47 protein-coding genes, 1 tRNA gene and 2 pseudogenes (2 of these 50 running past the window's edge) are annotated in these 57,671 nt (G+C 62.5%); 19 read left to right on the top strand and 31 right to left on the bottom strand.

Going from position 1 to position 57,671, the window contains the following annotated elements; all coding sequences use genetic code 11:
- A protein-coding gene (locus tag AX756_RS08305; RefSeq protein WP_068309986.1) for a PepSY-associated TM helix domain-containing protein crosses the window boundary here: on the top strand, positions 1-341 show its end. Its footprint begins 874 nt before the window's first position; 341 of the gene's 1,215 nt are visible here — the last part of the coding sequence; the start codon falls outside the window, past its left edge; the stop codon is at positions 339-341.
- Positions 342-369: 28 nt separating this feature from the next.
- Here the strand turns inward: AX756_RS08305 and AX756_RS08300 are convergent, their stop codons facing one another.
- From AX756_RS08300 to AX756_RS26860, 6 genes and pseudogenes are all read right to left on the bottom strand, one after another.
- Positions 370-2,325, bottom strand: coding sequence for a DUF4384 domain-containing protein (locus AX756_RS08300; protein ID WP_068309985.1), 1,956 nt, complete (start codon positions 2,323-2,325; stop codon positions 370-372).
- On the bottom strand, positions 2,325-2,729 hold the full coding sequence (locus AX756_RS08295; RefSeq protein WP_068309984.1) for an ExbD/TolR family protein: 405 nt from the start codon (positions 2,727-2,729) through the stop codon (positions 2,325-2,327). Before AX756_RS08295 ends, AX756_RS08300 begins: the two co-directional genes overlap by 1 nt.
- Complete coding sequence (locus AX756_RS08290; protein ID WP_068309983.1) at positions 2,726-3,148, bottom strand: ExbD/TolR family protein; 423 nt, start codon at positions 3,146-3,148, stop codon at positions 2,726-2,728. The genes AX756_RS08295 and AX756_RS08290 overlap by 4 nt, the downstream gene beginning before the upstream one ends.
- 9 nt (positions 3,149-3,157) lie before the next feature.
- A complete protein-coding gene (locus AX756_RS08285; RefSeq protein ID WP_068309982.1) occupies positions 3,158-3,796 on the bottom strand; it encodes a MotA/TolQ/ExbB proton channel family protein in 639 nt (212 codons plus the stop codon).
- A 3-nt stretch (positions 3,797-3,799) separates the two neighbouring features.
- On the bottom strand, positions 3,800-4,243 hold the full coding sequence (locus AX756_RS08280) for a hypothetical protein (protein WP_231701011.1): 444 nt from the start codon (positions 4,241-4,243) through the stop codon (positions 3,800-3,802).
- 186 nt (positions 4,244-4,429) lie between these two features.
- Positions 4,430-4,800, bottom strand: a pseudogene (locus AX756_RS26860) (allophanate hydrolase-related protein); the annotation flags it as partial.
- Between the two features lie 124 nt (positions 4,801-4,924).
- On the opposite strand from AX756_RS26860, the gene AX756_RS26035 reads away from it, so the two are divergent.
- Entirely contained in the window at positions 4,925-5,140 is a 216-nt protein-coding gene (locus AX756_RS26035) for a hypothetical protein (protein ID WP_068309980.1), read from the top strand.
- A gap of 130 nt (positions 5,141-5,270) precedes the next feature.
- Here AX756_RS26035 and AX756_RS08265 read toward each other — a convergent pair whose 3' ends face one another.
- From AX756_RS08265 to AX756_RS08240, 6 genes are all read right to left on the bottom strand, one after another.
- Entirely contained in the window at positions 5,271-6,620 is a 1,350-nt protein-coding gene (locus tag AX756_RS08265; RefSeq protein ID WP_068309979.1) for a peptidoglycan-binding protein, read from the bottom strand.
- A gap of 18 nt (positions 6,621-6,638) precedes the next feature.
- Positions 6,639-8,042 (bottom strand): hypothetical protein, encoded by a 1,404-nt coding sequence (locus AX756_RS08260; RefSeq protein ID WP_068309978.1) that lies wholly within the window; start codon positions 8,040-8,042, stop codon positions 6,639-6,641.
- 10 nt (positions 8,043-8,052) lie between these two features.
- Positions 8,053-9,672, bottom strand: coding sequence for a hypothetical protein (locus AX756_RS08255; RefSeq protein ID WP_068309977.1), 1,620 nt, complete (start codon positions 9,670-9,672; stop codon positions 8,053-8,055).
- A gap of 508 nt (positions 9,673-10,180) precedes the next feature.
- A complete protein-coding gene (locus tag AX756_RS08250; protein ID WP_068309976.1) occupies positions 10,181-12,181 on the bottom strand; it encodes a S8/S53 family peptidase in 2,001 nt (666 codons plus the stop codon).
- Between the two features lies 1 nt (position 12,182).
- Positions 12,183-13,304: a phosphatase PAP2 family protein gene (locus AX756_RS08245; protein WP_068309975.1), complete on the bottom strand. Its 1,122-nt coding sequence runs from the start codon at positions 13,302-13,304 to the stop codon at positions 12,183-12,185.
- 24 nt (positions 13,305-13,328) lie between these two features.
- A complete protein-coding gene (locus AX756_RS08240; RefSeq protein ID WP_197431066.1) occupies positions 13,329-14,960 on the bottom strand; it encodes a hypothetical protein in 1,632 nt (543 codons plus the stop codon).
- A gap of 131 nt (positions 14,961-15,091) precedes the next feature.
- Here AX756_RS08240 and AX756_RS08235 point away from each other — a divergent pair, with 131 nt between their 5' ends.
- Both AX756_RS08235 and AX756_RS25050 read left to right on the top strand, forming a co-directional pair.
- Positions 15,092-15,295 (top strand): hypothetical protein, encoded by a 204-nt coding sequence (locus AX756_RS08235; protein WP_068309973.1) that lies wholly within the window; start codon positions 15,092-15,094, stop codon positions 15,293-15,295.
- A 255-nt stretch (positions 15,296-15,550) separates the two neighbouring features.
- Positions 15,551-16,481 (top strand): annotated as a pseudogene (locus AX756_RS25050) (IS5 family transposase); the annotation flags it as partial.
- Between the two features lie 267 nt (positions 16,482-16,748).
- Here the strand turns inward: AX756_RS25050 and AX756_RS08225 are convergent.
- Positions 16,749-17,645, bottom strand: coding sequence for a LysR family transcriptional regulator (locus AX756_RS08225; RefSeq protein WP_068309971.1), 897 nt, complete (start codon positions 17,643-17,645; stop codon positions 16,749-16,751).
- Between the two features lie 86 nt (positions 17,646-17,731).
- Here AX756_RS08225 and AX756_RS08220 point away from each other — a divergent pair, with 86 nt between their 5' ends.
- From AX756_RS08220 to AX756_RS08205, 4 genes are all read left to right on the top strand, one after another.
- Complete coding sequence (locus tag AX756_RS08220; protein ID WP_082739007.1) at positions 17,732-19,360, top strand: sulfatase; 1,629 nt, start codon at positions 17,732-17,734, stop codon at positions 19,358-19,360.
- On the top strand, positions 19,360-20,355 hold the full coding sequence (locus AX756_RS08215; protein WP_068309970.1) for a Bug family tripartite tricarboxylate transporter substrate binding protein: 996 nt from the start codon (positions 19,360-19,362) through the stop codon (positions 20,353-20,355). Before AX756_RS08220 ends, AX756_RS08215 begins: the two co-directional genes overlap by 1 nt.
- Positions 20,356-20,416: 61 nt before the next feature.
- On the top strand, positions 20,417-20,908 hold the full coding sequence (locus tag AX756_RS08210; protein WP_068309969.1) for a tripartite tricarboxylate transporter TctB family protein: 492 nt from the start codon (positions 20,417-20,419) through the stop codon (positions 20,906-20,908).
- A 10-nt stretch (positions 20,909-20,918) separates the two neighbouring features.
- Positions 20,919-22,424: a tripartite tricarboxylate transporter permease gene (locus AX756_RS08205; protein WP_068309968.1), complete on the top strand. Its 1,506-nt coding sequence runs from the start codon at positions 20,919-20,921 to the stop codon at positions 22,422-22,424.
- Positions 22,425-22,910: 486 nt separating this feature from the next.
- On the opposite strand, the gene AX756_RS08200 is transcribed toward AX756_RS08205, so the two are convergent.
- Positions 22,911-23,720: a LuxR C-terminal-related transcriptional regulator gene (locus AX756_RS08200; protein WP_231701010.1), complete on the bottom strand. Its 810-nt coding sequence runs from the start codon at positions 23,718-23,720 to the stop codon at positions 22,911-22,913.
- Between the two features lie 182 nt (positions 23,721-23,902).
- On the opposite strand from AX756_RS08200, the gene AX756_RS08195 reads away from it, so the two are divergent.
- On the top strand, positions 23,903-24,316 hold the full coding sequence (locus tag AX756_RS08195; RefSeq protein WP_068309966.1) for an ester cyclase: 414 nt from the start codon (positions 23,903-23,905) through the stop codon (positions 24,314-24,316).
- Positions 24,316-25,491 (top strand): MFS transporter, encoded by a 1,176-nt coding sequence (locus tag AX756_RS08190; protein WP_068310135.1) that lies wholly within the window; start codon positions 24,316-24,318, stop codon positions 25,489-25,491. Before AX756_RS08195 ends, AX756_RS08190 begins: the two co-directional genes overlap by 1 nt.
- Positions 25,492-25,753: 262 nt before the next feature.
- On the opposite strand, the gene AX756_RS08185 is transcribed toward AX756_RS08190, so the two are convergent.
- The 8 genes from AX756_RS08185 to AX756_RS08150 form a co-directional block, all read right to left on the bottom strand.
- A complete protein-coding gene (locus tag AX756_RS08185; RefSeq protein ID WP_068310133.1) occupies positions 25,754-26,899 on the bottom strand; it encodes an iron-containing alcohol dehydrogenase in 1,146 nt (381 codons plus the stop codon).
- A 5-nt stretch (positions 26,900-26,904) separates the two neighbouring features.
- Positions 26,905-28,281 carry an aldehyde dehydrogenase family protein gene (locus AX756_RS08180; RefSeq protein ID WP_068309965.1) on the bottom strand — a complete coding sequence of 459 codons (1,377 nt, stop codon included), beginning with the start codon at positions 28,279-28,281 and terminating at the stop codon, positions 26,905-26,907.
- The gene (locus tag AX756_RS08175) at positions 28,274-28,672 is read right to left on the bottom strand and encodes a YybH family protein (protein WP_068309964.1); all 399 of its coding nucleotides are present in this window, start codon (positions 28,670-28,672) and stop codon (positions 28,274-28,276) included. The genes AX756_RS08180 and AX756_RS08175 overlap by 8 nt, the downstream gene beginning before the upstream one ends.
- Positions 28,673-28,676: 4 nt before the next feature.
- Positions 28,677-30,041 carry a glutamine synthetase family protein gene (locus AX756_RS08170; RefSeq protein WP_068309963.1) on the bottom strand — a complete coding sequence of 455 codons (1,365 nt, stop codon included), beginning with the start codon at positions 30,039-30,041 and terminating at the stop codon, positions 28,677-28,679.
- A 99-nt stretch (positions 30,042-30,140) separates the two neighbouring features.
- Positions 30,141-31,175 (bottom strand): TRAP transporter substrate-binding protein, encoded by a 1,035-nt coding sequence (locus AX756_RS08165; protein ID WP_068309962.1) that lies wholly within the window; start codon positions 31,173-31,175, stop codon positions 30,141-30,143.
- A 53-nt stretch (positions 31,176-31,228) separates the two neighbouring features.
- Entirely contained in the window at positions 31,229-32,554 is a 1,326-nt protein-coding gene (locus AX756_RS08160; protein ID WP_068309961.1) for a TRAP transporter large permease, read from the bottom strand.
- Positions 32,554-33,078, bottom strand: a complete 525-nt coding sequence (locus AX756_RS08155) for a TRAP transporter small permease subunit (protein ID WP_068309960.1) — start codon at positions 33,076-33,078, stop codon at positions 32,554-32,556. The genes AX756_RS08160 and AX756_RS08155 overlap by 1 nt, the downstream gene beginning before the upstream one ends.
- A 10-nt stretch (positions 33,079-33,088) precedes the next feature.
- A complete protein-coding gene (locus AX756_RS08150; RefSeq protein ID WP_082739006.1) occupies positions 33,089-33,913 on the bottom strand; it encodes an N-formylglutamate amidohydrolase in 825 nt (274 codons plus the stop codon).
- Positions 33,914-33,999: 86 nt separating this feature from the next.
- On the opposite strand from AX756_RS08150, the gene AX756_RS08145 reads away from it, so the two are divergent.
- On the top strand, positions 34,000-34,887 hold the full coding sequence (locus AX756_RS08145; protein WP_321186398.1) for a MurR/RpiR family transcriptional regulator: 888 nt from the start codon (positions 34,000-34,002) through the stop codon (positions 34,885-34,887).
- A 71-nt stretch (positions 34,888-34,958) separates the two neighbouring features.
- Here the strand turns inward: AX756_RS08145 and AX756_RS08140 are convergent, their stop codons facing one another.
- The 5 genes from AX756_RS08140 to AX756_RS08120 form a co-directional block, all read right to left on the bottom strand.
- Positions 34,959-35,810 carry an ABC transporter permease gene (locus AX756_RS08140; protein ID WP_068309958.1) on the bottom strand — a complete coding sequence of 284 codons (852 nt, stop codon included), beginning with the start codon at positions 35,808-35,810 and terminating at the stop codon, positions 34,959-34,961.
- Positions 35,811-35,820: 10 nt separating this feature from the next.
- Entirely contained in the window at positions 35,821-36,678 is an 858-nt protein-coding gene (locus tag AX756_RS08135) for an ABC transporter permease (protein ID WP_068309957.1), read from the bottom strand.
- Entirely contained in the window at positions 36,678-37,778 is a 1,101-nt protein-coding gene (locus AX756_RS08130) for an ABC transporter ATP-binding protein (RefSeq protein WP_068309956.1), read from the bottom strand. The genes AX756_RS08135 and AX756_RS08130 overlap by 1 nt, the downstream gene beginning before the upstream one ends.
- Before the next feature lie 60 nt (positions 37,779-37,838).
- A complete protein-coding gene (locus tag AX756_RS08125) occupies positions 37,839-38,909 on the bottom strand; it encodes an extracellular solute-binding protein (protein ID WP_068309955.1) in 1,071 nt (356 codons plus the stop codon).
- Between the two features lie 840 nt (positions 38,910-39,749).
- Complete coding sequence (locus AX756_RS08120; RefSeq protein WP_068309954.1) at positions 39,750-40,421, bottom strand: Crp/Fnr family transcriptional regulator; 672 nt, start codon at positions 40,419-40,421, stop codon at positions 39,750-39,752.
- 136 nt (positions 40,422-40,557) lie between these two features.
- On the opposite strand from AX756_RS08120, the gene AX756_RS08115 reads away from it, so the two are divergent.
- From AX756_RS08115 to AX756_RS08080, 7 genes are all read left to right on the top strand, one after another.
- Positions 40,558-41,514 (top strand): SphA family protein, encoded by a 957-nt coding sequence (locus AX756_RS08115; protein ID WP_068309953.1) that lies wholly within the window; start codon positions 40,558-40,560, stop codon positions 41,512-41,514.
- Positions 41,515-41,658: 144 nt separating this feature from the next.
- Complete coding sequence (locus tag AX756_RS08110; RefSeq protein ID WP_068309952.1) at positions 41,659-43,593, top strand: DUF3604 domain-containing protein; 1,935 nt, start codon at positions 41,659-41,661, stop codon at positions 43,591-43,593.
- A complete protein-coding gene (locus AX756_RS08105) occupies positions 43,593-45,389 on the top strand; it encodes a DUF3604 domain-containing protein (RefSeq protein WP_068309951.1) in 1,797 nt (598 codons plus the stop codon). The genes AX756_RS08110 and AX756_RS08105 overlap by 1 nt, the downstream gene beginning before the upstream one ends.
- Before the next feature lie 1,174 nt (positions 45,390-46,563).
- Complete coding sequence (locus AX756_RS08095; protein ID WP_068309949.1) at positions 46,564-47,571, top strand: helix-turn-helix domain-containing protein; 1,008 nt, start codon at positions 46,564-46,566, stop codon at positions 47,569-47,571.
- Positions 47,572-47,734: 163 nt separating this feature from the next.
- The gene (locus AX756_RS08090; RefSeq protein ID WP_156461427.1) at positions 47,735-49,663 is read left to right on the top strand and encodes a DUF3604 domain-containing protein; all 1,929 of its coding nucleotides are present in this window, start codon (positions 47,735-47,737) and stop codon (positions 49,661-49,663) included.
- Between the two features lie 670 nt (positions 49,664-50,333).
- A complete protein-coding gene (locus AX756_RS08085; protein WP_068309948.1) occupies positions 50,334-51,017 on the top strand; it encodes a recombinase family protein in 684 nt (227 codons plus the stop codon).
- 348 nt (positions 51,018-51,365) lie between these two features.
- The gene (locus tag AX756_RS08080; protein ID WP_156461426.1) at positions 51,366-52,025 is read left to right on the top strand and encodes a hypothetical protein; all 660 of its coding nucleotides are present in this window, start codon (positions 51,366-51,368) and stop codon (positions 52,023-52,025) included.
- Between the two features lie 89 nt (positions 52,026-52,114).
- Here AX756_RS08080 and AX756_RS08075 read toward each other — a convergent pair whose 3' ends face one another.
- From AX756_RS08075 to AX756_RS08065, 3 genes are all read right to left on the bottom strand, one after another.
- On the bottom strand, positions 52,115-53,584 hold the full coding sequence (locus tag AX756_RS08075) for a site-specific integrase (RefSeq protein WP_068309946.1): 1,470 nt from the start codon (positions 53,582-53,584) through the stop codon (positions 52,115-52,117).
- Positions 53,585-53,679: 95 nt separating this feature from the next.
- Positions 53,680-53,754: transfer RNA gene (locus AX756_RS08070), tRNA-Asn, on the bottom strand.
- 48 nt (positions 53,755-53,802) lie between these two features.
- The gene (locus tag AX756_RS08065; protein ID WP_068309945.1) at positions 53,803-54,726 is read right to left on the bottom strand and encodes an MBL fold metallo-hydrolase; all 924 of its coding nucleotides are present in this window, start codon (positions 54,724-54,726) and stop codon (positions 53,803-53,805) included.
- Between the two features lie 41 nt (positions 54,727-54,767).
- On the opposite strand from AX756_RS08065, the gene AX756_RS08060 reads away from it, so the two are divergent.
- A complete protein-coding gene (locus tag AX756_RS08060; RefSeq protein ID WP_068309944.1) occupies positions 54,768-56,090 on the top strand; it encodes an ATP-binding protein in 1,323 nt (440 codons plus the stop codon).
- 128 nt (positions 56,091-56,218) lie between these two features.
- Here AX756_RS08060 and AX756_RS08055 read toward each other — a convergent pair whose 3' ends face one another.
- Positions 56,219-57,671 carry the 3' portion of a phospholipase D family protein gene (locus AX756_RS08055; RefSeq protein WP_068309943.1) on the bottom strand. The gene runs 89 nt beyond the window's last position, so 1,453 of the gene's 1,542 nt are visible here — the last part of the coding sequence; its start codon lies beyond the right edge, outside the window — the gene reads right to left on this strand; it ends in the stop codon at positions 56,219-56,221.

Raw genomic sequence — 57,671 nt, 5'->3', positions numbered from 1 at the left:
ACCGGATTACGCTGGATCTGCCGAAGCATGCCGGCGCGACCGAGACTACGGCGATTGTCGATACCGGCACGGGCAAACAGCTTTCCCGGCAGGAGACGCTCACTGTGTCGCTGGAAACCGGCGAGGTCGTGAAGACCGCCGGCCTTGCGGACCGTTCGCCGGGCGCGCAGGCCCGGATGTGGCTGCGTTTCGTGCATACCGGCGAGGTCTATGGCGTGATCGGGCAAACCATTGCAGGGCTCGCCTCGCTGGCAAGTGTCTTCATGGTCTATACCGGGCTCGCGCTTAGCTATCGCCGCCTGATCCAGCCGCTGTTCCGGCGCCGCAAGGCGGTGACATAAGAGCGCCTCGCCGCTGACGCGCGCGCCATTACTGGGCGGGCGCGGTGGCGATGAAGAAATAGACCCATTCGCCCTTGAAGCCCGGCGTGTCCTGCCGGACCTGTTCGACGCGTTCCGAAAGGAAGGCGATATAGGCCTCCGACGGTTCCACCAATGGGCGCAGCCCGTCGTAGAGGGGCGCCGAGGAGGCAAAGGCGACCACGATTTCCTGGCCGAAGGGCGGCGCGATGGTCAGGTTCAGCGCCGGTCTTCCGTCGTTCTCGACCCCCGATAACAAGGCCGTCTTGGCCGGTGATTTTTCCAGCGGCACGATCTCGTTGGGTTGCAGATGCAGCACGCTGCCATCGGCATCGAAATAGTCGATATAGACGTAGGCGTCGTAATCGGGCGCCGTCAGGTCGAGCCTGAGGCGGTCGCCCTCCTGAAAGCGGAACTCGCGCACGAAGGCATTGGGGCCGACAATGCGCGGGTTCGTGCGTTGGTCATCCGATTGCGGCAGGCCCAGGTTGGCAATGCCCGTGAGCGCGCCGCATTGCGGGCGGGGCAGGATCTGCAAGGCGTCTGTCACCGGGATATCGGTGCCGATATGCGCCTGGATTGCGGTCAGAAGCGGTGTTCGCAGCGCGTCTTCCGGTACGTGGCCACGCAACTCCAACTTGCCGGTCTCGGCGTCGAATTCCGTTTGCAGCCGCGCGCAGGGAATGCCGGTGAGCAGCGCGGCCAGCCCGTCGCGCACGGGCGAGTCCTCGGAGCCAGTGGGGTCGGATGGTTGCATGAATGCCTGGATCGCCGCGACCGAGACCGGATCGGCGACGCTGATATCGCCCACGGCCCAAGCCAGCGAGGCCGACATCCGCGTGGCGGCCTCGGCGGTGGGGGTATCGGGCAGGAGAGCGGCGTCGGGGCGGCTTTGGCGGCCCACGGGAATGTCCGGCGCGACCGACGCGGAGGGTGGACCTTGCGGTGTCGACAGCGTGGACAGGCTGGGCGTTTCGGGCAGGCTGGCAAGCAGGACTGGCGCGTTCTCGATGCTGTCGGGATCCGTTCGGATCGCTTGTGCGCTGGCATCGACTGGCGCTGCTTGGGCAAGGCTGTCCATCGCGACGGGTGCGGGGCGCGCGCCTTGCGGCGTGGGCAACGTGGAGAGCGGAGGCGTTTCCGGCAGGCTTGCAAGCACGATCGGCGCCGTCTCGATCTTGTCCGGATTCGGGCGGATCGCCTGTGCACTGGCCTTGATGGGCGCTGCGGCGGCAAAGCTGGCCAGAACCACGGGTGCGTCGCTGACATCCGCCGGTGTCTGTTCGACGGGCTTCCTGTCGGGGCGAAGGGTTTGGGTCGCCGTGGCGTCTGCGGGCTCTGCCGGCATCGAATTCGCTTCGGCCAGTTGCGCGGCGAGGCGCGCGGTGTCGGGGCGATCCGGTTTGACGGGCGTCGGCTCGGCGTTGTCGCTGGCAAGTGCCGTCGTATCGGGACGCGCGGCCGGGGCCCGTCCTATTGCCGGTTGCAGCTCCGCCATGGCGGTGTCCGGACGGGCCGCGACCGCCTGCGCGGCTTGCGCCGGCCGCGCGCTTTGCGTCACCGGGGTCGTGTCGGGCGCAAGCTGGGCCACTGTGGCGCCGCTGGCCGGGCGCGGCGCGGCCGTCTCGGGCGCGGGGGCGGTGGCGGAGAGCGCGGAGCCCACAGCCACCGCCCCGGCGAGTGTCGTCGTCGGTGGTGTCACCGTCGCGGCGGATGTGCGCCGAGGCGCGTCCTGTGCAAGCGGCGTCGCCGTGCCTTGCTGGCCGGGCAGGGGGCGCGCGTCGGCCTGTTGCGCATCGGGACGGGAATGGCGGACGGTTTCCGCGGCGAGGCTCAGCTCGGTTGAAACGGGCTTCTGCTGCGGCGTTGGCCGCGGTTGCATCATTACGGCCAGCACGGTCAACGCAGCGGCATGCAGCGCGACCGAGGCCACGCAAGCCAGCGCCCATTTGGCCGGCCGCGCCATCACGGCCCTTCCGGCGTCACGACGAGCACGATGTCCTTTGCGCCGAGCCCTTCGATTTCCGCGACCAGCGGTAGATACAGGCGCAGCTCCGCGCCGCGATGCGCGTTGATGCGGATCAGCCGGTCGGGCATCCGGGTCAGGACGGTTGCCAGCGCGGAGAGAAGCTCCTCCTCGCCGATTTCCCGCCCGTTCAGCGCCAGCGTACCGTCTTGCGAGATCGCCACGGTTTCGCCCCCACCCGGCATTGTCGCGCCAGACTCCGAACTCGCTGGCATGACCCGGAACGGCGCCGTGGCATCCATCCGCCCGACCAGCATCGAGAAGACCAGCAGGAAGAACACGACATCGATCAGCGCGATGATCGGCTCGGGGTGCTGGCGACGTTTGCGGCGGGCAAGGTTCATCGCGCTGTCTCCAGCCGCACGAGGCGCATCCGGGTGACACCCGCCGCCGTGGTCGCGTCGAGCAGGGAGACGAGTTCCTGCGCGCTCGCATGTCCCGACGGCAGCAGGACAACATTGAGATTTGGCATTGTCGTGAGCCGTTGCCGCAGCATCTCGACCAGCTGTCCGCGCTCTACCGGAGCCCCGTGCAGGCGCACCGTGCCGTCGGAATCGAGCCGCAGAAGCACCGTGTCGGACGGTCCCGCCGCCGCTATGGCCGGGGCTGACGGGCTGGCCGCCTCGCTTTGCGTGAAGGGGATCATCCGCAGGTTCAGATAGCTCGACGTGACCATGAAGAAGACGAGCATGATCATCAGCACATCGATCATCGGCACGAGCGGGATCGGGGCGTTGTCGGAGTTGGCCTGTCGCAGTTTCATGGCGCCCCCCTATGCCTCCTCGGTGGCTTCTCCGTCGGCGTCTTCCAGCGTCATCAGCCGGCCCACGGCCGTTTCCATGGCAACGCCGATGCGGTCGACCCGCGTGCCCAGCAGGCTGGCCGAAACGGCCGACGGAATGGCCACGACGAGCCCCGCAGCGGTAGTCAGCAGCGCCTGCCAGATGCCGCCCGCGAGCAGCGAGGCATTGGCCGCACCTTCGGCAAGTGCAAGCTCCTGAAAGGCCGCGATCATGCCCAACACCGTTCCCAGCAACCCGAGCAGTGGGCTGATCATGCCGACCAACTCCAGCGTGCGAATGTGGCGCGAGAGCCGGTCCAGCTCCAGATTGCCGCGCCATTCAAGCTCCTCGGTGAGCGCGGAACGGCGGCGGCCGGCAATGAGGCCGCTCATGGCTGCGCTCAGGATCCGGTCCAGAGGCGACTTCCCGGCCTCGACCGCTTTGAGCGCGGAGCTACGGTCGCCTTTTCGCCACGCGTCATAAGCAGCATCGCGGCCCGATTGCCCGCCAAGCGCGCCGCGCATGTCCAGCAGCTTGACGACGATCAGGGTCACGGAAATCAGCGACAGCACCGCGAGCACCCCGATGACGGGGCCGCCGCGCGTGAGCGTCGATACCATCTGTTCCATGGCTTACTTCACGAAGCCGGCCGACGCCTTCGACGACAGGTCCATGATCTCGAAGCAGTCCATCGGCTCGGCGTTCTGCGGCGTGCAGGCCGTCATCTCGTGCAGCAGGATCTCCGAGATGTTGTCGCAGGCGATGTCGGGGATCTCGAACAACTTCAGCGTCGTGCGCGCAATCGGCAGCGGCGCCGCGTCGATGCTCAGAAGCTGGTCGATAACGCCTCTTTTATCCAGCACGGCCAACGACATCTCGAAGGCTTCAAGCGTCATTCCGGCCTGGTTGCGGAACAGGAAGAAGGTACGGCAACCGCCGCTCTCCGCCGGTTCGAACTTGTTCAACTCCACTCCGAGCCGTCCCTGCTGCGCTTCGACAGCGCCAACGGGGGCGAGCAATCCGAGCAGAAGGCAGGGAATTGTCAAACGAATAGATTTAAGGAATTGCGATGTCATTTCCGGCCACCCTTTCTCCTGGTCCAAGAAAGAAGGAAACCGGGGCATCAGGTCAAGCGTCAAATCGGAACGGAGCCGGGGCCGAGCAGTCGGCCCCGGTATGTGGCCCTTGCTTTTCTGACTGTCGAGATAGGCGCGCCAGCCGCCCAGCTCGGTGATCTCGCTGGCGCCCACCAGCCCGGCGGGCTCCACAAGGAAACCCTTCACCATCGCACCGTTGGCAAGCTCGATCGACCCGATGCAGAGCGGGGACGGGATGGAGGCGATGAAGTCCCCGAAGGCGGCTGGCGGCAGCGCCCAGATCTCCAGCGCGATGGCCTTGCCGGCGTCGGAACAGATCAGGCCGGGGCGGGCGGGCCGCCGGCCAGAGCATGGAAGCGGTAGCGCGCCGATGTCGTTCCGCTGCGCAGGAAACGTCCGCCGCGCGACGTCAACTCTTGGTTGAGCGGCAGGCGCGATATATGGGCGCCAAGGACGGCGATCTCGACCTCGTACACGGTCGCGGTCCAGCCTACATTGGCGCCCTGCGCGCGGGTCGTCGTCAGGTCATAGCCCATCTTGTCGACATGAACGCCGGGCCCGCGGAAATCGATCTGCATGTCAATGACGATCAGCGCGGTGTTCTCGGGCCGCAGGTCGCCATTATGAGGCCAGGGATAGAGATCGGAGGAAATCGTTGCCATGTCAGGCCTCCTTCGTGCGTTCGCCAAAAGCCCGCGTGGGCGCGTCGAAGCCCGCGCCGGTGCCGTCGGTCACCTTGACCTCGTCTTCCCATGGCAGCCGGTAGCGGCCGGCGGCGAGGTCGGTGATGTGGGTATAGGGGCAGTCCTGCGCGCCGCCTTTCACGGCGACATAGCCGCGATGGCCGAACAGGTGATCAAGGCGCTGTCGGAATGATACGACATGCGCTGATCTGCCCGGCGCCTACCGACAGGCAGGCCAAGAAAATGCGGCGCGTGCCGGGGGACACGCGCCGCAGGGAAAGGGGCCGTTGCGACAGGGAGGACGGTGGAACGGCCCCCGGGGATCAGAAGGCGAAGGGACGTTCGTGCAGGCGCGCCTGCGAGCCCATCGAGCCATCTGGCGTCAGCTGCGGTGTCGCATCGGCGCGCGAGCGGCCCACAACGGAGCGATGAAACTCGGTGTAACTGCCCGGGAAGGCGCCCGAATCCCACGAACGCGAGATATTGAAAGTGAAGAGCGACAGCGGGTTGCCGGCCGGCGTGGTCTGGTTGTCCATCGCGGCGGAAAAGGCCGTGACGGTACAGGCCGGGCGGATCAGCTCCTTGGACCCCACCGCCGTGCGGACGGCGTTGTAGACCTCCTTCTTGTTGTCGTAGATCTGCGCGCCGGAGACGAATTTCGGCGCCCCGGTCATGGTCTTGATGGCCAGATCGGCAAAGAGATCGCCAATTCCATCGGCCTCCTCGTCGCTCGGCTCGGCGGTCTTGTCGAATTCCGGGGCATCGCCATCGAGCGCCTTTACGAGCGACTTGGCGGCGATGGGTCTTTTCATCTCGGGGTCGAGATCGTTGCTCAGGTTCAGCGTGGACAGGCCCTTGACCGTTGCCACGGCATCCTTCTTGAACTCGGTGCGGATGATGTCGGTCATATCCATCGCGTCCGGCGCGGCGATCTGCTTGAAGGCGGTGGCCGAGTGACAGGAATCGAACACCATGTGGACCCGGACGCCTTCGCGGAACTCACCCAAAGCGGCATAGATCTCGTCGTCGATCAGCATCCGGTCATAGAGCACCAGCGTTTCGTCCTGCAGATCCGGCTCGTCATCGGCGGAATCGTTGGGAACCTGGCTGCCATGGCCGGAATAGGTGAAAAACAGCGCGTCGCCCGCGAACAGGTTCACCGCGGCATTGCGCAGGAAACCGATGACATTGGCACAGGTCGCGTTGTCGTTCTCCAGCACCGCGGTGTCATAGCCCAGCTTCTCGGCAATGCCTTCCATCTCGCGCGCATCGTTGACGCAGGAGGGCAGGGCGAGATCGCTGCCATAGTGGGCGGCATCGACCCGGTCGACACCGATATGCAGGCTGACGCCGTGGGGCGGGCGGGCAGCTTCGCCAGCAAAGATCTGGTCGAGCTGGCCGAGCACCTGGCCGCCGACGGTGCCATCGGCCACCAGCCCGTAATCGCGCTGGAAAGCCTCGACGGCGGCGGCGGTGCGGGAGCCGAAATAGCCGTCGATCTCGCTGCCGGCCATGTAGCCGTTGTTGAGCGAGGCCAACGCCGTCTGGACCGCGACGACCGCGCCGCGGTCGCGTTCGCGCTTGGCAATGGGCGGGTTGTTGGCCTGCGCTTTCGCAAGACGGTCGGCGGTGGTCCGCGTGACGACAGTGGTAAACCGATTGGACGTAAGCATCTTCTGTCCTCCTTGGGATCAATTCCAGCCGTAGCCGGGATGGGGGTTCGGGGCTTCGGGAAGGCTCTCGCAGCCGAAACCGACGGCCCAGAGCGTGGGATCGGGTGGCGGCGAGCCGGCGACGGAGACGCGCGCCACGATCTGGCGTGCCGCCGCGAGACGGCGTTGCACCGTCAGGTTGCCGATCTGTTCGATCGTGCCAGGCTTCAGCCGTGCCACGGGCTTGGCCGAAAGCGTCAGCCCTCCGGCAACGGTCGGGCGGCTGAGCGCCGTCGCGGACAGGCTCGGGCGCAGGGCGCTCGCCGTGATCACCGGTGCGGCGCTGAGCGGCTTGGCCAGTGTGGTCGCCGAGAGCCCCTTGGCCCGGGCGGTGCCGAGCACCGGGCGCGGCCGACTTGCCAATGTTGCCACCGACGGGCGGGCCTGTAGCGGGCGGAGCGTGGCGACCGGTGGTCGGGACACCATGCCAACCGATGGCCGCTGCGGTTTGGACGGCTTTGGCGGATCTGGTTTCAGCGTGACATCGCGCACGGCGTAGAGCCGGGCGGGGTAGGCCGGCAATGCGCCCTCTGTACCACCATCGGAGACAAGCCTTTGCCCCGGCAGGTTCCAGTCCTCGGCGCGATAGAGCTGCGGCGTGAACCAGTCGCGGTCGATCAGCAGGATCGCGTAGCGGAAACACAGCTTGCCGGTCTTGCCCTGCCGCCAGTTGCGCCAGCCCGCCGTTTCGCGCTGCTGCGCGCGGCTGACCGCGCCGTCGATATCGTTCAGCTCGACACTGGCGGAAATCCAGCCGGAGTCGTCAAGCGCCGAGATGGGCGCGAAGCCGGTCATCGCGTAGCCCGCGCCCGCCGGATCGACCGGCAGAAACAACAGCGCATCGCGTTCGGCTTGCGCTCTGGACAGGGTTGAACGGGTCATCAACCGTTCGATCGTCGCCATCGCGGCCTCGATCACGCTCTTACCGCCTTCGATCTCCCAGGCGATCATCGCCTCGCGGAGAACATCCGCCCCCGACGCAGCGGTCAGCAGATCCTGGTAGGCGGTGCGAAACTCCTGGTAGAGCCGATAGAGCGGCGTCATGCCGTCAGGCCCGTAAAGCATTGCCCGCGCCGCGGTGAAGGCCGCATTCTCGGCCTCCGTCCAGGCGCGCTCGGCAAACTCCATCGCGCCGAGCAGGTCCGAATGCACCTCCCAAAGCGGGGCGGCGCTGTCGAAGGGGCGCGCGGGCGCGCCCCGGCAGGCGACGAAGTTCACCATCCGCGAGAACTCGGCCACGCGGGCCATGTCCTCGGAATTCTCCGCCCCTTCGAGCCGTGCGAGCCGCAGGGCCACCGGGGCGCCGGGCCAGGCCGCGAAGCCTTCGCCGTCGCACCGGTGGTGGAGCCACGCGGCCAGGCCGATGTGAACGCCACTGTCCATCACACCACCCTCAAGCCCATTTCTTGACGTCGGGAGACGGGTTGGACGATTCCGGAATGCGGGCCGACAGGAAGCCGACAAGCTGCATGCCCTTGATGCGGATCGAGGCGCCGTCATAGTCGAAATTGCTCTCGGAGGAGCGGTTCGACTGCTGGTAGCGGCCGCCGATGCAGAACGGGCCGATGCCGACGAAGCCGCCGCCATTCACATGGCTCTCCTGGCTTTTCATGAAGGAGACGACCTCGCTGGAATGGATCACCAGGTCTTTCACGAACAGCGCCTTGGTCGGGTAGCCGATCAGCGCGCCGGAGGGCGGGTTCTTGCCGTCGGAATGGACGTTGGTGTCGTATTCGCGCTTGAAGCCCGCCGAAGGGCGCCAGCCGCGCGACAAGAAGAAATCGGGGTGGAACCAGGGGCGCATGATCTCCACCGGGGCATAGGAGAATTCCATACCGAAGGAGGAGGAGGAGAAGTCCCGCTGATGCTCCGTCTTGCCGCCACCGCCGGAGCCGCCGATGGTGACGAAGCCGAGCGAGAGGCCGAAGCTGCCACCGCCGGAGCGGCTGGAGCTGGAGGAGGACATCTTGCGGCTCAGGTTGCGCTCGGAGAACCGGGTCCAGCCGCCCGAACGGGCAAAGGCGCCGGGGATGACGGAGGCCGGGTAGAACGGGTAGCCATAGGCGCCGGTGGTGTTGTTCTCGACATGGTCGAGCCCCTGCACGAGGTTGTCCTTCCACAGCACCATCGAGCGGCCGGTGATATGCGAGATCATCGCCTGGGCGCGTTCGATATCGTTCTTGTAGCCGTTGGCGATCCAGTCGCGCAGGGCCTCGGTCGCGCGGCGCTTGTAGATGCCGCCCGATTGCTGCCACTCGATCATGTCGCCGGAGGTGCCGTTATTGGCCAGGCTCAGCTTGGTGGCATATTCGATCACCGCGTCTTCATAGGCCTGCTTCTTGGTCGCATAGGCAATCATGGCCGGGCTGTCGCGGGTTTCCATCTTCTTCTCGCCGGTCAGGAAATCCTCGACCTCCACCTCGACAGAGAGCAGCCGGCGCATCCGCTCGATCAGGCTCTTCTGATCGTCGGTGAGCTGGTCGTCGGCCACTTCGCACATGCGCAGTGTATCGGCAAAGGTGCGGCTGAGCCGGCGGTTGTTCTGGGCGTAGACGACGGAGACATGCTTGTGCTTGCCCTCGCCGCGATTGGCGCCCCATTCATTGTCATTGCCCGCCGGTTTCGGCGAGGGGATGAAATCGACCAGCCGGGACCATTGCTCCCAGCATCCCAGCAGGTGCTGCTGGTACATCCGCTTGGCCTCTTCCACGGCCTTGTCGCGGCTCATGCCCAGCGGGCTGGGCTCCGCATCGCCTCGGTTGGCGTCGTCATCGCCGTTCTGGGCGGGGCCCATGAGCGTCTCGACCAGCTTGCCGAAATCGTCCAGCGTGGCCGGGGTGGGGCCGGCGAAGGGGCCGGCAATGGCAAAGTCGAAAAAGCTTTCGTGGAAGGGGATGCCCGGCTGGGTAAAGTTCAGCTGCACATTCGCGGGCAGAGGCAAGTCCGCCGTTCCTCCGGTCAGCCCTTCGTAGAGCCGGTCCACGACGTAGCCCATCATATCATCGAGTTTCATATCGCAATCTCCTGGCAGTCTGCCCGCTTCAGAGCGTGGCCAATGTCGTCAGGGTGCGCGCCGGGTAGATTTGCGGTGAGTGAATTGCCTGTGAAACCGGGGTGAATTGAAGTGATTGCGTTCTACTTCAATGCATTGCGTGACTCGGGTGGCAGGTGGTTCCTATGAGAAGGGGCTCAAGTCACTGAGAAGATTAACAGATCGTTATCGCCGCCGGATTTTCACCCTTTTTTCACGCCGGTCCCGGGCGGCGAAAGGGTTAATGTTGAATTGTCGAGAGCGGCACAGTCGGTCGAGACGCCTTTTTAAGGCAGCAATTTTTAAGGCAGTTATTTCATCACCAAATTGGCGGGGCCAGGCAGTTGGATTTCATCTGCCTGGCCCCGTCTTTGCATGACGACGGAGCCGCGCTGAAGGCGCGTTGTCCGCCTGGTTTGTCTTTGGGCTCTGCGCAAGAAAAACCCGCCCGCCAGAGGCGCGCGGGTCATGTGCCGGGCCGTTTTTCCGCTCAGACGGTGATCGGGACGATTCCCTGCCCAAGCCGCGCGTTGCGCAAGACCTGCTTATCGCCGGGCGGCAGCAGAGGCAGGGGGGCGAGCCCATCCTGCAGCGCCTTGCCGGAGGCGGCGTTGGAGACCATCCAGCGCGTGGCCAGCGCCGACGCGGCGGAGGTTCCCACCAGTCGCGCGCCCGAGCCCGAGACAGTGCCGAGCGAGGGCAGGCCGGGCCGGGACGGCCCCTGATCGGAGAGCGCGGCAAAATCCGGCTGGGCGCCCCAGGCGACGGGCCCGCCCGAAAGCCTGTCCAGCCCGCCGCCAGAAGAATAGGACGCCGGTTTGCCCGTGCCCCCCTGCAGGCCCGCAACCCGCGTCGCAGCCGGCGCAGAGCAGATTGCGCTGAGGCAACCGAAGCCGCGCACCATCCCGCCAGTCCCTTCCAGCTGGCTCTGGCGCCCGCCCATGCCGAGGGCGCGGGGGTCATCGTCGCGTTGCAGCCAGAGGAACAGTGCCTCGCGCGTGTCGAGCGGTGCGCCTTGGCCCGGATCGATCTCGACCGTCCAGAGGCCGGAGGGCAGGCGGCGCCCGGTGCCCGTCTCGGCGGTCGGGATCATGGCGATGACTGCGCGCCAGCGGCTGCCGCGGTGGAAATCCACCGAGAGCTGGCCGAGATTGTGCCCGTCCCGTTCCAGCTCCACGAAGCGGCGCGGGTCGCCCACCGGGTCGAGGTCGGGATCGGCGGAGATGTCGATGGCGGTGCCCGCGAGTGGGCCGCTGCCGGGCGGCGGGACCAGCCGCACCTGCCAGCCCTGCGGATCCACCCCCTCGGGCAGCCAGATCTCCAGATAGCTCGACGTGCGGTCATCCGGCTGCAACCGCCAGCCGATCCGCGCGACCCCATCTTCGAAATCCTCCGCCGCGATGCGCGCATGCATGGCGCTGTCGAAGGTGTTCCCGGTGGGCATGACCACCGCCGTGGAGGATTGTTCCTGCCGCCGCCGGTCCAGCAACTCCTGTATCGCGGTCTCCATTTCCGAGTGGCCGTCATGGCGCCCCGCGCTCCAGCCATAGGAGAAATTCACCACCAGCGGCAGTTCTCCGGCTGCCTCGCACTCCCGGGCGATCTCGGTGGCGCGGGCAAAGATGTAATGCAGCGCCGAGAGCATGAACATCTCCTTGCCGAAGCCGGAGGTATCCCAGGCCACGGTATTGGGAAGCTGCACCGCGACGATCTGGATGTTGTCCCCAAGCAGCGGCTCCGGCAGGCGTGGGCCGTTGCCCCCGGCCAGCCCGAGGATGTGGCCGCCATGGGTGGCGTGATGATCGAGCAGCCGTCCGATCTCCGGCATGTCGCTGTCGATTGCGCCCACCGACCGGTAGAGCCGCCGCTCATCCGTCCCGTGCGCGGCGCGCAGGGCGTCGATCTCGCCATTGGTGATCTCGCGCCCTACCGGGACCCGGTCGCTCGCCAGCGCGCGCGCCGATTGCAGCCAGAGGTGGCTGATCCGGCTCTTGCCGTCGGAACCAAGGAAAGCCCGATGCGCAAAGGGGAGCCCGTCATCGATCACCCCGAGGATCGCCTTGGGCGTCCGTGCTGGGCGGCGCCACTGCGGGGCGGGGGCCTCCGGCGCGTAGGTCTCGACCCAGCTCGCGGCGTCGAGCGGCATGTTCAGCCGCACCCGTGGCGACAGGCCCGGTGCCGCCAGCGTTCCGAGCCGTTTTGCCAGCGCCCGGTCGGGCGACAGGTCGATCTCGCTGTCATTGCGAAAGACGAAGGGCGTCACCGCGTGCCCGGCGGCCTGCGAGGGCCAGAGCGGCGGCAGGCGGATATCGGCACCGTCCATCTGGCCGGGATCCCCGTCGCCTTCGAGGATCGCCGCCATGTGGCGAGCCTCGGGCTGGCGGATCGCCGGAAAGGCATAGGGCCGGCCCAGTTCCTCGGAGAAGACCCAGCGTTCATAGGGGCCGGCATAGCGGTCGATGCGCTCCTCGGGCGCGCGTTTCGCATACATCTCAGCCGCCCTCGCTTTCGCCGGCCGCCTGCTCCCAGAGCCAGGTGAAGGCCGGCATCGGGTTGGAGCGGAGCGCCTGCGTGTCCACGCTCAGCCCTGCCGCCGCCGATGCCGCCGGATCGCGCAGATCGTGGTCGAAGAAATCGACATCCGTCGCATTGAGTACCGAGGCGCCGCCCTCCGCGATGCGCCCACAGCGGCCAAGCACCGCCCGTCCGACCGCCCGGCCCAGCACCGCGCCGGCCCAGCTGTCGATGGGGTAATGCACCCCCGCCACGGTCCGGTTGACCGCGATCCGCTCGGCCAGCCCGCGCAGCATCGCGATCCGACCCGCCCGGTCTGCATGGCCGCCCCAGGCTTCGACCAGCGCCTCCAGCACGGTCAGCACCGCATAGGCTTCCGTCGCATGCGCGGAGGGGAAGGAGCCATGTCCCGGCGTCGGGATCATCGGCAGGAGCCGCCCGTCCACCTGGTCCGGTCGCCGCACGGCCAGCGCCGTCTTCACGATCATCGCGCTATGAGCGGCGGCGACCTGCGTGGCCGTGATCAGCTCGAATGTTTTCTTGCTGGAGGCCGAATGCAGCCCGAGGATCATGGCGAAATAGGCCGTCGGGAAGCCGAGTTGCGACAGGATCTCGGCCCCGCGCTCCTCCCGCAACGCGGTGTAATCGGCCACTCGGCGGGTCTGGTCGCGCAGAAGCTCGGCCGAGGGGCGGTGGAGTGTCACCCAGTCGGCACCATCGATTTGCAGCACAGAGGTATGATCGTCGCCCGCATTGCAGGATTTCCAGCCGATCCCGCTGAGGTATTCGCTCACATAGAGCGAGCCGCGCACCCAGACCGCGAGGCGCCCGTAATTGGACGGATCGCCCGGTGTCAGTTCGCCCGGCACCGGTGACTCCGTGTCGCCGCCCAGGTGCCGCAACGCCTCCGCCGTCATTCCGAGACCGGATGTCGTCAGCCCGTCATAGCCACCGGTATCGTCGGCCCCGAGAAACCCGCCAAGGCCGGTGAAATTCGCACCACCCCCGAAGCCGCCAAACCCTCCGAATCCGCCAAAGCCGCCGAAACCGCCGAAGCCTCCAAATCCACCAAAACCGCCGAATCCTCCCGATTGGCTCATTGTCTTGTCCTTTCCCTATGTGCTTCAAGAAATCCCCGAGGCGCGCAGTGCCTCGATCACCAGCCGTCCCGTCCGACGTTCCGCCGAGGGGTGCGTGCTGCGGTATTCGTTCAGTCGAAATGTCGGAAAACGGCGCATCAACTCCGCCGCGGTCGCCCGCGCCCCGTCGCCGTCGCCGAGGCTGTGCAGGGCGGCGATCTTGGTGCGCAGGGTCGATATGTGCCGGTCATTGGCCGACAGGCTGCGTTCGGCGAAGTCCAGCGCCCGGTCGAAACTCCCTGCCGCAAGGTGGGCCGAACTGGCCAGAGAGTCGAAGTAGTACCCGAACGGGTCGATGGGCGAGAGCCGCCGCGCCGTGTCCGTCGCCTGCACCGCGCCGGTGCCGTCATCCTGAAAGGCCAGTAGTGCGCCGCGCAAGAGCCAGCTCAGGCTTTCGTTCGGGTTGCGGTCGAGGGCTGCGGTGTAGCGCCGGTCCGCCTCGTCGATCTCGCCGAGGATATTGGCATGGGCAAAGCCGTCGATGGTCAGCGCGAAGCTGGAATCGGGGTCGAGATCGAGTGCGCGCGCGGTGCAGTCGAGCGCTCGCTGGGTATCGCTCCCCCGGTCGGTCGAATAACCCTTGAACACGTTCAGCACATGCCACTTGCCGAGCCAGGCATGCACATCGGTTGACCGCGGCGCGCGGGCCGCGCTCTCCTCAAGGTATTGCCGAGCGGTGAGGAAATCGCGCAGCGCCCGACGGTGCATCGAGGCAACGCCGGCGATCAGCAATTCATGATCGGCAATCTCGGGCAGGGTCAGACCGCGCAGGTTGCGCAGCGTTGTCTGCGCCACCGAGCGCCCGATGGCCTGCAGCACGTCCGCGAGCCGCTCCGGGAGCGCCATCGTCGCCGCGGCTTCGGCGACAAGGATATTGCGGTTCCACAGGATCTCGCCGGTCGAGACATCGAGGAAATCGAAATCGCAGATCACGTCCGACCCGGAGCGCCGGATCGTCCCGGTCACGAGGTAATCCACCCCGAGCGTCTCGCGCACATCGGCAATATCGATCATCCGCTGGGCCATCGCCCGGCCCGACAGGTGCGAGATCACGGTGAGCAGGGTGGAGCGGGAGAGAGAACGGCAGATCTCCTCGGCCACCCAGTCGCCGGTCACGCGCAAGGCGGTGTCGCCATCGGGCGCAGCCAGCGGCAGCGCGCTGATGCGCGGGCGCAGACGGACAGCGCCGCCCTGGCTCGCCCGTCCGAGGGCCGCGAGTTGGTCGGGTCGGGCCCGAAGCGAATCGCGCCAGGCCACGAAACCCGGCTCCCGTACGTTCAGGTCGTTGAGAAAGGCCCCCTGTCCGGCGACGAAATGGGTGTGGTCAAGCGAGAGCTGAACATCCGTGGAGGTGGTATGCAGCACCGTGTCGAAATCCGGCCCCATGACCTTGCGCAGGTCCGACAGCGCCCGGCGCAGGTTCTGGTGGCCGCTATCGTAATCGGAGGCGCCCCAGAGCGTTTCCTGCAGGTTTGCGCGCGAACGCCGGCCCATCGGCGCCGTGGCCAGAAGCGCGAAGAGTGCCCGGTGCTTGGCCCCGCGAATCTCGACACGTCCACCGCCCTCAAGGCAGACAGAACAGGTCCCGAAAAGGGAGATCACGAGTTTCGGCGCCAAAGTGTCCTCCATGACCAACGGCTTTTTTCTAAACGGGAAATACCACGCTACAAAGCGCTTCACGTTTTTTTCACGCGACGGCCTGTCGAATCCCCCATTAGGTTCAGGATCTGCCAGAGGTAAGAAAAGCGATGACGAACGACATGCAGGAATTGCCGCCTATCGAGAGCCTGTTCGATTTTTTCCAGCGATGGAGCGTGTTGCGGCCGGAAATGGAGGCGTTGCGCGCCTCGGACCGGCTCGCTCCGCGAGAGCAGGCAATTCTTGCCGCGCTGGTCGACCTTGCCGACCGCGTCGGGCCGGACGACCTGGTCCCGCAAGATCCACCGGAATAGGTTTGGATGCGTCGCGGCGCGGTCTCGCGCGAAAACCGCGCAACCCGCGCTTTGAGCAGCTCCCCGATCCGTGAAAAGGATCCAGCCCGGTCCAGGTGACCTTGGCGCCGGGAATGGACGGTCAAAAGTCCGAAATATTGCCTCGGTGCGTTCGGAGGCGGCACCCGTTAAGCGGTAAGCAATACTTCAAGCGGCGTTGTTGCATAAAGAGCGAGCGGGATTCACTTCACGAATCCAGTAGGTTAGATCGGCGGTATTCCGAAGCCCATGCCTCCCCGCTATCGAACGACGAACTGGTCTACTTATAACGCGTCGCTTCGAATGCGGGGTTCGCTGCTGGTCTGGTTCGACCGAGACATGGCCTGGTTTGCCGAGAAGGCGGGCAAACTTGGTCGCCCCGAAGTGTTCTCCGATGCAGCGATCCAGTTCTGCCTGAGTGTGAAGGTGTTGTTTGGCCTGCCGCTTCGCCAGACCTCCGGTATGGTTGCCAGCCTTCTGGAAATGGCTGACCTCGATTGGCCGGTGCCGGACTTCAGCACGTTGTGTCGGCGCCAGAGAACCTTGAAGGTCCAGATCCCCTATCGGCGCGTTGACGGGCCGTTGAACCTGTTGGTGGATAGCACAGGGATCAAGTTCCTGGGCGACGGCGAGTGGCAGGTTCGTAAGCACGGCACCAGTCGCAGACAGTCAATGGCGCAAGGTTCATCTGGCCATGGACACCACTACATCCGACATCCGAGCGGTGGAGTTCAGCCCCAGCCGAGACGGCGACAGCCCCGTCTTGCCAGACCTGCTGGAATAGATCCCCGAGGACGAACAGATCGGCACCGTGACCGCCGATGGCGCATACGACACCCGCAGATGTCACTCTGCCATCATTGCCCGAGACGCCAAAGCGATCATACCGGTTCGCCGGAACGGACGGTTGTGGAAGGAGGACGGTCCTGCTGCCAAGGCCCGTAACGAGATACTAAGAGCCTCACAACGCTTCGGCAGGTCGCTCTGGAAACGATGGAGCGGATACAACGTCCGAAGCCGTGTCGAGGCCAGAATGCGATGCCTCAAGGCATTCGGTGAACGCATCATGGCAAGGGCCCCAGAAAGACAAACCGCCGAAATCCACATCCGCATCGCCCTCATGAACCGCTTCTCAGCCCTCGGAACGGCTGACATCGTGTGTGAGGCGCGAGCCCACCGGGGAAAGGGGAAGATCAGCCTCAGGACGAATTGCGCAACAACGCCCCTCAACACTCTTTCCCCATAGACACCGCCAACCCCCCGCGGCTTCCTCCCTGGGAGGTTTGCCAACGCGGGCCGACGTCGCGCCAAGCCGATAACTCACGCCGCGGCCCGCATCAGAAAACCTTCACCGAAGCAGACTGCCAATGTCCGGAATTCGAACGTCTGAATTGGCGATCTCTCGAGCAGTTGAGACTTGGGACGGTGCCACCCACTACAGCTCCCGATTTATGCCATGCTGAACTTCCCGCAGCAGTGCGGCAACGACCTTGAATTCCAGGGTTGCCCGCCGCAGGAAACCACCTGCCGGCATCAATGCGATTTCGGGGGACGTCTTGTGAACCGTGATCCCTGAGACTGGGAGGGCAGGGGCAAGATCGATCGGAACCATCATGGCGGCCTCGCTTCCGGCAACGATTTGCAGGCCGGTCGTGAAGGAACTGGTCAGGAGCGGGTAGTTTGGTATTGGAATGCCGGCTCTTTTGAAGAATCCATTGAGCAGGACAGCGTCCTCCGCCCGTTTACCGTAGATGACCCATTCGAGGCCGGAGAGTGTCGTTGCGTCCAGGCGCCCGGCATCCGAAAGGGGGTGGCCCTTCCGGAGAGCGACGCCCTGTTCCACCTCGGTCATCGGAACGAAATGGAGCTGGTCCGCCAAGGCGTGTGCTTCATGTGCACCGAAGACGATATCGAGTTGGAAGCTGCTCAGGTCTGCCATCGAGTCGCGGTAGAGACCTGCCACAAGTTCGATACGCGTGTCGGGGAAGTCCTGCCGGATCTTCAGCAATGGTCCGCATAAGTACCGTAGTTGGAAAAGCGGACCTGCCCCGATCCGCAACACTTCCATGCGGCGCTCTCGTACAGCTGTGACTGCCTCGTGCGATTGGTGGGTCTCCGACTCGATGCGCTCTGCGTAGGCGACGAGCGCAAGGCCTGCAGGCGTGGGCCTCGCTCCTGAAACGCCGCGTTCGAACAGCTCTGTGCCGTAGATGTCTTCCAATTGCTGCAAGCGTTTTGTCAGCGAGGGTTGGGTGATGTTCAACCGCGATGCGGCTGTCGTCAGCGAACCGGTCCGGAAGATCTCCAGAAAGGTGAGAAGCAGCTTATCCATTCCTTCAGTCTATATATGGTGCGATATAAATTCAATTTTCCAATGCAATCGGATCGGGCAAGATACTGTTGACCAGGGAGGGTCTGATGCGAACCATTTTCGTCCTTTTCGACTCGCTCAACCGATCCGCGCTCGGCGCCTATGGCAGCACGGCGCTCGCAACACCCAATTTCAGTCGTTTTGCCGAACGCGCCCTGGTCTTCGACCGGCATTATGTGGGCTCGATGCCCTGCATTCCCGCTCGGCGCGACATGCATACGGGGCGGTTGAATTTCCTGCACAGGTCCTGGGGGCCCTTGGAGCCGTTCGACAACTCCTTTGCCCGAGAGTTGAGTGCCCGAGGGGTCTACACCCACATCGTGACGGACCATCTCCACTATGCGGAGGTCGGGGGTACGGGATACGTGAACGCCTTCGACAGCTGGCAGATGATTCGTGGCCAGGAATACGATCCGTTGAAGGCCGTGGTGACGCCCCCGATAAACGCTCTCCGGGAACAGTTCGACCCGCGACATTACCCATTCGAGAACCTCCCGGAAGGCCGGAACGTGACCCGGCACAACGTATCGGAGACGGAATGGCGACGCTCTCGCGGCGCACTCAACCATCTCACACTCGATGAGCAGGGCGAGGAAGCATGGTCGACTGTCAAATGTTTCGATGAAGCCCTGGCATTTCTGGACACGAATTCGGCGAGCGATGACTGGTTTCTCCAAATCGAATGCTTCGATCCGCACGAGCCTTTCAACGCCCCCGAGCGCTTTCGCCAGTCCACCGGGGCCGGAAAGACGGACAGGATCCTCGATTGGCCGGTCTATGAGAAAGTCACAAGCTCGGATGCGGAAATCGCCGAGACACGCGCCAACTATGCCGCGCTCGTTGCGCATTGCGACGACCAGTTCGGGCGCCTGCTGGACTGGCTCGACGAGACCGACGGATGGGATGATACCTGCGTGATCGTGACCACCGATCATGGCTTCCTTTTGGGTGAGCACGAGTGGTGGGGAAAGAACAAGATGCCTCTCTACGAGGAGATCTCGCACATACCGCTGATGATCAGGCACCCCGAGTGCAAACCCGGCCGATATTCGGGGCTCACACAGACCACCGATCTGATGCCGACCATACTGGAACTGCACGGCGCACCGATTCCGCCGGAAGTGCGGGCGCATTCGCTGCTTCCGGCGTTGCAGGGCGAAGACGTCGGGCGTGAGACTGCGATCCTGGGCATGTTCGCCGGGCCAATCTGCGTGACCGATGGCCGATTCACCTACTACCTCTACCCGACGGACGAGACCGCTTCGGGGCTCGGCCAATACACACTTGAGCCGCATCATATCGACCGGGACTTTTCGCTCGCGGAACTTGAGACCGCACGGTTGGCGCCGCCGATGGATTTCACCAAGGGGAGTCCGTTGTTGCGCTTCGACGCCATGCCGCCAATCGGGGAGGCCGGGTTCGAAGCAACGGCAAGGCGCCCGGCGAAATCGCCCCTGTTCGATCTGGCCACCGACCCGGAGCAGGAGAACCCACTGGACGATCCAGCGACATGCCGTCGGCTCGAAGCCGCGGCTGCCCGGCATCTCGAAGAACACGACGCGCCGAACGAGATCTTTGCGCATTACGGTCTGGTAGCGCCAGGTCGGAAAGCCGAGATCACCCCCCCGGACGTGGAGGGTCCGGAAATAAACACACCAATGGAGGAGACAACATAATGAGACTCTGGAGCCGAACGACGACGCTGGCCGCAATGCTGGTAAGTGCCGCGAGCCTGGTGCAGGCCGAGGATTTCCCCGCACGCACCGTAGAGAACATCTTTCCCTGGGCACCCGGCGGCGCCATGGCCGCGAGCCAGATCATCGCCGAGGCGATGTCGGACGAACTCGGTGTTTCCATGCCCGTGGTTTCGACCCCGGGAGCGGCGGGGACCAAGGCATTTCAGACCGCAATGGCTAAACCTGCGGACGGTTACACCGTGATCGATGGCTATGTCGCACCTCTGGTGTTGATGCCCGTTCTCGGAAAGGCTGACTGGACCTACGAAGACTTCACGCCGCTCTACGCGGCTGTTTCCAACGCATTCTCGATTGTCGGCCGCAAGGACGAAACCCGTTGGGACGACTTCGAAGGCATGATGGCCTGGGGGAAGGAAAATCCGGGCGAGCTGCGCTATTCCACCGGATCGCGCAACAACCTTCCGCACATGGTGATCGCAAAGGTGCTGCAATCCTACGGCGTCGTGGCGCAGAACATTCCTTATCCGTCGGACCCGGATTCGCACAAGGATCTCTATGCGGGTATCCTCGACTTCGCGTTCCATACGCCCTCTGCCTATCTGCAGAACCGCGATCAGGCAAATGTGCTTCTGGTTCTGTCCGAACTGCCGGGTGCCAAGAAGACCTATCACGACGCAAAGAGCATTGCCGATCTCGATATCGATCTCGGCCTGTCGGGCCTCGCGCCGATGGGCTGGACCTGGTGGATCGTGCATCCTGACACGCCCGCAGACCGCGTGGAGGTGCTCTCCGCAGCCATGGGCCGGGCGTTGGAGCGCACCGAAGTCCAGGAGAAAATCGCCAATCTCGGCTTCAACATTCTTGGCTTCGCTCCGGAGGAATACCAATCGGTCGTCGGCCCGGTTGCGGACCAGTTGCGCGCCATGGGGGATGCCCTGGCCTGGGAAGAAGAACAGCTGAAATCCCTGAATTGATCGAATGGTTGCGGTGTGACAAGACCGTCACGCCGCAGTCACCGCGCACCCGGAGGGTCCCATGCGACTTAAAACACTCCATGCAGAGCTTTCCGTTGCCGCCATTTTCGTCGCGGTCGTTGCGCTGGTCTTCCAGCAAACCCGCGGCGACATGGTCGAACAGGGGATCGCCTCGGGCGGACCCTATTCCAACGCGGCGAGTTACCCTGAGGCACTGGGGATCGCCATTGCGGCCGTTCTTGTTCTGACACTTGTACCACGGCTGTGGGCAGCGCGCCGCCAATCCCGCCCCGGGATTTCCGTGGTCGAACTCGCCCGGCCCGCGGCGATGCTGCTGGCCTTTGCCGCTTATCTGGAAGCGCTTGGTGTGTTGGGGTATCTGGTTTCGACACCGTTCTTCATGGCGCTGATCATGTATCTCGCCGGCGAACGTGCCCCGATCCAATTGATCGCCGTTCCGCTCTCCGTCACCGTGGCGCTCTCGCTCGTCTTTGGCGGATTGCTGGACGTCGTCCTGCCGCGCGGCCAGTTCGGCATCGCCCTGTCTTGGTAGGATCGAAAAAATGATCGGTGAAATGCTCTATAGCGGCGCGATACTCATGGCCAGTCCCGAGGTTCTGCTGCTGACTTTCCTCGGGGTCATTCTGGGCCTTGTCATCGGCGCCCTGCCAGGTCTCGGCCCGCTCATGGGAGTGGTTCTGCTCTTGCCTGTCGCCCTCTATGTCGAGCCGCTCGCGGGGCTGGGGCTGTTGATCGCTGTCTTCGTCGGCGGTTCCTGCGGGGGCGCGATTTCGGCCATTCTGCTGCGTATTCCGGGAACGCCCATTGCCGCGGCAACACTGTTCGACGGCTACCCGATGGCGCAGAAAGGCCGCGCGGCCGACGCGCTCGGTCTCGCCATCTGTGCTTCGTCCATCGGCGGGCTCTTTGGCGGGCTTCTTCTCATTCTCTTTGCGCCGTTGCTGGCCGCTTTCGCAACACGGTTCGGCCCGCCGGAGCTTACCCTCCTGGGGGTTCTCGGCCTTCTTTCCATCGCCGTTGTCTCGCGCGAAGCCACGACCAAGGGGTTGCTCGCCGGCATGCTCGGAATGCTGATCGCGACCATCGGCACCGACGAGCTGTCGACGGGCTACCGCTTCACCTTTGACAGCTACCAGATGCTGAACGGTTTCCACATCGTCTCGATCGTTGTCGGCCTCTTCGCCGTCTCGGAAATGGCCTGGCAACTCATCGGTCGGGACAAGATCACCGGCGAGGTCCCGAAGCCGGCACGCCCGGGCCTGCGCTCGCTGAAGCTCATCGCCGGGCACATTCCCAACCTTCTGCGTTCGTCGACAATAGGCACGTTTTTCGGAACCCTCCCGGGGGCCGGTGGCGACATCAGCGCTTTCACCTCCTATGCCGTCGCGAAAGCGGTCGCGAAGCCCGAAGAGGGGTACGGCGAAGGTGCCGAAGGCGGGGTTGTCGCCACCGAAGCCGCCAACAATGCAACCTGTGGCGGAGCGCTCATCCCGACGCTGTCGCTTGGCATTCCCGGCGATGCCACCACCGCCGTGCTCATGGGGGCCTTGTTGATCCTCGGCCTCTTTCCCGGACCGGCCCTCTTCGCCGACCGACCAGAGGTCGTTGGCGGGATCTTCCTCGTCTACATCCTCGCCAATCTGTTCCTTCTGGTCCTTGGCTTCCTTCTGGTGCCGGTCTTCGTCCGACTGCTACGGCTGCCGAAATCCTCGCTCATCCCCACGATCCTCGTGCTCTGTGCCATTGGCACCTTTGCGCTGCAATCTTCCGTGTTCGACCTCTGGGTGATGTTCGGCTTCGGGTTGCTCGGGATCTTGCTGCGCGCCGCCGACTACCCCTTGGCGCCGGTGGTGATCGGGACGATCCTCGGCCCCATCGTCGAGAACAACTTTCGCCGTTCGATGCTGATCTCGCGCGAGGGCCTGTGGATCTTCACCGACCGACCGATCTCAATGGTCCTTTTGGTTCTTTGCATAGGGCTTGTGGCGCTTGCGGTCTTTGTCGGACTGCGAGGGAAGGCCCTCAAAGAGACTGTCAAGGAAGCTTGAGTTGAGGCCCGCCAGAAGCCATGGACCAGAACCCGGTTTGTTACTGATGTACCAAGGCGCCGGTCACGCCCAGATTGGCTGGCTCATAGACCACCCGGTAGACGGTCCAATTTGCCGCTGACAAGACCAGCAAAGAAGGGAAAGCGACATGCGCATTGCGTCTCTCTTGCATCAGGTGATGCAAAGGCTTCGGTGCCGATACCAGCCGGAGAAACACTACATGCGCGGGCCGGGACCGGCCGCGTGTGGGCTCCGGGCAGACAAGGACTGACGTCTGCAATCGCCGCCCCAAATTGTGGCGCCCACGACGGCTTGGTCCCTCGGACCAGCTTGTCAGCGGCATTCTTCGATGTTCCGGGTTTCGTGTCCATCTTCGCTCCATGGCGGCTTCGATGAACCAGAACCCTCTGTCGCTCAAACCCCTGAATCTCTCCAATCAGCGCTGACGCCAGACACCACTCAGCACATTGGGGGAGGCATCATCTGTCATGTCGAGACCGCCTTCACTCGCAAGGCGCTGACCAGTCGAGCGTTTTCGAGCGCGATGACGCTTTGGTCGGCAAAGATCTGCGCCAAGGCGGTTGCCGGCTCGCTGAACGGGCGGACGCTTTGCCGATAGATCGTGAAGGCGCCAGTGAGTTTGTCGCCGGACATCATGGGAATGGCGACGAACGAGCGGGCGCCTCCGAGAATGGCCGTGGCGTAGCGCAACGGATCATCGCTCTGGAAGATCTCTTCGGCCCGAACGTCGTAGATATTGACCATGCAGTGGTTGGCAGCAACGCGCCCCAGCCCCGTGCTTTGGCTAACCTGGAAACATCCCTGCGCGTCAAGCCAGTCCTGAAAGGGCTCCGGGATTCCCCGTGAATGGCCCGCTGCAAACTGCCGATCACCCCGGTAGTCGAAGAGAATTCCAAACTCTGCCTCGCAGAGTTCCAGCGCGAATCCGAGAATTGCGGACATGACCATGTCGCTGTCCCCGCGTGACCGGCTGATGATGCGCAAGACCTCACCGAGGGCCTGCTCACGGCGGAGCGCATCCTCAAGGCTCAGCGCGAGCTCTGATATGACCGCAGCGTGGTCGATCTGAACGCCGGGATCGGGCTGTTCCCCGCCCAACCTGGCGCGAAGCGCGATCTTCGACGAAACCTCGAGCTTTCGATAGATCGTGGCCAGATGGGTGCGCACGGTAGAGGGAGCGATGTTCAGCCGGGCCGCGATCGCCTGATAGGTCTCGCCTTGCGCATAGGCCTGAGCAATCTCGTATTCGCGGGTGCTGAGAACATCATCGGGCAATGCGCACATAATCCTTCTGGGACGATACCAGATCCATCGTGGGGCAGCGCTCTCGCTCTGGCAATCCTGCAGATGCTGTATTCAAATACAGCATCGGCGGGCGGCAGTTTACATCATCTGCCCGATACCGCCGCTCTCCCCACGCCTGCATTCTTTGGGAACTTGGACAAGAGGAGAGGGCCATGACGATTGAACGGACAGCGCGAGACTTCTTCGAGGCCTGCGAGACCGGCCTGGGCTGGGCAGCATGCAAGTCCTATTGCAGCGACAACGCGGGGTTTGCCTGCCAGGCGGATGCGCTGGCCGAAATCTCCTCGCTTGAGGCCTATGCCGATTGGATGAAAGGACTGCTGGGTCCGATCCCGAACGGGCATTACGAGCTGACGGCTTTTGCCGTTGATGAGGGGCGCGGCAGGGTCGTGGCAACAGCCCAGTTTCACGGAACCCAGACGGGGGACGGTGGCCCGGTACCTCCGACCGGCAAGGTCGTGGTCTCTGACTACGCCCATGTCATGACCTTCGCCGACGGAAAAATCCGTCACGTGACGAAGATCTGGAATGACGCGCAGGCCCTGCGGCAAATCGGGTGGGCATGATGCGCTGGCGCATGCTTGCTTTGCTCTTTGCAGCACGGGTTGGTTTGGGCTTCTCGTTCCAGACCACGGCCTCGGCGAGCGAGGGCATCTCGGCGGCCTTTGGCCTTGGCTATGCAGAGATCGGGATGATGATCGGGCTCTTCACAGCGCCTGGCCTGTTCCTCGCTCTGCCGGTCGGCTTGTCCGGCAGGTTCGTTTCCGATCGATTGCTCGTTGGCCTTGGCCTTGCCGTTCTGGCGATTGGCGGGCTGATTGCAGCGGCGGCGGCCGGGCCAGAAGCCCTGACCTTCGGTCGGATTATCTCTGGCATCGGCGCACTCTTCGGGATGCTCTATTTCACGAAGATGGTCGCGGATCTGTTCGAAGGTCGCGAGATTGCCACCGCGATGAGCATCCTCGTCATGAGTTGGCCCTTTGGCATCGCGATGGGGCAGGTCGGTCATACCTGGCTGACGACCGAGTTCGGATGGCGCGTTCCCTTCGCCGTCGCATCGGCCTATTGCGCCGTCAGCGCTCTGGCAGTGCTCGCCCTCTATCAAACGCCCAATGTATCCGTGACCGCGCGCCCCGGTCGCACGGCTTTTCTCCTGCCGCGCGAGTGGGCTTTGATCCTTAGTGCCGGCGTCGCGTGGGGGGCGTTCAACGCGGGCTACATATTGTACCTCAGCTTCGGCCCGGAAATGCTCAAGGCACAGGGCCTGGGCGTCCTCGCGGCTGCCTCGATCATCAGCATCGGAAGCTGGCTGATGATCGGTTCCGGCGCCGTGTGCGGGCAAATCGCGGACCGGGTGGGACAGAGGCCTCGCATCATTGCCGTGGCAATGGCCGGCGCAGTGGCAGCCCTGCTTCTGCTGGTCGTTCCCGGAGTTGGACTCGGAGCCAGCCTTCTCTTCGGCCTGGTGGGTATGGCGCCCGCTGGTGTGATCATTGCGATGTCCGGCGATGCTGTCGCAGCGGAGCGGCGCGCCGCCGGCATGGGGGTCTTTCTGACGGTCTACTACGCGATCATCAGCCTTGCGCCGCCCGTGGCAGGATGGATCTTCGATGCAACGGGCTCGCCCATGGGGGCCATCTTGTTGGCTGCGTCCTTGTTCGCCCTCGTTCTGCCGGCAACGCTGCTGTTCGGATGGATCAAATCGATGCATCCTCTTCCGCACCTGCAGGAGAAAGTCTGATGCAGATCCGAAAGCCCCCTCATCCGCGAACGGATCGAGACCGACGAGATGGGTGCCAAACTCAGAGAGCAACTTGCACGGCGGATCGTCGACACTCTGGAGGTTTCCCCTGCCAGACGAGAGTCTGGTGGCGGTTGCCATGTCGGACACCGCCCGCAAACGGGCGCGTGTCGGGAGTGGGCCTGTTTGAATGCAAGGTCCATCGACGTTGGATCGCCAGGTCCATTGGAGGGTCGAATTCGGGTCCCCGGGTTTGTGGCGCCTACAGCAATTGCTCGAAGAGAGCGCGCGTGTTCTCGAACGTCATCTCGACCGGGTTTCCGCCCGTGCTCGGATCGTTCAGGGCGGATCGGGTCAACGCATCCAGATCCGGGTCTACGACGCCAAGCTCCGTCAATGTCCGGGGAATTCCCATTGAAGCGTTCAACGCGTCGACAAAGGCGCAGAAGCCATCGAAACCGCCGTCGATCCCCAGATAGGCAGCCGCCTCGGCCAGGGTTCCTTCGCAAGGTTCCCGGTTGAATTGCAGGACAGCCGGCATGCAAACGGCATTGGTCGTGCCATGATGGGTGTGATGCACCGCGCCAATCGGATGGCTGAGCGCGTGGATGGCGCCGAGCCCCTTCTGGAAGGCGGTGGCCCCCATCGCGGCTGCCGACATCATGTGGGCCCGGGCTTCGATATCGGTGCCGTCGGCATAGGCCCGCGGCAGGTATTCTTTCACCAGTCGCATCCCCTCAAGCGCAATGCCCTGACTCATCGGGTGATAATGCGGCGAACAGAACGCCTCGACGCAATGCGCGAAGGCATCGAGCCCTGTGCCGGCTGTGATGAACGCGGGCATACCGACCGTCAGTTCCGGGTCGCAGATGACCACTGCCGGGAGCATCTTCGGGTGGAAGATGATCTTCTTTTCATGGGTCTGCGAGTTGGTAATGATCGCGGCACGCCCCACTTCGGAACCGGTGCCTGCGGTGGTGGGCACCGCCACGATCGGGTGAATGCCCGCCGGATCGGCGCGGGTCCACCAGTCGCCGATATCCTCGAAATCCCAGAGCGGCCGTGTCTGTCCGGCCATGAAGGCGAGCGTCTTGGCCAGATCCAGGCCAGAGCCACCGCCGAAGGCAACGACACCGTCATAGCCGCCGTCGCGATAGGCCTTCAGCCCCGCCTCGACGTTCTTGTCCGACGGGTTCGGATCCACCTCCGAAAACATCGCCCGGCCGAGGCCCGCAGCCTCCAGCAGATCCAGCGTCCTGGTCGTGATCTCCATGGAGGCAAGGCCACGATCGGTCACAAGAAGGGGTTTGGAGATTCCAGCCGCGGCACAGGCATCGGCAATCTCGGAAATGCGACCGGCACCGAAACGTATCGGGGTGGGGTAGTTCCAGTTTCCAACGAGCTTCATGGTCGTCATGCTTTCTTCAGATGGTAGGATTTCGGACGGGTCAGGGCATGGAAGCCCAGAACCGAGAGGCCGGCGCCGCGACCGGTATCCTTGCAGCCGGTCCAACACAGAGCCGGGTCGAGATAGTCGCAGCGGTTCATGAAGACGGTGCCGGTCTGCAGGCGTTTTCCAATTGCGTCGGCCGTGTCGCTGTCCTGGGTCCAGATGGAACAGGTCAGGCCGAAGTCGCTGTCGTTCATCAGCGCGATGGCCTCCTCGTCATCCTGCACCTTCATGATCCCGACGACCGGGCCGAAGCTTTCGTCGCGCATGACACGCATGTCGTGGCTGACATTGGTGAGGATCTGCGGCGTGAGATAGATGCCGCCGTCGTCTTCGGCAAAGGTCTCGATATGGGCCACCGCGCCGTCTTCCAACGCCTCGGCAATCTGGGCGCGAACCTCTTTCGCAAAGCGGATATTGGCCATCGGGCCGATGGTGGTCGCCGCGTCGAGGGGATTTCCGAGCTTGTAGCCCTTCACGATCTCCACGCATCTGGCGAGGAAATCGTCATACACGCTCTCATGCACGTAGATCCGTTCGATGCCGCAACAGCATTGGCCGGAGTTGAACATCGCCCCGTCGATCAGCGTGTCGGCGGCTGCCTGGATGTCGGCATCGGCGCGCACATAGCCCGGGTCCTTGCCGCCAAGCTCGGTGGAAACGGCTGTGAAAGTGCCGGCAGCGGCACGTTCCATTGCCTGACCGCCACCGACGGAGCCGGTGAAGTTGACGAGATCGAACGCCCGGCCGGCGATCAACGTCGAGGCGGTGTCGTGGCTGAGGAACACGTTCTGGAACACGTCCTTGGGCACACCGGCGGCGTGAAAGGCCTCGGCCATGCGTTCACCCACGAGGATCGTCTGGGCGGCATGTTTGAGCACGACGGTGTTGCCGGCAATCAGCGCCGGGGCGACCGTGTTAATCGCGGTCATGTAGGGGTAGTTCCAGGGCGCGACAACGAACACCACGCCATGCGGTTCGCGCTCGATCTTGCGCAGGAAGGCGTCGCTGTCCTCGATCACGATCGGGGCGAGCGCTTCCTCTGCGATATCGGCCATGTAGCTGGCCCGTTCATTGAAGCCGCCGAACTCGCCGCCATAGCGCACCGGCCGGCCCATCTGGTGGGCCAGTTCCACCGCCATCCGATCCGTTGTCTTGCCGATCTCGGCGACTCCCGCGCGCACCAGGGCAATGCGTTCCTGAAGGGGCCGGGCAGCCCAGTCGCGCTGCGCCCTGCGTGCCTGCGCGGCCACTTCAAAGGCCTCCTTCGTACCAAGAAGCGGTCGTTCAGCATATACCGATCCGTCTATCGGCGAGATGCACTTTACTGTGTCAGTCATGGGGTTCCCTAACGGATTCGATTGTCTCGTAGTCTGTGTTGAGGCTGGTTATTCGAAACCGACAACGACCGGTTTCGTCAATCTCCAGAACGTTCAGCGAAGTCCCTGCCTCCAGGCCGTCTGCCGTGTCCGCCGAGTAGCGCAGAAGCGCGTATCCAAGATCGCCGCTGGCGTCGCTTGAGAGCACTTCCAAGCGCTTGTTTTCCTCCGGCACGGCGAACCAGGCCTCGTGGGCCTCGCATATCGCAGCGCGGCCGCGTACTGGCGTGCCGAAAGGCGAATGGATTTCGCCATCTTCGGTGTAGAACCCGGCGCATGCCGAGGCATCCCGCGCTTCGTAGGCAACAAGGTAATCGTCCAGAAGCTTCCGCAAATCCGTCTCGAACGGCATAGACTCAAGCCCTCTCGAAGCCGCGCGCGATCTCCCAGTCGGTCACCACGCGGTCGAATTCCTCCTGCTCCACTTCGGCGCAGCGGACGTAATGGTCAACTACGAAGTCGCCCATCGCCTCGCGTAGCATCTTGGAGGTACGGAGCGTTTCGGTCGCCGCCCGAAGGGTTGCGGGGATCTCGCGCGCGCCTTCGTCCTCGTAGATATCGCCACTCGTTGCGGGCGCCAGCTCCAGCTTCTGCTCGATCCCCTTGATCCCGGCGGCGAGGAAGGCGGCCTGGGCGAGATAGGGATTGATATCGGAGCCGCCGATCCGGCATTCCATGCGCACGCCCTTGGTACCTTCTCCGCACAGGCGGAAGCCCGCGGTGCGGTTGTCCACCGACCAGACCGCCTTGGTGGGGGCGAAGGTGCCTTTCAGGAAGCGCTTGTAGCTGTTCACGTAGGGCGCAAGGAACACGGTGTAGTCCGGCGCGTAGGCGATCAGGCCAGCGCAGAACTGGCGCATGAGGTCCGACATGGCATGTGGCGCATCGGCGTTGAAAAAGGCCGGGGTCGCGCCCTGCCAGAGCGACATGTGGACGTGGCTCGCGGAGCCGACCTTGTCGTGGTGCCACTTGGGCAGGAAGCTCGCCGCGTGGCCGTGCTGCCATGCAATCTCCTTGGTGGCGTGCTTGGCTATGGTGTGATGGTCGGCGCAGGCCAGCGCATCGGCGTAGCGGATATTGAGCTCTTCCTGACCCGTCTCGGCTTCGCCCTTGGTGTTCTCCACCGGGATGCCCGCGGCATAGAGGTGGTTGCGCAGCGGGCGCATCACGGCCTCTTCCTTGGTGGTCTGAAGGATATGGTAATCCTCGTTGTAGCCCGAGATCGGCGTCAGGTCGCGGAAACCGCCCTTGCGGATCTCGTCGAAGCTTTGCTCGAAGAGGAAGAACTCCAGTTCGGTCGCCATCATCGGGGTGAGGCCCATCGCCTCGAGGCGCGCGATCTGTGCCTTCAGCACCTGGCGCGGGGAATGCGGGACGGGCTCATGGGAATGATGGTCGAGGATATCGCAGAGCACCATCGCCGTGCCCTCGAGCCACGGCATCGGGCGCAGCGTGTCGAAATCCGGTTTCATCACGTAATCGCCATAGCCAGCGGCCCAGGAGGTTGCCTTGTAGCCTTCCGGCGTGCCCATCTCCAGATCCGTTGCCAGAAGATAGTTGCAGCAATGGGTCTCTTCCCAGCCGTGGTCGATGAAGTTCCGGGCGTGGAAACGCTTGCCCATGAGGCGGCCCTGCATGTCGACAAGACAGACGAGAACCGTGTCGATGGTGCCGTCTTTGACGGCGGCTTTCAGAGCGTCGAAGGTGAGCGGGCCGGGCATGTTCGTCCTCTTTTCAGGCGGCGACCGGCCCAACAGGGCCGGTCATTGTCTTGGTGTCAGGCCGGCCCTTGCGGGCCGGTCCTTCCGGTTGGGGCTGGCTCAGCCGTAGCGATACGGGCGGCCGGCCTTCTGCATGTCGGCGTTGTACTTCTTGAAAATCTCCACGACCTTTGCCTTGGTCTCCGATTCCGCGGCGACCTCGTCCCAGAACTTGACCGCGGCCGCCTCGACGGTGGCCCATTCCTCGTCGGGAATGGAGGTAAGCTCCATCTTGGTGCCGTTGACGCGCAGGTTGGCCTCGCCACCCCAGTACCACCATTGGCGGTAGTAATGCGACTGGTCGCAGCAGACGCGGAACAGGGTCTGCAGGTCCTCGGGCAGCTCGTTCCAGCGCTCCATGTTGGCAAAGAAGGAACCAGCCCAGGCGCCGGAGATGTTGTTTGTGAGGAAGTAGTTGGTCACATCGGCCCAGCCAACAGTGTAATCCTCGGTGATGCCCGACCAGGCGATGCCGTCGAGTTCGCCGGTCTGCACGGCAACCTCGATGTCTTCCCAGGGCAGGGCGACCGGCACGACGCCGAACTGCGCCAGGAAACGACCCGCTGTGGGGAAGGTGAAGACGCGCTTGCCCTTGAGATCCTCCAGCGAGCGGATCGGGTCCTTGGTGGCGAAGTGGCAGGGATCCCAGGCGCCGGCGGAGACGTGCTTGACGCCGACCTTGGAATACTCCGCATCCCAGATTTCGTTCAGTCCGTATTGGTTGAAGAGCACCGGCACGTCGAGCGAATAGCGCGAGCCGAAGGGGAAGTAGCCGCCAAAGACGGTGACTTCGGTGGGCGAGGCCATGGAGTCGTCATCCGATTGCACCGCGTCGATCGTGCCGCGCTGGAGCGCCTGGAACAGCTCGCCCGTGGGCACAAGCTGGTCGGCATAGAAGAGCTCGATCTGCATCTTGTCGCCGGCAATCGTGTTGAACATCTTGATTGCCGGATCGATGACGTGCTCGGCCAAGGCCGCCCCGGCATAGGTCTGCATCCGCCACTTGATGGTGGATTGCGCGATGGCCGGCGTCCCCAGAGCCGCAGCGGGCGCAAGGGCGGCAGAGCCCTTCAGAAATGTGCGTCGTGTCGTCATGTCAAACCTCCTGTGGTTTCCTTGGTTGAAGCCCTGTTCGCAGGGTCTGGTGATCACTTGTTATAGACGATTTCCGGCAGCCAGAGTGCGATCTGGGGAAAGATCATCACGAGGCTCAACGCCAGAACCATCACGAATACGAAGGGGATAATGGAGACATAGATATCCTTGAGCCCGATCTCCGGCGGGGCCATCGCCCGCATCAGGAAGAGATTGTAGCCGAAAGGCGGGGTCATGTAGGCGATCTGGGTGGTGATCGTGTAGAGCACCCCGTACCAGATCAGGTCGAAGCCGAGCGCCTTGACCAGCGGCACGTAGAGCGGCGCAACGATGACCAGCATGGCCGTGTCGTCGAGGAACGTGCCCATCAGGATGAAGCTGAGCTGCATCAGGATCAGGATCATCCACGGGGAGAGGCCGAGCTGCTCGGTGAAGACGCTCTCGATGGCCTTGACCGCCCCAAGCCCGTCGAACACCGCGCCGAAGGCGAGGGCTGCGAGGATGATCCACATGAACATGCAGGAGATACCGAGCGTCGAGCGCACGGAATGGTAGAACACCTCGCGCGTCATCCGGCCCTTCAGGACGGCGGCAAGGAAGGCGGCGATGGCACCGATGGCGGAGCTTTCCACCAGCGAGGTCCAGCCATTGACGAAGGGGACCATCATTGCCGCGAAGATCCCGATCGGCAGAAGGCCTGCGCGCAGGAGCGCGAGCTTCTCCGACATGGGAATGTCCCGTTCCTCTTTCGGTAGGACCGGTCCAAGAGAAGGCTGAATCCAGCAGCGCACGGCAATGTAGAGCACGAACATGCCGGCCATCATCAACCCGGGAAATACACCCGCGAGCCAGAGCTGTCCGACGGGCTGGCGCGCGATCATAGCATAGAGCACCAGCACGACCGAGGGCGGCACGAGGATCCCGAGCGAGGAGCCGGCCTGGATCACGCCGGTCACCATCTGTTTGTCATAACCGCGTTTGAGCAGTTCCGGCAGGGCGATGGTCGCGCCGATGGCCATGCCGGCGACCGAAAGCCCGTTCATTGCCGAGATCAGCACCATCAGGCCGATGGTTCCGATGGCCAGCCCACCGCGCAAGCCCCCCATCCAGACATGGAACATCTTGTAGAGGTCGTCCGCGATCTTGCTGTTGCTGAGGATGTAGCCCATGAAAATGAACATCGGCAGGGTCAGCAGGGGATACCACTTCATCAGCTTCATCGCCGCCGAAAAGCCGAGATCGTACCCGCCACGGTCGCCCCAGAGAAAGAACGCCGAGACGACGGCCACGAAGCCGATTGCCCCGAACACCCGCTGACCGGTCAGCAGCATCAGCATCATCGAGGAGAACATCAGGATGGCGATTGTTTCATAGGCCATCAGTTCAGCTCCTCGCGGGGATATTTCTCGCCCCTGAGGCGCAGGATGTCTTTCAGAAACTCCGAGATTGCCTGAAGCAGCATCAGGAAAATTCCCGTGATCATGATCACCTTGATCGGCCAGAGATAAGGCCGCCACGCTGTCGGGCTCCGCTCACCACCGTATTTGAACGAGTAGAGCGTGCTGTCGATCCCGCCCCAGAGCAGGAAGCCCAGATAGGTGATCAGGAAGAGGACGGTGATAGCATCGACCTGGCTTTTCCGGCGGTTCGACCATTCGCCGTAAAACAGGTCCATCCGCACATTCGACCCCATCTGGATCGAATAGGGCCCGCCGAGCATGTAATAGGCTACCATGGCAAACTGGGCCATTTCCAACGTCCAGAGCGACGGAAGGAAGAAGGTCTTGGAGATCGAGGACCAGAGCAGAATGCCCATCATCACGAAGATGCCGTACATTACGAACTTGCCGATGATCCGGTTCATACCGTCCACGATGCGGATGTAACGCCTTGCGAGTTCCATATCCGGTCTGTTACCCCGCCCCGTCCTGGAAGTGCGTGTCGTCATTGCCGGCAAGAACCGGATTTTCCCGGAGCACGGCGGAGAGCATCGCCACCAATTCGCCGGCCACCCGCTCCGCGCCCGCAGGTGTGTCGATGAAATCGCTACGGATCTCGATCATCACGTTGGGAATGCCGGCCGGTACGGCATGCTCGCGCAAGCTGTGGGTCACGCCATCTGCCGCCGAATAGGGTTGGTTCAGCTCCGCCCGCAGTGAGGTGTGATCCTCGGCAATGCGCATCATCGCCCGAGCGACACGATCATCTGCGTCATGCAGAAGTCCCAGCTCAACTTGCCGCGCCTGGCCCATGTAGACCGGTGTGAAACTGTGGATCGTGACCAGCATCACCGGCCCTGTCCTTGAGGCTATCGTATCGGCCAGAGCCTTGCGAAACGGCTCATATACGTCCCTGACACGGGCTTCGCGGGCGTCTTCGGCCAATGCACTGTTGCCGGGTATTTCGAAGATTTCGCTCTTTTCAGCAATCGCGTCCCTCGCAGTAGGGGGGCGGTTGCAATCATAGACCAGCCTGGAGACCCGGGCTTCGACGAGGGGCGCATCCAGCGCGGCCATCATGTTGCGCGCGACGTCCCGCGCACCGATATCCCAGGCGGCGTGAGACAGCAGCGCGTCCGCATCAAGCCCGAGAGAGTCCAGTGCGGCGGGAATGAACCGCGATGCGTGTTCACAGACAAGAACGACCCGTCCGCGCCCGTCCGCGTTCAGAACATGCGCGGCCGGACCTTCGGCATCCGTCAGAATTGAAACAGGCTGGTGGTCAGTCATGACGCTCATTTGGCGTGCGCGACGGAGCTTCTGTCAAGAAAAATCCTGTAGACATCGCTACAGTCAAATTTTATTCTGAAACGAACGTTAGAAAGGTGGCAACCTTGCCCCCAACCGCTGCGAAAAAGACCGTCAAGCAAATCATACAGGACAGTCTGGGAGACCTGACGCGTTCCGAGCAGCAATTGGCGCACGTCCTTCTTCAGGATTATCCAATGGCGGGACTGCAATCGGTCACCAAGTTCGCCCTGGCCGCCGGTGTATCGACCCCGACGGTCATCAGGATGGCACGCAAACTGGGTTTCGACGGGTTTCCACACCTACAGGAGGCCCTGAGGGATGAAGTCGCCGCTCAGATCAAGAAGCCCATTTCCAAGCACGAAGACTGGCAGGCGCAGGATGCAGACAGGCATCCACTGAACCGTTTCGCCGACTCTGTTGCCGAGAATATCCACTACACATTGGAACGCCTCGACCGGACGCAGTTCGACGCCGTGGTCGATCTGCTTGCGGCGCCAGAGCGACGGGTCTACGTGGCTGGCGGCCGGATTACCCGTTCGAATGCGGACTACCTGTTCAATCACCTTCAGATCATTCGACCAAACGTCACGCAGCTTGGAAGCTTCGAGAATGTCTGGCCACAATATCTTCTGGACATGGACGAGAACGCGATCCTCATCCTGTTCGACATCCGGCGCTACGAGAGCAGCATTCTGCGGTTGGCGACATTGGCGCATGAACGGGGATGCAAGATCGTTCTGTTCACGGACCAATGGGGCTCGCCTGTCACGAAGGTGGCGGATTTCGTGTTCCATGCGTTGGTGGAAGTCCCGTCAAGCTGGGATTCCACCGTCGCGATCATGGTGGTGCTGGAAGCGCTGATCGCGGAGGTCCAGCGTTCCCAATGGGAGCAGAGCCGCAAGCGGATCGAGGATCTGGACGCGATGTTTTCCGAGACGCGCCTCTTCCGCAGTTTCGAGTGAAACCAGCACGACCTTCCACCGCAGGGCACGGTTCCATGCGTCTCGTCAGGCCAATCGTGCTGTTCGCTTGCTCAACCGCGTTTCTGAAACGCAATCATCACCAGTGCCAGGCAGGATGATCCTATCATCAGTAGCAGCGACACCGCATTGAGCAGGGGCGTCGAACCCTCTTTCAGGCGGTCGAACATTGCGATGGTAAGGGGCGCGTCGGACCCGACGAGCATGAGCGTCGTGTTGAAGTTCTCGAAGCTCATGAGGAAGGCAACGACAAACGCGCCGACCATGGCCGGCCCGAGATAGGGCAGGGTGATCGTGCGGACTGCCGTCAGCCGGTTGGCTCCGAGATTCATCGCGGCCTCTTCGAGCGAGCGGTCGAATTTCTGCAGACGCGCGCCGAGAACCAACGTGCTGATCGTGGCGATGAAGGAAAACTGGCCTAGGACGACCAATGTCAGGCCGGGTCGAAGCGCCTCGAGATCCCACTGGGCGACGTCCCACAAACCATTTGCAATGCGGCTTGAGAAGACGAGGATCGAGATGCCCAGCACGATGCCCGGAACCACCAGCGGCAGCAGCATGAAGATGTAGAGGATCCCCTGTCCGCGGAACCGATAGCGGTTGAAGAGAAAGGCGTTGGAGAGCCCGACCGCGACGGACAGGATCGACACCAGGACGGCCACGAATGCAGAGGTGCCGATAGCCCGCAGGATCGAGCGTTCATGGAACACACCAATCATCGGGCGCTCGGATCCGAAGAACCAGTTCCAGGTGAACCCTTCCCACGGAAGCGACGGGAACTGGCTGTCGTTGAATGCGAAGACCGCGACCACGACGAGTGGCAGCGCAAGGAAGATGAAGAACGCGATCACGTAGCCGGTATAGGCCAGTGAGACGAAGCGGGGTTGGGGAATGGACGGAATCATGGCTGCTTCCTCATCCCATCGTCTTTTCGAGCGACTGGCCCGTAAGCTTGAGCATGCCCCACACGATCAGGGAAGACAGGCCCAGCAGCAGGAAGCCGAAGGCCGCGCCAAGCTCCCAGTTGAAGCGGACGATGAACTGGGAATAGATCAGCTCGGTGAACCACAGGCTGTCCTTGCCGCCGAGCATAGTCGGCGTGAGGTAATTCCCGAGGCTCAACATGAAGACCACGATGCAGCCCGAGACAATGCCCGGGGCCGCGTGCGGGATGACGATCTCGCGCAGGACCGACAGGCCGTTTCCGCCAAGGTCGTAACCCGCCTCGATCACCTCGTCGGGAAGGCTTTCCAGCGTGGTGACCAGCGGAACCACCATGAACAGCATCGAGGTATAGACCAGCCCGACCATGATGGCGGCGTCGTTGTAGAGCATCTCCACCGGCCCATCGACCAGACCCAGAAACTGCAGCAGGTTGGAAATGAGGCCGGTCTCGCGCAGCAGGATCATCCATCCAAAGGTCCGGACAAGCTCCGAGACCCAGAACGGCACGAGGCAGAGCAGGAACAGGGCTGACTGCACCCGCCCGCGCGCGATCTTTGCTATGTAGTAGGAGACGGGAAACGCGATCAGCAAGGTGATCATGGTGGCCAGGATCGACATCACGGCAGTGCGCAGAAACGTGTGCAGGTAGAGGGGCTCATTGATGAATGTCAGGTAGTTGGCCAGGCTGATTTTGTATTCTCCAACCCCGATCCGTTCCCGCAGCGAAACGAGGAACATGTCCACATGCGGGATGAAGATCAGCAGCGACAACCACAACAGAAGCGGCGTCAGCAGAAGGATCAGCCCGAGCTTGGCTTCAGAGCGCATCAGGCGCCCTCCGCCGCAAAGCAATTGCCCTGCGCGCCCGACCAGCCGATCTGAACCTCTGAGCCGCGCGAAAGCCCGGAAAACTCGCCGGATTGCGGCAGGTTGACCTCGATCTCGCCGCTGCCGGCGGAATCCTGCACCAGGATGCGGCTGGCCGCGCCGTTGAACAGGATGGACTCGACCTTGCCGGTGATCCGGTTGTCGAAATGGGCCAGTTCTTCGGTCGAATGGGCGATCCTGATCGCCTCGGGGCGCACAAACACCTCGGCCCGGTCGCCTGCCGAGAGGGCACGCCCATGCGTGGCGCCGCGCATCAGGATGCCGCTGTCGGTCCGCATTTCCATCTCCTCGCCCGAAACCCGCTCGATCCGCCCCGACCAGCGGTTGGCGTCGCCCACGAAGCCGGCGACGAAGGCCGTGTCGGGCCGGTAGTACAGGTCCTGACCGGAACCGACCTGCTCGAAGCGGCCCTCGTTCATCACCGCGATGCGATCGGACATGACGAGCGCTTCGGACTGATCGTGGGTGATGTAGACAAAGGTTGTGTCGAAGGCAGCCTGCAACGCCTTGAGTTCGACCTTCATGCGTTCTCTCAGTTTGAGGTCGAGCGCGCCGAGCGGTTCGTCCAGCAGAAGGACTTCCGGCTCCAGAACCATGCAACGGGCGATGGCGACACGCTGTTTCTGCCCGCCGGACAACTCGTCAACCTTGCGAGCGCCGATCCCCGGAAGACCGATCCGTTCCAGGGCTTCTTCAACTTTCTTTTCGATCTCCGGTTTCGCCACACCGGCCCGCCGCAAGCCGTAGCCGATATTTTCGGCGATATTCATCATCGGGAAAAGGGCCAGGTGCTGAAACACCATGTTCACCGGCCGCTTGTTGGGGGGCGTGTCGATAACGGAACGGCCGCGGATGTGGATATCGCCGGAACTTGGTTCCAGGAATCCCGCGATCATCCGCATGATCGTCGTCTTGCCACAGCCCGAAGGGCCAAGGATGGAGAAAAAGGAACCGGCCGGGACAGAAAAAGACACGTTGTCAACAGCAACCGTGTCACCGAACCTGCGGGTCAGGTTCATGCATTCAAGATCAGGGTACATGGAGTTTCCCGAAGGGGGGAGGGTTCCCGCAGCTTGCGGGAACCCTGAAAGGTGGTCGGATCAGTTGGCGGCTTTCACACGGTCAAGAACGCCGCCTTCGATTGCCTCAAGACCGGCCGGCACCGGCGGGTACCACTTGATGTTATCGATCGCTTCGGGCGGGAAGCTGGTCTGGAAACGTGCCTTCAGGTCGTCTGCTGCAAACTCGTCAGCTCCCTTCGACGCAGTGAAGTTACCCGCAGCCGCGGTGATCATCGCCGCTACCTCGGGTTGCATCACGAAGTTGATCCAGGCATAGGCGGCCTCGTCGGCCTTGCCCTTGGCCGGCAGCGCGAAAGTATCGACCCAACCGAGTGCTCCGGAGGCCGGCGCCACGAAAGTGATGTCCGGATTGTCGGCGTTCAGCTTCCAGCCGCCGGTGTCCCATGCCATGGAGGCCACAACCTCGCCGGAACGCATCAGTCCCATCAGCTCGTCGCCGCCGCCCCAATAGGTCTTCACGTTGGGCTTGCACTCGATGAGCTTGGCCTCGACCTGTGCCATTACTTCGGAATAGGCGGCCTCGTCGACGTAGGCCTCGAACGGGTCCAGCCCCATCGCGAACGCGAACCCGATCAGCGTCGGGCGCTTGAGGCGATAGGAGACCTTGCCGGCCACATCGTCGCTACAAAGGTCCGTGTAATCCTTGACCATCCCGGCCTTGGACGTGTCGAGTACCAGGCCGCTGGTGCCCCAGATATGCGGAACGCCGAAAACGTCGTTTCCGAGTGTCGTGTTCTCGCCCGTGGCCTCCAGCATCGAAGGAATGAAGAGGGATGTGTCGATCTTCGACATGTCGATCGGCTTGTAGATGCCGAACTCCTCCTGCGGGCCGGCAATCCGGTCCTGGCTCGGTTGGGCAAGATCGAAACCGCCGCCGCCCGTTGCGCGCAGCTTGGCGATCATCTCCTCGTTGTTCGACTTGGTGACCTCGACCTTGTGGCCTGTCTCCGCCTCGAATTTCGCGACGACGTCCTCTGGGGCATAACCTCCCCAGGTCAGAAGGCGCAGTGTCTCAGCGTTTGCAGGCAAGCCGACAATTGCCACGGACAAGGCGAGCGTTGAGACGGCAAGTGAGTTGCGAAAGTTCATGGTAACCACCCTGTTGGCGAATTTATTGTAAGCCCACCCTGCGCCGGGGGGCGCCGGTCCGTCAAATCCTAAATCCCGTAAGCGCTTTCCGTAGAACGAAAACAACGGTGTTCACGGTCGGTCCGTTGAGTCCGGTTCTAATGGGAAGACGTTCTCGTCGCCTTTCGCAACATTTACCGGCAAGCTGTGGACCCATGTTCTCGGCGCATCGATTTCCCGCGCTCCGTCTTTCGTGATCATTGCTGGCGCTGCAAACGATGGAAACTGGAGATGGAAAAGAATGGCCCACTCCGGAGACGTTGATGATGCAATCGCGCCCCTGCGGCTTCGGTGCTGAGGGCGGTGGCGCGAAAGGTAATCGCTCTCGCACCCAAGGAACCCGGCGCGAGTTGCTTCCTTGGGTGCGCCGCTCTCGGAAATGCCGTCGGACTGACATACTGACTTCGCGCTCAGTAGGCATGACGAATGATCTGCTCGTCCATCGTAGAGCAGGCGCGCAGGAGGGGCGCCATAACCCGCTTTGACCGCCGCCGCCATGAACTCCGAGAAGCAGAACGCGATCGGCCGGATAAACCGACGCCCCTCCAAGGAGGGCGGCCCGAATCCGGCCACGATCTAGGTCGATCACCTGTTTGCCGTGTTCGTACAGGGCGGTCCCTCGGCGGCGCATGTCCTTTCTCTGGATGATAGGAGTCGCGATAACTCCGATCCGCTTCTGACATGCTGGTGCCGCAGCGGGTTCTAGAACGATGCGCACTTTCCGGAGTTGTTGATCCGTGTTCGCTACGCTCAGCAGATTCGACGGCAACAGCAGGTGCGTGGAGAAAGTGTCTATGGCAGCTAACTGTCGTTTGCGCTGAACAGTCCATCTAAAAGGTTCATGCGACCATACCGCCTTTGGACCTGACCACTTTCTTCAAGTGTCCCCAGGATCTTCGAGATCACCGAGCGGGAAAGTGCGCACATCTCTGCCAGGTCGGTCTGGGTGATGGGCAAGAAGCGACGCGTGCGGCCAGGCCCCGAGAGATCCTGCAACACCATTCGAACCCGTTGGCGCGGATCGGTGATCAACAGGTTGCGGGCGACCCGGGCAGCAACGCCCGTGCTGATCGCCGATTGTATCCCGAGACACCTCCAGCCGGATGGTGTTGTGTCACAAATCTGCTGAAGCTGCGTGAGGGGGAGATGAACAAGGTCGCAATCCGACAGCGCGGCAACGGTGACTTGTCGTGGCATCCCGGTGATCGCCGCCGCTTCGCCGAACCAATCACCGGGCCCGAATGCGTGCCCGGTCAACACCACGGCATGACCGAGGTCGAGGCGTACGCCGACCATACCGTCTAGCACTCCGTAGATTCCGCCTGCTGGATCCATCATCTCGTAGATCAGCTTGCCTTTGCGGACCGTCTGGCGTTGCGCCGCATCCAGGACGGATCTGGCGAATTCGGCGTCGATCGAGCGCAACCAGACAGAATGCGCGAGGATTGACCTGTCCTTTGACGAAAGAGGCACGTCTTTTTCTCCAAATGTCGTCGGGACGACAAACTATTGCCGGCGCTTTTGATAAGCAAGACGGACGCGCACAGGCACCCTGTTTCGGGTGCGCAGGAAACCTGAGGAGCCAGATGTGACCAGAGGATGCACCCGGATGGCTGCCATTGCCGTGATTTCGGCGATTGGTGTGCAGCAGGCGCAGGCCGTCGAGGGCGGTCTGGAGACCTATCTGCTTGGCAGTCGCGACAGTATGGCCGGGATCTTGCCGCCCGCAGGCACCTATATCAACAACGATATCGTGCGTTTCAGCGGCACCGCGCCAAGTGTGTCCATGGGCGGCGCCGTTCTGGAAGACCCGAAACTGGACGTCACGATCTACAAGTTCAACGCCACCCATGTGTTCGATGCCACTGTGGCGGGTGCCCGGTTCGGGTTGAACCTGAACATCCCCTATGTCTGGTCCAACATTGACCTCAACGGAGAGATTTCGAGCCTTCTTTCCGGCGGTCTCAGCGACCAGCAGTATTCCTTCTCCGACATCACTGTGTCGCCGATCTTTGGCTGGACACATGGTAACCTGCACCAGACCCTGGCACTTCAGCTCTTCCTGCCAACAGGCGCCTATGACACGGCCACGATCGATGTACAGGGTCGCAGTGTCGACGTGCTGAGCACTGGCAAGAACCGGTTCGCCTTCGACCCGACCTGGTCGGTTACCTGGTTCGAGCCGGCCAAGGGGCTGGAACTCAGCGGTGCGTTTGGCATTACGTTCAGTGCCGAAAACGAAGCAACGGAGTACCAGACCGCGCCCGAGGCCCATTTCGAGGGCACCGTGATGCAGCATTTTTCCAACAAGATGGCCGTTGGCGTGACTGGCTACGCCTACAGGCAATTGGACGATGACAGCGGACAGGGCGCCGAGAACATGCGCGGCGTGGTCGGGGCGGAGAGCCTGCAGGCCGAGGTTTACGGGATCGGACCGATCTGGACCTGGTCAACCACGATCGGGAAGGCTCCGGTGAACGTCAAGGCGAAGTATATCGTCGAAAGCGGCGCGCGGCGGCGGTTCGAAAGCGACAAGGCATGGCTCACCGTCGGCTTCGTGTTCTGAAGATGGCTGGTTTCTCGACATCATTCGAGAACGGGAGAAGTGCCCCGATCGCGCCGGCTCACATCTTCTGCGTGACAAACTGCGCAGCATTTCGGAACATTTCAAAAGATTTTCAACAATGGTATTAACGGGAGACTTCGACTGATGCGCTCAACCCTATTCACCGGCCTTCTTGCCACCACCCTGACGGCAACGACGGGGCTTGTTGCAGCTCAGGACGCGATCAATACGGAAGGTCTTTCCGGCCCGGCCGGTCGGGCGTATTCCCCCTATGCGGACAGATCCTATCCCACGCAGGTCTTTTTCGGTGACACCCATGTTCACACCGGCCTGTCCGGAGATGCCGGCGGCGGCGGCACGCGACTTTTGCCGCGTGATGCCTATCGCTTCGCCCGTGGCGATCAGGTGACGTCCAATACCGGTCAGCCGGTGAAATTGTCCCGACCGCTCGATTTCTTCATGATCACGGATCATTCCGATGCGATGGGCGCGATCACCGACATCATCGGTGGCGCCCCGAACATCATGGAAGACGAGCAGGGTCGGTATTTCAACGAGAAATTCAATGCCGGCGGCGAAACCGCGATGCGTGCGGCGCAGGAACTCGTGGCCGCTTTCGCACAGGGCAAGGTTTCCCCCGCGCTGAACTACCAGCCCGGCAACCCCGCCTATGCCCGTGTCTGGGACGACATCATCGCAGCGGCCGAGGAATTCAACGATCCGGGGCAGTTCACCACCTTCATCGCCTATGAATGGACCTCACTCGTGCAGGGGAACAACCTGCACCGAAACGTGATCTTCCGTGGCGGGCCCGAGCGCGCCGGCCAGATCGTGCCCTATACCACGACGCCGCCGATCGGCTCGCCCAACCCGCGCGACCTTTGGGCCTGGATGGCCGAATATGAGAAGCAAACTGGCGGAAACGTGCTGGCCATCCCGCATAACGGCAATCTGTCGAATGGCTGGATGTTCGCGTTGCAGGACGACTTCGCCGAAGGCGCCCCACTGGATGCGGCCTATGCGGAAGCGCGGCAGAAATGGGAGCCGCTTTACGAGGCAACACAGATCAAAGGTGACGGCGAGGCGCATCCCATGCTTTCGCCGGACGACGAATTCGCCGATTTCGAGACCTGGGATTATGGCAACCTCGACGCGTCCGAGGCAAAGACGCTCGAAATGCTGCCAGCCGAATACGTTCGCTCCGGCCTCGCGCGGGGCCTTGCAGTGGAGGCGGAACTGGGCGTGAACCCGTTCAAGTTCGGCCTGGTCGGTGCCTCCGATACCCATACCGGCCTGACCCCGCCGGATAACGACAATTTCTTTGGCAAGTTCACCGCCTACGAGCCCAGCCCGGAACGTGCCAAGCATGTGTCGAAATCCTTTGCTGACGGCTCAACCGCGCTCATGTCCTACCAGTACATCACCGGCGGACTGACGGCAGTCTGGGCCGAGCAGAACTCGCGCGGTGCGATTTGGGACGGGATGAAACGGCGCGAGACCTATGCGACCACCGGCCCGCGAATGCGGGTGCGTTTCTTTGGAGGCCGCGACTTCGAGCCAGCGGATGCCCTGCGCCGCGATCTTGCGTTCGTGGGCTACAGCAAGGGCGTGCCCATGGGTGCCGACCTTCAGGCAGGAGAGCAAGCGCCGTCGTTCCTCGTCTATGCGCTGCGCGATCCGATGGGGGCGAATCTCGACCGCATCCAGATCGTGAAAGGGTGGCTGGCCGAGACCGGCGAGCAGCGCGAAAAGGTCTATGATGTCGCCTGGTCAGACGATCGCAAGCCGGGCGCCGACGGCAAGCTTCCGCTCGTTGGCAACACGGTAGACCTGTCGATCCCGGCCTGGACCAATACCATCGGCGCGTCGGAGTTGGGCGCGGTCTGGCAGGACCCGGACTGGGACCCGGCCCGGAGCGCGTTCTACTATGCCCGCGTCATCGAGATCCCGACGCCGCGCTGGACTGCCTACGATGCCGTGAAATTCGGCATCGAGATGCCCGCGGAGGCAAAGATGATCACCCAGGAACGGGCCTACAGCTCGCCGATCTGGTACAGCCCGAGCGACGGAGAAAAGTGATGTTAAAGAACGTGTTGTCAGCCACCGCGTTTGCAGGGGTCGCAAGCCTCGCCATGGCCGAACCGAACCCGTTGCGTGATGCCTATTTCGGCGAGACACACCTGCACACGGCCTTTTCGCTCGACGCCTACATCGGCGGCACGCGGCTGATGCCGGCCGACAGCCTTGCCTATGCGAAGGGCGAACCGGTGACATTGCCGGATGGCACGACCGCCCAGCACAGGCGTCCGCTTGACTTCGCGGCGGTAACCGATCACGCCGAATATCTCGGCGAGATGTATTCGACCATGTTCGAGGCCGCCCCGGGACATGACAACGAGGATCTCGTCGCGTTGCGCGGGTTGGAAAGTCTTGAGGACCGGCAGCAATGGTTCATCAAATACGTGGTGTCCTCCAACCGCTCCGCGACCCCGCAGCACCCGCCGTTCTTTGCGGGTCCGGAGACGTCGAAATCGGCCTGGCAGGTGATTGTCGAGGCCGCCGAGGAGGCCAACGATCCCGGCACCTTCACCGCGTTGATCGGATTCGAATGGTCCGCCGCGCCCAATGGCGCGAACCTGCACCGCAATGTGCTGTTCCGCGACAATAACGTGCCCGCGAGCGTGCCGAGCTATATCGACATCAACGAGGAGGAGAACCTTTGGGCCTGGATGAAGGGGCAGGACGCCGAAGGACGCCGCCTGCTCGCCATTCCGCACAATTCCAATGCCTCCAAGGGGCGCATGTTCCCCGATACCGACAGCTTCGGTGAGGCGATGGACCTCGAATATGCCCGCACGCGGCAGGCCTACGAACCGCTGATCGAGATGATGCAGGTGAAGGGCAATTCGGAGGTGCACCGCAAGTTCTGGGCCGCCGACGAGTTCGCCGGCTTCGAGAACGCGGATTCTATCCAGAAGAACTCGGGCCGCATCTTCCGCCAGCGCGATTTCGTGCGCGGGGGGCTGATCGATGGGCTGGGCTATGAATTCGCGCTTGGCGTGAACCCGTTCAAATACGGCTTCATCGGCGGCACCGACAATCACAACGGCATGATGTCTGCCGTGGCCGAAGACAGCTTCATCGGCGCGCACGGGCCGGAAGATGGCAGCGTGGAGCGCCGCCGCACCGGTAGCGTCGCCGGCTGGATCGACGGGCAGGACCTTTCCATCGGAGCGCTCGCCGGCGTTTGGGCGACCGAAAACACCCGCGCCGGGATCTGGGACGCGATGAAACGGCGCGAGACCTTCGCGACTTCCGGCCCCCGCATAAAGATTCGTATGTTCAGCGGTGTTGGGTTGTCCGCCCCGTCTGACCCGGTGGCGATGGCGCGGGAGGGCTACCTGTTGGGCACCCACATGGGCGGCAACCTGCCTCCGCTTGGCGAGGCGCCGACCTTTACCGTGTATGCCGAAAAGGACCCGATGGGCGCAAATCTCGATCGGATCCAGATCATCAAGGGCTGGGTCGACGAATATGGCGACGCGAACGAAAAGATCATCGACGTGGTCTGGGCCGGCGAGCGCGTGCTTGACCCGGCCACGGGAAAGCTTCCGCCCGTTGGCAACACCGTGAACCTGGAAACAGCGATGTTCACCAACGACATAGGAGCGCCGATTCTCATGGGGAGTTGGACGGACAAGGACTACAACCCGCAGGCGATGGCCTTCTACTACGCCCGCGCCATCGAAATCCCGACCCCGCGCTGGACAACCTATGACGCCGTGCGCAACGACTTGCCACTTCTGGAGGACGTCCCCGCAGTGATCCAGGAGCGCGCCTGGGGCTCGCCGATTTTCTACTCGCCAGCAAATTGAGCCGTAGCATCATCGAGCTGCGAGACTTGCGAAGAAAGCGCCCGTCGAACGATGCTCGGCGGAGAATTCGACTTGGAACGGTCCAGAAAAGCGCTGCTCGGGCTTCCACGCAATGTGGTCCGATCCGGACATTGGTCTGGCCCGGCGCGCAAGGCGGTATTGGGCGTATTCCGTTCTCTAATTCGTCAAACGTTTCCGGGTCAGTTCTTCGGTTCGTGTGCATTGAGGGCTGCCGTTCTCTACGTGTTTTGATGGCACCACATGGGATAACCGTGGCCTCGATCGCCAGGTTGAGCCAGTCCGGACCTTCCTTGTCGAGGATGATGCCGAGGCGCGTGGCCGTGTCGCGAAGCGGCTGGCGTACGGCGTCTCGGCCACGGCAGAGAAGCGCCTGCCTTAGAGAGGCGCGCCAGGCCTGTTCCTGGCGCAGCGCTTCCTCCGCGACGGCCAGGCTCCGCGTCGGCGCCAGGGCACGGTGACGATCGAAGGATTCGATCAGGAATCTGGCCATTTCGACCAGGATCTGCTCTGCGATTTCGGGCGCGATCGGCATCGTCTTCTCCGTCATTGCGGCGAAGGCTTGCTCGCTGATGTCGGTGAGACGAGCCGCGACAGCCTTCGCTTCTCGGAGGACCTGTGTTCTCAGGGAGAAGACAAAAAATTTTTCTGGCCCCTGGGACGTTTTTTTCTGCGGCCTGGTTTCGGGGATTACGGTGCCTCCAGAAGTAGCCGGTGGGGCGGGATTCGAGGTGGGGTTGTCCGGTCGGTCGTCTTGGCATGGCGCGTCTCTCCCGTGCACGCGAATGTGCACCGGAATGTGACGAGAGATGTGGACTTGTGACGCGACCTCCAACTCCATGCGGAGGTGGTTTTCCAAAATCCGAACGTTTTCAACGCTGTGTGAGGATTTTGGCTCCGGCGGTAGGCGCTGAGGTCAAATCTCAAGGTTATCTAACCCTTTGAAAGTTCGTAGAAAATCTGTGGACTGCGGCTCGTTGTTCCCCCGGTTGCACCCCGAATGTATCCCCTTTATGACGGGCGCGACAACCCCAGACGAGCCGGAGGCGCATTCGAAATCATGACTGTCGACATGCTCCTCGGCACCTCCGTAAAATGCTGGTGAATTGAAGATCAGGCAGTAAACTGCCACGTCATGAGTGCTCTGAAGACATCGATGACGACGGTGGCCGGGTGGGGGCCGCTGCCGGAGCTTGTCCGTGAGATGTCCGGTGAGCGAACGCTTCGACGGGTGTTGGAAGCCGCGGGAATACCGGTCGGCGTTCTGGACGCGCCACAGCAGCGAATACCGATTGCCAGGATGGTGCAGCTTTTCGAAGGGGCAACACGAGCGGTTGGCGAGGAGACCTTTGGCCTGCGGGTGGGGCGCGGGACGCAGCTTGCGGATTACGGTGACTGGGCCGGCTATTGCGCAGGCGCAAGAACTTTGGCCGATGGATTGGAGCGTGTTTGCAAGGCGATCTGGGTCCACGAGGCCGGTAGCCGCATGTGGATCGCACCAGAAGAGGACCATGTCGTCTGGCGATATTCAACAGAGCTTCGTGCCGATCTTCGCGGCCGGGCATTCTCAGACCACCTTCTGAAGCCAATGCTGGACTTCCCGCGCGCCTTTCTTGGGCCCGACTGGGAACCGGACTGGATCGAACTGGATTACGCCCTTCCTCGGTCCACCAGTTTGCACGATGAGCTTGCATCCTGTGCTTTCTGTTTCGAGCGCCCGGCTGTCGGTGTGCCGGTGCGGCGTGCCGATCTCGCGGCGCGCACACGACTGCCCGATATCTTGCCGAGACCGGTCACCTCGCTCGACCTGAAGAAATACAGGCCACGAAGAAAAGATGGTCCCTTGGAGCACATGGTCGAGATAATCGATCTGTGTTTGCTCGATGGAACGACAGAGTTGGAGAATGTGGCTCAGTTATTGGACCTGGGGCCTCGCACATTGCAGCGACAGCTCTCCCGCCACGGAACGCAGTATCGGACCCTGCTGGAGGAGGCGCGACGGCGCCGGGCAAAGGCTCTGCTGCTTGAGACGTCGCGTCCGATCAAGGCTATTGCAGCCGATCTCGGTTACCAGGAGGCGCAGAATTTCACGCGCGCCTTCGGGGCTTGGTACGGCACAAGCCCGAAAGCCTTTCGTGCCGCATATCGCCGGGCGTTCGACTGATCGGTTTCCCAAACACGATGCTGTCGCGAAATGATAGGTTTTTTTGAGCCCGTGCCTTTCTACAGATGTTACCCTTCGGGTTGAAACGCGTGGTCCAGTGGCCGGGATGCATGGAACAGGGCTTCTGGAAACAGACACCGCGCGGGATTTCGTGGAGGGGAAAATGGCCAAACGCACTCATAAGGCAGAAATGCATAGACCGTTGGCGTCGGTTGCCGCGGTGATTTCGATCTCACTAGCGGGCGGAAGCGCAGTTGCTTTCGACGGAGCAGTGGCGCCGGAAACCGTGGCGAGGGGCGTCTATTCTCCGTTCGTGGGGCGGTCCTATCCTGACAAGGTCCTCTTTGGCGACCTGCACTTCCACACAGAAATCTCCTTTGACGCCGGGCTTATCGGCACGTCGCTGAACATCCACGATGCCTTCCGAGTTGCGAGGGGCGAGAAGATCATCTCGAACACCGGGCAGCCAGTGCAATTAATCCGGCCGCTCGATTTCCTCGCGATCACGGAACATGCGGAGATGCTGGGCCTTGCCACCGCGATACGGACAGCCGATCGGCGCCTGTTGGAGGACGAATGGGGCCGCCAGACCTATGAGCTCTTCCATTCGGGTCAGCAGGGCCGGATGGCCGCTTTTGCAGATATCATCGATATCGGTACGGTTCAGGGCCGCGACCCGACTGCGGGGCTCGACCTAGACGGGGATATCTGGCTCGATATCGTCGACACCGTGGAGAAATACAACGATCCAGGCAGTTTCACCGCGTTGGCCGGTTTCGAATGGACCTTCACGCCGCAGGGGGACAACTTACATCGCGTGGTGATCTTTGGCGATGGGGCGGAGAAGACCGCGCAAACCCGTCCGTTTACCTTCTTCGAAGGGTCTGACCCCGAACTTCTATGGAACTACCTCGAAGGCTATGAGGACACGACCGGGGGGAAGGTAATTGCCGTGCCCCACAACGCCAATATGTCGAACGGGCTGATGTTCGCGCCGACCAAGTTCGACGGTTCGCCGATGGACACGGATTACGCAACCAAGCGCGCCCGCTGGGAGCCCATGCACGAGATGACGCAGATCAAGGGCGACGAGGAGACCCACCCGCTGCTCTCACCCGACGACGAGTTCGCCGATTTCGAAAGCTGGGATGTCGCCAACCTCTCCGGCACGGCGGCCAAGGAGCCGGAAATGCTCCGCTACGAATATGCCCGTTCCGCGCTGAAGGTAGGGCTCGAGGTCGAACGCGATCTAGGTGTGAACCCTTTCAAATTCGGCTTTTACGGTACGACCGACACCCACACGGCAATCCCGACCACGCGAGAGGACAACTACTTCGGCAAATACCAACATACCGAGCCCTCAGCCAACCGACATAATATCGACGTCATCCCGGCCGATGACCCGGCCCTGCGCATCCTGACCGCCCAGGAGAGCGCAGCTGGTCTAACGGCCGTCTGGGCTCGGGAGAACACGCGCGACGAGGTCTTCGGCGCGATTACTCGCAAGGAAGCCTATGCCACGACTGGCTCGCGTATCCGTGTCCGAGTTTTCGGCGGTTGGGATTTCGAAGTGGACGACCTCGGCGCGCCAGATTTCGTGGCAACTGGGTACAGCCGTGGCGTTCCGATGGGCGGTGATCTGCGCAACGCCCCGGAAGGTTCCTCACCGCGATTCATGGTTCATGCATTGCGTGACCCGGACGGCGCCAATCTCGACAGGGTGCAGGTAATCAAGGGTTGGATCGATGCTGAAGGTAAGACGCACGAGCGGGTTTTCGACATCGCCGTCTCGGGCGACCGGGAGATTGGCGAAGATGGCCGCGCACGCGAACCTGTCGGCAGCACGGTCGACATTCAGAACGCAACGTTCACCAACACTATTGGAGCAGCAGCGCTGTCCGGCTACTGGGAGGACCCCGAATTCGACCCAGCGCAGGACGCGTTCTACTATGTCCGCATCCTCGAGATTCCCAAGCCTCGCTGGACAACCTACGATGCCGCATTCTTTGACATCGAGCTTCCCGAGAGCGTACCTCCCACTGTGCAAGACCGCGCCTATACCTCGCCGATCTGGTACAGCTCTGGAAACTGAACCCGTCACTCGCGATGTTGTTGAGCGCAATTAATGTTGTCGTCGCGGCGCTGTGGTCGCCTGTGTGTTGCGGGCTAAGAATTTCCTTGATGTGAGCGGAAAGGCGGCTTCTTCCCTCGCGACCGGAGTTCTGGTTGGAAGTTGACCGTTCTCAACACAGAAATCTTGTCATGATCTCGGGAAACATGGAGCAGACATCACTTGCGAGTGCTTGTAGTGGCAGCAGTAGGACGGTCTCGTAGGTCGATTTCTTTTGCAGATGTGATGTCGAAGATCGTACGAGCGTCAGCAATGCACAGGAAACGGCCAGTGCGGTGTAATTCGGCCCAATGTATCCGGTTTGATTTCCGGCAAAAAAATCTGAGCGCCAGAGATTGATATAGTAGTTTAGGCAATCCCCCCCGTGGGGGGGTAGTTCTAGTGAAAGAGCGTCGCACAATAGTCCTTGGGAGGCGGTAGGGACCTCTTCATACCTGCATGGACAATCCCCTCGGGACACCGAGAAGGGCCTCTAGGTGCCCGCTGGTGGAGTCTAGAAAGTGCTCGTTGGGTATACCGCAGCAAACATCCGGTAAGCCGTCCGAATGGGTGTTCTTAAGGGTTGACTTCGACATGTGAACATATCATTCATATGAACAGAAACCCTGTGCACACATCCGGAGCCGACCCAATGGCCGATAACAAGACAGTCCTCTACGCCCGTGTCTCGACAGCCGAGCAGACCATTGATCACCAGAAGGAACAGGCTGAGAAGGCAGGTTTCGCATTGGATGAAGTCATCGACGACAAGGGGGTGAGCGGCGTCAGCACGAAGCTGAAAGACCGGGAAGGGGGCAAGCGTCTGTTTGACATCCTCCGCAATGGGGATGTGCTGGTGGTCCGCTGGTTGGACAGGCTTGGCCGGAACTACGAAGATGTGACCGAGACCGTGCGGGAGTTCCTCAAAAGTGGAGTGACGGTCAAGACGATCATCGGAGGCATGACCTTTGACGCCCATCCTCGCAGTGACATGCAGAAGGCTGTTCAGGACGCTCTGTTGGCGTTCATGGCGGCACAGGCATCCGCACAGGTGCAGGCCCAGAAGGAGGCCCAGCGGGCCGGAATAGAGCACCACAAGCGAACATCTCCGGAGAAGTACCGGGGCCGGAAGCCGAGGTATGACAGGGAGCAACTGGAGGCCGTGATCGCGGAAGCGACAGCAGGCACGAACCAGAGCCAGATCGCGGCTAAGACAGGCGTGCACCGGAACGCAGTCATCCGCATCCTTAAAGACCCCACAGCGGCCTCCGCGATGTTGACCAAGTGGGAAGATGCGGAGGCCGAGCGGGACGGAGATCGTGGGCAGGCATGCTGAAAAGGTCGCCCCAAGGCTGACGGCATGGAAGGACAGCTTTGCTGACTAATTCACCCACCCCATAGCATAGGAAGAACTGAGCGGTCCTTCGGGTGGTTGGGAATTTCCTGGTTGTGATGGAGCGGCGGGGCGATCTGTCTCTTTTGCTCTGCACTGAACCGGCGCATGAGTGGCCGGACAGACCGAGCAGTCAAAACGAGAGATAACGACATGAACGACAACGCAGCGACCATGGTGCGGTACCAAGACATCAAGGTCTTGGATGCCTTCAAGAACCGGAGCCACTTTGACGGGACCCATCTGGCGACCTTGCGGCAGGCGCTACGGAACACCGGAAAGCTCGACCCTGTGACGCTCTGGCAGGAAGTCAACGGCGAGGGGTGCAAGACGGGGCGTCTTGTTCTGCTTGATGGAGCGTATCGGCTCGGGGCCTACAGAGCGGAATGGGAAAAGCGCGGCGAGAAACCCGGAGGCGTTCCCGCGAAGGTTTTCGTTGGTTCGCCCGTGGAGGCCGAATTGGAAGCGCTCAGAGCGAACACCAAACACGGTCTGCCACTCACAGCCCCGGAGCGCACCGCCGCCGCATGGAGGCTCGTTCGCAAGCACCGGAACGTGATTTCCAAGGCAAACTTAGCCAAAGCGTCGGGCGTGTCCGAACGAACCATTGCCACCATGCGGAAGAAGCTGACCGATTTTGACGAGGCAGGAACGGAACCTCTTGAGTTTTGGTCTCGGGCAAGGCGCTGGCCGAAGGAGGGCGAATGGACGCCGCCGACCAACGAAGAACGGCAGGCCATCGTAGATACCATCGCAAAGGGCATCCACTGGGCCTTGAACCGGACCAAGACGAAGGACGTCGAGACGATAGCAGAGGGCGTTCTCAAAGGTCTGGGCGACCGAAAAACGCGGGCTGTGGCGGATTACCTGTTTGGTGGCGAGGATGAAGACGACCTCGACTTGAGAACCCGGTCGGTGCCGTACGAAGAAGACCCGGACTCCGACTTCTGACAGAGGGGCTGGGCGACTGTTTCGTCCCGTGACCTATGCACCCAATAGGTGTGCAAATTGCATAGCACGGCGCGCCGTTCGGGCAGAGTTCATGGGACGTCCCACGCTTTGTCCGGTGCCAGCGCTAGTGCCGCCTCAAGAGCAACTGCAGTCGTTTTCAGCCGGTCGTCCAAGCCACCGTAAACTCGGTTTCCTACGCCCTCACCGGCGTGGCCAAGGATTCGGTTCTCTTCTCTCACGTGCGCTCCTGACTGCCCAAGCCACGACTTTACATTGTGGCGAAGGGAGTAGACCACGTGGCGCGGGTCTTCAGTCACTATCCTTACGTGGCTCATCAGGGCACCGGAGGCGGCATCCGGACCGCCTTCATGACAGTAGCGCTGGAACAAGAATGGACTATCGGGCGAGGTCTTGCTGGCGTGTGCAACAGCGGCACGGGCTGCTGACAATCCATCGCCAATCAGCGGAACGGGGCGCTGGGCTGTCTTCGTCTTCACCCTGCGGTCCGGGTGCCAGCGCACCCAAATATGGGGCAGCGGATAGTCCAGGCCGAGGTCTTCCAGCCGCAACCCCGTGATCTCGGCACCCCGACAGCCAGTCGCTTGCAGTAGCCGCCAGATCAACCGAAGCTCAGGTATGCGAACGTGAGCCAATACGCGACGGCGAACGTCCACGAGCGTTTGGTTCGGAAGCGGGTCGCGTTTCTCCCACTCGGACGCCTCGCCCGAAGCAGCGTCGGCAGGCATCCCCAGATCGGAGAAGGGGTTCTCGACCTTCCCCTTCAACTCAAGCTCGTTGATTCCGACATTGAATAGCGCGGTGATTGAGTTGAGTTCCCGCCGAACTGACGAAGGAGCAAGCGTTCCCCCGTTGCGCGACGGCGCGGCTAGTAGATAGTCCCGAACTTCCCGGGCGTGCCGTCTTTTGAGGTCTTCCAAGGGAAAGCTGTCGAGAGGACCAAGGCTCTCTTCAAGCCGCCGCTGAACCCGCCTGAAGGTGTCACGCGCAGACTTCTTCGGGTTCCTTCCGAGCTTCTCTTTTTCGTAGACCCGCACAGCGTCCGCGATTGTTGGAGGAGGCGGTGGAGCATCGGGTTGGACTACGGCCCGGAACAGCAACGGGTCAGCGTTCGTTCGCTCAAGCTCGTCTGCCAATACCTCGCGGCGCGCTGTGTCGCCGCCATCTTCAAGAAAACCGAACGCGTCTGCGGTCTGGACCGAGCGAACCAAGGCCTCAGCTTCATCCCGCGTGCTATGCCATCTCTCGCGCTGGGTGCGTGGGTCGTCTAGACCCCGCTGAGCAATGGCGATGTAACGATCAATGCCAGCCTTCCCAAGCGCTTCCGGGCGACCTGCTCGGGCATCTTCGACGAGCCGTTCAAAGGCTGCCGTCAATGTCGCGTGTTCGGTGAGGAAGGCAGCGCCAAGGTCCTGCGTGAGAAACCGGGTCTGGAAGAAGACGACCGGGAATCGCGAGGCGAGGTCGACCGGGAAGCGCCGTCGGTAGACGTACTTCCCCTTGTTCACGGTGACGTTGGGCAGTTTCATGACGAGCGCCATTGTTCGATGTATCCCCGATGTATCCCCAAAAGTAGCCCGAGGGGAAGCGCTAAGCCCTTGTTTCCAAGGCTTTCAGTGGGGTAGCTCGAGAAAAATGGCTCCGGCGGTAGGGATCGAACCTACGACCAATTGATTAACAGTCAACTGCTCTACCGCTGAGCTACGCCGGAACACGGGGGGCGATATAGCAACAGGGGATGGGGGCGTCCAGAGGGATTTTACGAATTTGCCGTAAAGTTCTGATCACCGGTTTCCGGATCCCCGAGCGAAATCTCCCCGTTGGGAAGTGATGAGGCTGATGCTATTTTTTTGTGTTTTAAATCAATAATATGCGCAAGCACGTTCCGTGCGGCGGCAGGAAGGAGAGCCTCGGGCGTATCGGTATAGATGCCACGCGCAAGCGTTTCCAGCGTGCAAGGGCCGCGGGACAGATGGTCGAGTATCTGCTTCTCGCGTTCGCGCCTGTGCTGGATCAGCCAGGTGACCCGCTCCTGCGGATTCTCCACCGTTTCGCCGTGACCCGGAAAATACCGCCTGTCGTTGCGCTCTCGGAGCTTTTCGCACGACGCCATGAAGGCGGTCAGGTCGCCATCGGGGGGCGAGATCAGCGAGGAGGCCCAGCCCATGACGTGGTCGCCGGTGAAGAGAGCCCCGTTCCAGGCAAAGCTCAGGTGGTTGGCGATATGGCCGGGCGTCCAGATCGCCTGCAGGCTCCAGTCGCCCGAACTGACCGTCTTACCATCGGCGAGGCGGATATCTGGCGCGAAATCGGTGTCGATGCCTTCACCGCCGCCTAGCAGGCCCTCCGCGGCAAGCTCTGCCATGATCGGGGAGCGGCCCTCTTCATGCGTACCGAAGGCCAGGACGGGCGCGCCGGTCCGCTGGGCGAGCGGGCGGGCGAGGGGGGAATGATCGAGATGGGAATGGGTGACGAAGATGTGGCTGATGCGCTCGCCCGGCTCCAACGCCGCGAGCAGCGCGTCCAGATGGGTCTCTATCGCGGGTCCGGGGTCGATCACGGCCACGTCGCCCGTGCCGACGACATAGCTGTTGGTGCCATGATAGGTCATGGGCGAGGGGTTGGGCGCCACCACGCGGCGCAGTCCGGGTTCCAGCTGGGTAAAGCGCGGGTCTCGTGACATTTCCCGTTCCTCTCAAGCATTCGTAACGTTAGCGTTGTGGCATGAAATTCGGCTGGCTCAAACGTTCCATGCCGCGTGGCCTCTACGGACGTGCGGCGCTCATTCTGGTCGTGCCCATCGCGGTCTTGGTCGTGGTGGTCTCGGTCGTTTTCATCCAGCGGCATTTCGAGGACGTGACGCGGCAGCTTACAAATGGCGTCGTGCTGGAACTGCGCGAGATTGTCGAACTGATCGACGGCGCGCCGGACATGGAAGCCGGGATGGCGGACATCGCCTCGCTTGTGGACACGCTCAATATGGATGTCTATCCCGCGTCGGAAGATCGCGAGGGCGTTCAGAGGGTGTTCTACGACGTCTCCGGGCTGGAGGTGGTAAAGACCTTGCGCGATGGGATCGACGATGTCCGCGCCGTGGATCTGAGCGGCTCGAGCCGGTGGGTGCAGGTGCAGATCGGGACAACGAAAGGCCCGGTCGATATACGGTTCCGCCGGCAACGCGCTTCGGCGTCCAACCCGCACCAGTTCCTCGTTCTGATGGCCACGATCGGGGTGCTTATGGCGTCCATCGCCTTTCTCTACCTGCGCAACCAGCTGCGGCCGATCACGCGGCTCGCGGATGCCGCCGAGGCCTTCGGCAAGGGGCAGGTGGTGCATTACAAAACCTCGGGCGCGCTGGAAGTGCGGGCGGCGGGGCGCGCTTTCCTCGATATGCGCGGCCGGATCCTGCGGCAGATCGAGCAGCGCACACTGATGCTGTCGGGGGTGAGTCATGACCTGCGGACCCCCCTGACGCGGATGAAGCTCACCCTGTCGATGATGCCCGAAGACGAGGAGACCGCGGCTCTGCAACAAGATGTGGCTGAGATGGAGATGCTGATCGATTCCTTTCTCGATTTCGCCCGCTCCGACCAGCTTGACGATCCCGAATCCGTCGTGCCGCAGGAGATCGCTCGACTGGTCGTGGAGAAAGCGCAAAGACAGGGCGGTTCGGTCGAACTCTGGAAGGTGCCCGAGGAGCAGCCAATTCTCATTCTGCGCCGCGCGGCGGTGGAACGCGCGCTGAGCAACCTGGTCGGCAATGCCATCCGCTATGCGGGGAAGGCGCGGGTGTCGGTGGAGCTGACGGAGCGGCGGGTGATCTATTGTGTCGAGGATGACGGGCCGGGCATTCCCGAAGAGTTCCGCGATGAGGCGATGAAACCCTTCGCCCGGCTCGACCCGTCCCGAAACCAGGATCGCGGCTCCGGCGTCGGGTTGGGGCTGGCCATCGCGCAGGACATAGCCCGTCGCCATGGCGGGACGTTGCGGCTGGGCGAGAGCGAGGAGATGGGCGGGCTGAAGGCGGAGCTGGTGCTGGCGCGCTAGGGGCGGGCATCATGTGCGCCCGCGTGACTGGCCTTGCCGCCATCCTCGGCCATGGCCGCGTTTTTCATCGCGCAATCAAGGACCGGACATTCCCGAGTTCCCGCTCACGACAACGCCGTTCCCTTACCTTACAGCATCCATTCGACCGGCAACCACCTGACAACAGAGGTCAGGGCGCGTTGAAACCCGTTGGTTTCCGGCTCGACGCTATGCGTCGTGGAGGTTCCGTCATTGTCTTCCTCGATCCAAACGAGGTCACCGTTATCCGTCCTTTCGACGCGATATGTGGAGTCGGTGTTGTCCAGTTGCGCGGCGAGCGTGGCGGCGATCGTGGGGCTTTCGATCAGCAAGCCCATCTCCGTGTTCAGGCGCGCGGAACGCGGGTCAAGATTGTAGGATCCGATGAACGCCCGTTTTCCGTCGGAGCCGAACATTTTCGCGTGCAGGCCCGACGCAGAGCCCGCCAGTAACTCGGGCAAACTGCGCTCACGATGTTCCTTTCGAAGGGCTCGAAGCTCCAGAAGCTCCACGCCGCTCTCCAGCAGGCCGTCCCGATACCCCATGTAGGCGGCATGCACCGGCATCACGTCTGTCGCATCGAGCGAGTTTGTCAAAACTCGAACCGTCACCCCGGAGCGAGCCAACCCCTCCAGGATTTCGGCTCCTCGGTCGCCGGGAATGAAATAGGCCGAGACGAGATCGAGGGAGCTCTTGGAAGCCTTCGCGAAGTCGATCAGGCGCTCGACCATCAATTCCCCGCTCTCGACCTGTCCCAGCCCCTTGGCCGGGTCATCGACGAAGAGCGTAACCTCACTCCATTCGAACGGGAGTTCTCGGGCGGCAAGTCGGTCGATGAGCTCGTTCTCAAGAACAGCTTTCTGATAGCCCGCGCCTGCAGCCGATTGGCGCGCGGCTTCAGCCAGGGCCTCTATGCGTTCCTCCTCGGATGGCTCCAGAAAAAGTTCGGCATCGTAGACGGAATCGCTGTTCCAGTAGGCATCGAAAGAGTCCGACACCTCGTCGACGATGGGACCAATCGCGATGGTATCGACATCAAGGTAATGCGTTCCCGATCCGTAGTCGAAATAGATGTCGCCAATATTGCGGCCCCCGACAATCGTGGCGACACCGTCGAAGGTCATGGACTTGTTGTGCATGCGCCGGTTCAGGCGCGTGAAATCAAAGGCGTAGGACAGCAATTTGGGGTCACGGAGCGTGAAAGGATTGAAAATGCGCACGTTGGCGGTCGGCAATGCGTCCAGTTCCGCCAACAACGCGTCCAGCCCGGAAATACCGTTGTCGTCAACCAGAAGGCGCACCCGCACACCGCGTTCGGCGGCCGAGCGAAGTTCGTCAAGGAGCATCAGGCCGGTAACGTCATCCTGCCAGATGTAATATTGCGCATCGATGGATGAGATGCTTTGCCGTGCGAGAATGACCCGCGCCGCAAAAGCCGCGCGCCCATCTCCCAGAGGACGCACGCCATCCAGCCCGGGATTGCGCTCCAGCGCGGGCTGGATGGTGCTGCCGAGCGGTCCAGACCAGGATGCAGGCTGCATTTCGACAGGTTCGGAGAAATTG

It is taken from the genome of Aliiruegeria sabulilitoris, from assembly GCF_001558155.1.
In the GTDB taxonomy this organism is placed as follows: Bacteria; Pseudomonadota; Alphaproteobacteria; order Rhodobacterales; family Rhodobacteraceae; genus Tropicimonas; species Tropicimonas sabulilitoris.
This window is presented reverse-complemented; position numbering and strand designations above follow the sequence as displayed.

What these genes read in the sequence shown, in the direction of transcription:
- AX756_RS08300 (WP_068309985.1), bottom strand. Translation starts at nt 2,325, where the DNA reads ATGGCGCGGCCGGCCAAATGGGCGCTGGCTTGCGTGGCCTCGGTCGCG.
- AX756_RS08295 (WP_068309984.1), bottom strand. Translation starts at nt 2,729, where the DNA reads ATGAACCTTGCCCGCCGCAAACGTCGCCAGCACCCCGAGCCGATCATC.
- AX756_RS08290 (WP_068309983.1), bottom strand. Translation starts at nt 3,148, where the DNA reads ATGAAACTGCGACAGGCCAACTCCGACAACGCCCCGATCCCGCTCGTG.
- AX756_RS08285 (WP_068309982.1), bottom strand. Translation starts at nt 3,796, where the DNA reads ATGGAACAGATGGTATCGACGCTCACGCGCGGCGGCCCCGTCATCGGG.
- AX756_RS08280 (WP_231701011.1), bottom strand. Translation starts at nt 4,243, where the DNA reads ATGACATCGCAATTCCTTAAATCTATTCGTTTGACAATTCCCTGCCTT.
- AX756_RS26035 (WP_068309980.1), top strand. Translation starts at nt 4,925, where the DNA reads ATGTCAGGCCTCCTTCGTGCGTTCGCCAAAAGCCCGCGTGGGCGCGTC.
- AX756_RS08265 (WP_068309979.1), bottom strand. Translation starts at nt 6,620, where the DNA reads ATGCTTACGTCCAATCGGTTTACCACTGTCGTCACGCGGACCACCGCC.
- AX756_RS08260 (WP_068309978.1), bottom strand. Translation starts at nt 8,042, where the DNA reads ATGGACAGTGGCGTTCACATCGGCCTGGCCGCGTGGCTCCACCACCGG.
- AX756_RS08255 (WP_068309977.1), bottom strand. Translation starts at nt 9,672, where the DNA reads ATGAAACTCGATGATATGATGGGCTACGTCGTGGACCGGCTCTACGAA.
- AX756_RS08250 (WP_068309976.1), bottom strand. Translation starts at nt 12,181, where the DNA reads ATGTATGCGAAACGCGCGCCCGAGGAGCGCATCGACCGCTATGCCGGC.
- AX756_RS08245 (WP_068309975.1), bottom strand. Translation starts at nt 13,304, where the DNA reads ATGAGCCAATCGGGAGGATTCGGCGGTTTTGGTGGATTTGGAGGCTTC.
- AX756_RS08235 (WP_068309973.1), top strand. Translation starts at nt 15,092, where the DNA reads ATGACGAACGACATGCAGGAATTGCCGCCTATCGAGAGCCTGTTCGAT.
- AX756_RS08225 (WP_068309971.1), bottom strand. Translation starts at nt 17,645, where the DNA reads ATGGATAAGCTGCTTCTCACCTTTCTGGAGATCTTCCGGACCGGTTCG.
- AX756_RS08220 (WP_082739007.1), top strand. Translation starts at nt 17,732, where the DNA reads ATGCGAACCATTTTCGTCCTTTTCGACTCGCTCAACCGATCCGCGCTC.
- AX756_RS08215 (WP_068309970.1), top strand. Translation starts at nt 19,360, where the DNA reads ATGAGACTCTGGAGCCGAACGACGACGCTGGCCGCAATGCTGGTAAGT.
- AX756_RS08210 (WP_068309969.1), top strand. Translation starts at nt 20,417, where the DNA reads ATGCGACTTAAAACACTCCATGCAGAGCTTTCCGTTGCCGCCATTTTC.
- AX756_RS08205 (WP_068309968.1), top strand. Translation starts at nt 20,919, where the DNA reads ATGATCGGTGAAATGCTCTATAGCGGCGCGATACTCATGGCCAGTCCC.
- AX756_RS08195 (WP_068309966.1), top strand. Translation starts at nt 23,903, where the DNA reads ATGACGATTGAACGGACAGCGCGAGACTTCTTCGAGGCCTGCGAGACC.
- AX756_RS08190 (WP_068310135.1), top strand. Translation starts at nt 24,316, where the DNA reads ATGCGCTGGCGCATGCTTGCTTTGCTCTTTGCAGCACGGGTTGGTTTG.
- AX756_RS08185 (WP_068310133.1), bottom strand. Translation starts at nt 26,899, where the DNA reads ATGAAGCTCGTTGGAAACTGGAACTACCCCACCCCGATACGTTTCGGT.
- AX756_RS08180 (WP_068309965.1), bottom strand. Translation starts at nt 28,281, where the DNA reads ATGACTGACACAGTAAAGTGCATCTCGCCGATAGACGGATCGGTATAT.
- AX756_RS08175 (WP_068309964.1), bottom strand. Translation starts at nt 28,672, where the DNA reads ATGCCGTTCGAGACGGATTTGCGGAAGCTTCTGGACGATTACCTTGTT.
- AX756_RS08170 (WP_068309963.1), bottom strand. Translation starts at nt 30,041, where the DNA reads ATGCCCGGCCCGCTCACCTTCGACGCTCTGAAAGCCGCCGTCAAAGAC.
- AX756_RS08165 (WP_068309962.1), bottom strand. Translation starts at nt 31,175, where the DNA reads ATGACGACACGACGCACATTTCTGAAGGGCTCTGCCGCCCTTGCGCCC.
- AX756_RS08160 (WP_068309961.1), bottom strand. Translation starts at nt 32,554, where the DNA reads ATGGCCTATGAAACAATCGCCATCCTGATGTTCTCCTCGATGATGCTG.
- AX756_RS08155 (WP_068309960.1), bottom strand. Translation starts at nt 33,078, where the DNA reads ATGGAACTCGCAAGGCGTTACATCCGCATCGTGGACGGTATGAACCGG.
- AX756_RS08150 (WP_082739006.1), bottom strand. Translation starts at nt 33,913, where the DNA reads ATGAGCGTCATGACTGACCACCAGCCTGTTTCAATTCTGACGGATGCC.
- AX756_RS08140 (WP_068309958.1), bottom strand. Translation starts at nt 35,810, where the DNA reads ATGATTCCGTCCATTCCCCAACCCCGCTTCGTCTCACTGGCCTATACC.
- AX756_RS08135 (WP_068309957.1), bottom strand. Translation starts at nt 36,678, where the DNA reads ATGCGCTCTGAAGCCAAGCTCGGGCTGATCCTTCTGCTGACGCCGCTT.
- AX756_RS08130 (WP_068309956.1), bottom strand. Translation starts at nt 37,778, where the DNA reads ATGTACCCTGATCTTGAATGCATGAACCTGACCCGCAGGTTCGGTGAC.
- AX756_RS08125 (WP_068309955.1), bottom strand. Translation starts at nt 38,909, where the DNA reads ATGAACTTTCGCAACTCACTTGCCGTCTCAACGCTCGCCTTGTCCGTG.
- AX756_RS08115 (WP_068309953.1), top strand. Translation starts at nt 40,558, where the DNA reads ATGGCTGCCATTGCCGTGATTTCGGCGATTGGTGTGCAGCAGGCGCAG.
- AX756_RS08110 (WP_068309952.1), top strand. Translation starts at nt 41,659, where the DNA reads ATGCGCTCAACCCTATTCACCGGCCTTCTTGCCACCACCCTGACGGCA.
- AX756_RS08105 (WP_068309951.1), top strand. Translation starts at nt 43,593, where the DNA reads ATGTTAAAGAACGTGTTGTCAGCCACCGCGTTTGCAGGGGTCGCAAGC.
- AX756_RS08095 (WP_068309949.1), top strand. Translation starts at nt 46,564, where the DNA reads ATGACGACGGTGGCCGGGTGGGGGCCGCTGCCGGAGCTTGTCCGTGAG.
- AX756_RS08090 (WP_156461427.1), top strand. Translation starts at nt 47,735, where the DNA reads ATGGCCAAACGCACTCATAAGGCAGAAATGCATAGACCGTTGGCGTCG.
- AX756_RS08085 (WP_068309948.1), top strand. Translation starts at nt 50,334, where the DNA reads ATGGCCGATAACAAGACAGTCCTCTACGCCCGTGTCTCGACAGCCGAG.
- AX756_RS08075 (WP_068309946.1), bottom strand. Translation starts at nt 53,584, where the DNA reads ATGGCGCTCGTCATGAAACTGCCCAACGTCACCGTGAACAAGGGGAAG.
- AX756_RS08065 (WP_068309945.1), bottom strand. Translation starts at nt 54,726, where the DNA reads ATGTCACGAGACCCGCGCTTTACCCAGCTGGAACCCGGACTGCGCCGC.
- AX756_RS08060 (WP_068309944.1), top strand. Translation starts at nt 54,768, where the DNA reads ATGAAATTCGGCTGGCTCAAACGTTCCATGCCGCGTGGCCTCTACGGA.